The organism is Chloroflexota bacterium (genome assembly GCA_013152435.1).
In the GTDB taxonomy this organism is placed as follows: Bacteria; Chloroflexota; Anaerolineae; order DUEN01; family DUEN01; genus DUEN01.
Genome location: JAADGJ010000081.1, coordinates 1 through 55,037 on the forward strand (window position 1 = coordinate 1; position 55,037 = coordinate 55,037).

42 protein-coding genes are annotated in these 55,037 nt (G+C 66.0%); 8 read left to right on the top strand and 34 right to left on the bottom strand.

Annotated elements, in window-relative coordinates; genetic code table 11:
• Window positions 1-522 precede the first annotated feature (522 nt).
• Together GXP39_11990 and GXP39_11995 are read left to right on the top strand one after the other, a co-directional pair.
• The gene (locus tag GXP39_11990; GenBank protein ID NOZ28756.1) at window positions 523-1,071 is read left to right on the top strand and encodes an Hsp20/alpha crystallin family protein; all 549 of its coding nucleotides are present in this window, start codon (window positions 523-525) and stop codon (window positions 1,069-1,071) included.
• 62 nt (window positions 1,072-1,133) lie between these two features.
• A complete protein-coding gene (locus GXP39_11995) occupies window positions 1,134-1,565 on the top strand; it encodes an Hsp20/alpha crystallin family protein (protein NOZ28757.1) in 432 nt (143 codons plus the stop codon).
• An 86-nt stretch (window positions 1,566-1,651) separates the two neighbouring features.
• On the opposite strand, the gene GXP39_12000 is transcribed toward GXP39_11995, so the two are convergent.
• From GXP39_12000 to mraZ, 20 genes are all read right to left on the bottom strand, one after another.
• Entirely contained in the window at window positions 1,652-2,731 is a 1,080-nt protein-coding gene (locus tag GXP39_12000) for a Gfo/Idh/MocA family oxidoreductase (protein NOZ28758.1), read from the bottom strand.
• A 145-nt stretch (window positions 2,732-2,876) separates the two neighbouring features.
• Window positions 2,877-5,270 carry a vitamin B12-dependent ribonucleotide reductase gene (locus tag GXP39_12005; GenBank protein NOZ28759.1) on the bottom strand — a complete coding sequence of 798 codons (2,394 nt, stop codon included), beginning with the start codon at window positions 5,268-5,270 and terminating at the stop codon, window positions 2,877-2,879.
• A gap of 435 nt (window positions 5,271-5,705) precedes the next feature.
• Entirely contained in the window at window positions 5,706-6,149 is a 444-nt protein-coding gene (nrdR, locus tag GXP39_12010; protein NOZ28760.1) for a transcriptional repressor NrdR, read from the bottom strand.
• Between the two features lie 300 nt (window positions 6,150-6,449).
• The gene (ftsZ, locus tag GXP39_12015) at window positions 6,450-7,526 is read right to left on the bottom strand and encodes a cell division protein FtsZ (GenBank protein ID NOZ28761.1); all 1,077 of its coding nucleotides are present in this window, start codon (window positions 7,524-7,526) and stop codon (window positions 6,450-6,452) included.
• Window positions 7,527-7,740: 214 nt separating this feature from the next.
• Complete coding sequence (gene ftsA / locus GXP39_12020; GenBank protein NOZ28762.1) at window positions 7,741-8,955, bottom strand: cell division protein FtsA; 1,215 nt, start codon at window positions 8,953-8,955, stop codon at window positions 7,741-7,743.
• Entirely contained in the window at window positions 8,952-9,758 is an 807-nt protein-coding gene (locus GXP39_12025) for an FtsQ-type POTRA domain-containing protein (protein NOZ28763.1), read from the bottom strand. Before GXP39_12025 ends, ftsA begins: the two co-directional genes overlap by 4 nt.
• A 38-nt stretch (window positions 9,759-9,796) precedes the next feature.
• Window positions 9,797-10,891, bottom strand: a complete 1,095-nt coding sequence (locus GXP39_12030; protein ID NOZ28764.1) for a D-alanine--D-alanine ligase — start codon at window positions 10,889-10,891, stop codon at window positions 9,797-9,799.
• A gap of 53 nt (window positions 10,892-10,944) precedes the next feature.
• Entirely contained in the window at window positions 10,945-11,886 is a 942-nt protein-coding gene (gene murB, locus GXP39_12035; protein ID NOZ28765.1) for a UDP-N-acetylmuramate dehydrogenase, read from the bottom strand.
• Window positions 11,887-11,910: 24 nt separating this feature from the next.
• Window positions 11,911-13,374 (bottom strand): UDP-N-acetylmuramate--L-alanine ligase, encoded by a 1,464-nt coding sequence (locus GXP39_12040; protein ID NOZ28766.1) that lies wholly within the window; start codon window positions 13,372-13,374, stop codon window positions 11,911-11,913.
• Window positions 13,371-13,919, bottom strand: coding sequence for a hypothetical protein (locus GXP39_12045; GenBank protein NOZ28767.1), 549 nt, complete (start codon window positions 13,917-13,919; stop codon window positions 13,371-13,373). Before GXP39_12045 ends, GXP39_12040 begins: the two co-directional genes overlap by 4 nt.
• A gap of 13 nt (window positions 13,920-13,932) precedes the next feature.
• On the bottom strand, window positions 13,933-14,562 hold the full coding sequence (locus GXP39_12050) for a hypothetical protein (GenBank protein ID NOZ28768.1): 630 nt from the start codon (window positions 14,560-14,562) through the stop codon (window positions 13,933-13,935).
• The gene (gene murG, locus GXP39_12055) at window positions 14,559-15,701 is read right to left on the bottom strand and encodes an undecaprenyldiphospho-muramoylpentapeptide beta-N-acetylglucosaminyltransferase (protein NOZ28769.1); all 1,143 of its coding nucleotides are present in this window, start codon (window positions 15,699-15,701) and stop codon (window positions 14,559-14,561) included. The genes GXP39_12050 and murG overlap by 4 nt, the downstream gene beginning before the upstream one ends.
• A complete protein-coding gene (locus GXP39_12060; GenBank protein NOZ28770.1) occupies window positions 15,568-16,812 on the bottom strand; it encodes a cell division protein FtsW in 1,245 nt (414 codons plus the stop codon). Before GXP39_12060 ends, murG begins: the two co-directional genes overlap by 134 nt.
• A gap of 9 nt (window positions 16,813-16,821) precedes the next feature.
• Window positions 16,822-18,258: a UDP-N-acetylmuramoyl-L-alanine--D-glutamate ligase gene (gene murD / locus GXP39_12065; GenBank protein NOZ28771.1), complete on the bottom strand. Its 1,437-nt coding sequence runs from the start codon at window positions 18,256-18,258 to the stop codon at window positions 16,822-16,824.
• Window positions 18,259-18,268: 10 nt separating this feature from the next.
• Complete coding sequence (locus GXP39_12070; protein ID NOZ28772.1) at window positions 18,269-19,273, bottom strand: phospho-N-acetylmuramoyl-pentapeptide-transferase; 1,005 nt, start codon at window positions 19,271-19,273, stop codon at window positions 18,269-18,271.
• A complete protein-coding gene (locus tag GXP39_12075; GenBank protein NOZ28773.1) occupies window positions 19,273-20,751 on the bottom strand; it encodes a UDP-N-acetylmuramoyl-tripeptide--D-alanyl-D-alanine ligase in 1,479 nt (492 codons plus the stop codon). The genes GXP39_12070 and GXP39_12075 overlap by 1 nt, the downstream gene beginning before the upstream one ends.
• A 13-nt stretch (window positions 20,752-20,764) precedes the next feature.
• A complete protein-coding gene (locus GXP39_12080; GenBank protein NOZ28774.1) occupies window positions 20,765-22,510 on the bottom strand; it encodes a penicillin-binding protein 2 in 1,746 nt (581 codons plus the stop codon).
• A 9-nt stretch (window positions 22,511-22,519) separates the two neighbouring features.
• A complete protein-coding gene (locus GXP39_12085; protein NOZ28775.1) occupies window positions 22,520-22,996 on the bottom strand; it encodes a hypothetical protein in 477 nt (158 codons plus the stop codon).
• A 59-nt stretch (window positions 22,997-23,055) separates the two neighbouring features.
• Window positions 23,056-24,015 carry a 16S rRNA (cytosine(1402)-N(4))-methyltransferase RsmH gene (gene rsmH, locus GXP39_12090; protein NOZ28776.1) on the bottom strand — a complete coding sequence of 320 codons (960 nt, stop codon included), beginning with the start codon at window positions 24,013-24,015 and terminating at the stop codon, window positions 23,056-23,058.
• A gap of 6 nt (window positions 24,016-24,021) precedes the next feature.
• Entirely contained in the window at window positions 24,022-24,450 is a 429-nt protein-coding gene (mraZ, locus tag GXP39_12095; GenBank protein ID NOZ28777.1) for a division/cell wall cluster transcriptional repressor MraZ, read from the bottom strand.
• A gap of 711 nt (window positions 24,451-25,161) precedes the next feature.
• Here mraZ and GXP39_12100 point away from each other — a divergent pair.
• Entirely contained in the window at window positions 25,162-25,560 is a 399-nt protein-coding gene (locus tag GXP39_12100; GenBank protein ID NOZ28778.1) for a PPOX class F420-dependent oxidoreductase, read from the top strand.
• A 5-nt stretch (window positions 25,561-25,565) separates the two neighbouring features.
• Here the strand turns inward: GXP39_12100 and malQ (GXP39_12105) are convergent, their stop codons facing one another.
• From malQ (GXP39_12105) to GXP39_12115, 3 genes are all read right to left on the bottom strand, one after another.
• Window positions 25,566-27,077 (bottom strand): 4-alpha-glucanotransferase, encoded by a 1,512-nt coding sequence (gene malQ, locus GXP39_12105; protein ID NOZ28779.1) that lies wholly within the window; start codon window positions 27,075-27,077, stop codon window positions 25,566-25,568.
• A 2-nt stretch (window positions 27,078-27,079) separates the two neighbouring features.
• Window positions 27,080-28,636: a 4-alpha-glucanotransferase gene (gene malQ / locus GXP39_12110; GenBank protein NOZ28780.1), complete on the bottom strand. Its 1,557-nt coding sequence runs from the start codon at window positions 28,634-28,636 to the stop codon at window positions 27,080-27,082.
• A 238-nt stretch (window positions 28,637-28,874) separates the two neighbouring features.
• The gene (locus tag GXP39_12115; GenBank protein ID NOZ28781.1) at window positions 28,875-29,924 is read right to left on the bottom strand and encodes a hypothetical protein; all 1,050 of its coding nucleotides are present in this window, start codon (window positions 29,922-29,924) and stop codon (window positions 28,875-28,877) included.
• A gap of 529 nt (window positions 29,925-30,453) precedes the next feature.
• Here GXP39_12115 and GXP39_12120 point away from each other — a divergent pair.
• Window positions 30,454-31,449 carry a dihydrodipicolinate reductase gene (locus GXP39_12120; protein NOZ28782.1) on the top strand — a complete coding sequence of 332 codons (996 nt, stop codon included), beginning with the start codon at window positions 30,454-30,456 and terminating at the stop codon, window positions 31,447-31,449.
• A 421-nt stretch (window positions 31,450-31,870) separates the two neighbouring features.
• On the opposite strand, the gene dusB is transcribed toward GXP39_12120, so the two are convergent.
• A complete protein-coding gene (dusB, locus tag GXP39_12125) occupies window positions 31,871-32,758 on the bottom strand; it encodes a tRNA dihydrouridine synthase DusB (GenBank protein ID NOZ28783.1) in 888 nt (295 codons plus the stop codon).
• The gene (locus GXP39_12130) at window positions 32,745-34,712 is read right to left on the bottom strand and encodes a S9 family peptidase (protein NOZ28784.1); all 1,968 of its coding nucleotides are present in this window, start codon (window positions 34,710-34,712) and stop codon (window positions 32,745-32,747) included. The genes dusB and GXP39_12130 overlap by 14 nt, the downstream gene beginning before the upstream one ends.
• A gap of 187 nt (window positions 34,713-34,899) precedes the next feature.
• Here GXP39_12130 and GXP39_12135 point away from each other — a divergent pair, with 187 nt between their 5' ends.
• Window positions 34,900-36,366, top strand: coding sequence for a glycoside hydrolase family 32 protein (locus tag GXP39_12135; protein NOZ28785.1), 1,467 nt, complete (start codon window positions 34,900-34,902; stop codon window positions 36,364-36,366).
• Window positions 36,367-36,467: 101 nt separating this feature from the next.
• On the opposite strand, the gene pdxT is transcribed toward GXP39_12135, so the two are convergent.
• The 5 genes from pdxT to GXP39_12160 form a co-directional block, all read right to left on the bottom strand.
• The gene (gene pdxT / locus GXP39_12140; protein NOZ28786.1) at window positions 36,468-37,094 is read right to left on the bottom strand and encodes a pyridoxal 5'-phosphate synthase glutaminase subunit PdxT; all 627 of its coding nucleotides are present in this window, start codon (window positions 37,092-37,094) and stop codon (window positions 36,468-36,470) included.
• 3 nt (window positions 37,095-37,097) lie between these two features.
• Entirely contained in the window at window positions 37,098-37,991 is an 894-nt protein-coding gene (pdxS, locus tag GXP39_12145; protein NOZ28787.1) for a pyridoxal 5'-phosphate synthase lyase subunit PdxS, read from the bottom strand.
• Window positions 37,992-38,074: 83 nt separating this feature from the next.
• Entirely contained in the window at window positions 38,075-39,592 is a 1,518-nt protein-coding gene (locus tag GXP39_12150) for a PLP-dependent aminotransferase family protein (GenBank protein NOZ28788.1), read from the bottom strand.
• A 338-nt stretch (window positions 39,593-39,930) separates the two neighbouring features.
• Window positions 39,931-40,467 carry an NTPase gene (locus GXP39_12155; protein ID NOZ28789.1) on the bottom strand — a complete coding sequence of 179 codons (537 nt, stop codon included), beginning with the start codon at window positions 40,465-40,467 and terminating at the stop codon, window positions 39,931-39,933.
• Entirely contained in the window at window positions 40,464-42,716 is a 2,253-nt protein-coding gene (locus GXP39_12160; GenBank protein ID NOZ28790.1) for an AAA family ATPase, read from the bottom strand. The genes GXP39_12155 and GXP39_12160 overlap by 4 nt, the downstream gene beginning before the upstream one ends.
• Before the next feature lie 283 nt (window positions 42,717-42,999).
• On the opposite strand from GXP39_12160, the gene GXP39_12165 reads away from it, so the two are divergent.
• The gene (locus GXP39_12165; protein NOZ28791.1) at window positions 43,000-43,947 is read left to right on the top strand and encodes an aldo/keto reductase; all 948 of its coding nucleotides are present in this window, start codon (window positions 43,000-43,002) and stop codon (window positions 43,945-43,947) included.
• 42 nt (window positions 43,948-43,989) lie between these two features.
• Window positions 43,990-44,742: a glucosamine-6-phosphate deaminase gene (locus GXP39_12170; protein ID NOZ28792.1), complete on the top strand. Its 753-nt coding sequence runs from the start codon at window positions 43,990-43,992 to the stop codon at window positions 44,740-44,742.
• Window positions 44,743-44,782: 40 nt separating this feature from the next.
• Here GXP39_12170 and GXP39_12175 read toward each other — a convergent pair whose 3' ends face one another.
• The 3 genes from GXP39_12175 to GXP39_12185 form a co-directional block, all read right to left on the bottom strand.
• Window positions 44,783-46,393 (bottom strand): hydantoinase B/oxoprolinase family protein, encoded by a 1,611-nt coding sequence (locus GXP39_12175; protein ID NOZ28793.1) that lies wholly within the window; start codon window positions 46,391-46,393, stop codon window positions 44,783-44,785.
• Window positions 46,374-48,374, bottom strand: a complete 2,001-nt coding sequence (locus GXP39_12180; protein NOZ28794.1) for a hydantoinase/oxoprolinase family protein — start codon at window positions 48,372-48,374, stop codon at window positions 46,374-46,376. The genes GXP39_12175 and GXP39_12180 overlap by 20 nt, the downstream gene beginning before the upstream one ends.
• A 99-nt stretch (window positions 48,375-48,473) precedes the next feature.
• Window positions 48,474-49,319: a DegV family protein gene (locus GXP39_12185; protein NOZ28795.1), complete on the bottom strand. Its 846-nt coding sequence runs from the start codon at window positions 49,317-49,319 to the stop codon at window positions 48,474-48,476.
• Between the two features lie 637 nt (window positions 49,320-49,956).
• Between GXP39_12185 and GXP39_12190 the strand changes: the two genes are divergently transcribed.
• Window positions 49,957-50,199 carry a hypothetical protein gene (locus GXP39_12190; GenBank protein ID NOZ28796.1) on the top strand — a complete coding sequence of 81 codons (243 nt, stop codon included), beginning with the start codon at window positions 49,957-49,959 and terminating at the stop codon, window positions 50,197-50,199.
• Here the strand turns inward: GXP39_12190 and GXP39_12195 are convergent.
• Window positions 50,183-54,388 carry a hypothetical protein gene (locus GXP39_12195; protein ID NOZ28797.1) on the bottom strand — a complete coding sequence of 1,402 codons (4,206 nt, stop codon included), beginning with the start codon at window positions 54,386-54,388 and terminating at the stop codon, window positions 50,183-50,185. The two genes, GXP39_12190 and GXP39_12195, sit on opposite strands and share 17 nt — an antisense overlap.
• Window positions 54,389-55,037: the final 649 nt, after the last annotated feature.

The following is a 55,037-nucleotide window of genomic DNA, read 5'->3' on the forward strand; positions in this document are numbered from 1 at the left end:
GCCCCTGCCTGTCGCTTTTTCCTTCCACGGGCGGCCGCACCTGAAAGGGGAGGTGCGGGGCCACGTTTCCGTATCGCTTAACTTGATGCCAATAGGGCGGCCCGGTGGGCCGCCCCTACAGAACCCCGCTATTTCATAAGAGCGTGTCTGGAAATTTACCGGTAAGATGTCTGAGGGACCTCCTCAGTTACTAGCTCCACGGGGGAGGTGTGGAGGGGAGATCCCCTCCACGGAAACCCCACTTTTCCGGCCTGCACCTGCCTTTCTCGGCCCTTCCCGAAGGACCCGGGTCGAGGCCGGATAGCTCGAAGACGGAAGAAGGGCTTTTCCGGAGGAGCGGAGCCCCTCCGGGGCCTCCCCAGAGCAGGGATAACGGCATTTCCCAGGCACTCTCTAACGCATGACATATGCTCGTCTTATGATTTACTTATACACGATCACGAAAATAAATAAGGGAGGAACAGACGAGCGAAGCGTGGACAGGATCGCATTGGGCTGAGGTGAGAGAAGGAGGTGATGGACATGACCAACATCATGAGGTGGGATCCGTATCGGGACCTGATGACCATGCGAGAGGCGATGGACCGCCTGTTTGAGGAGGCGTTCGTGCCCGTGCGCGGCAGCCTGTTCGACTGGCCGATGTGGCCCACCCAAGCAGGTCTCTGGCGATGGGGCGACAACCTGCCGGTGGACATGTACGAGACCGATGATGCCATCGTCGTGAAGGCAGCGTTGCCCGGTGTCCACGAGGACGACATCGACATCGAGGAGCGCGATGGCATCCTGACCATCCGGGCCGAGAGCAAGGCCGAGGATGAGCGCCACGAGTTCGGCTGGCACATCCGGGAGCGGCGCTACGGCCTGTGGCAGCGCAGCGTGCGCCTGCCGACCGAGGTCAAGGCGGACAAGGCCAAGGCCGAGCTGAGCGATGGGATCCTGACGATCACGCTCCCGAAGGCCCGCACGGGCAAGCGGCTGGTGAACAAGATCAAAGTCAGCCGCATCCTGCCGAAGATCAAGCTCCCCAAGATCGGCAAGCGGGAGCGCGAGATCAAGGTGCACGAGCGATAACCGGATCGATCGGGGCCGGGTCATTCGGCCCCGATCGGTGAACCACGATAAGGAGGCGACCCATGGATAACACCTTCCCTGCCGACGTCCTGTCGTTACGTGACGCCATCAACGAGCTATTGGAGCAGAGCTTCATCGATCCTCGCCTGCAGGAGCGACGCCGTGAGCGCACCATGCAGATCCCCATCGACGCGTGGGTAACGGATGACGCGCTGGTCATCAAGGCCAACCTGCCCGGAGCGGAGCCGGATCAGGTGGAGATCACCCTGGAGGGGGACACCCTGACCATCACGGCGGAGGTACCGAAGCCGGATCCGCCCGGCCGGGTGGTGGCGCTGGAGCGCCCTCACGGCAAGATGACCCGCACGCTGACGCTGAACATCCCCGTCCAGGCGGATAAAATCGATGCCGTCTTCCGGAACGGTGTGCTCACGCTGACGTTGCCCAAGGCGGAGCAGCTGAAGCGACGTACCATCCAGGTGCGCACGGCGTGATGTCCTGAGACCCATTCGGAGGGAAGAAAAAGCCCTCGTCCCGACCATGGCACGAGGGCTTTTCGTTTTCCCGATCCGTCCGCCGCCTATCGGGCCACCCGTATCGCGGGCACCCCATCATAGTAAGGGTCATCGGGAGAAATGGGCAGCACAACCCGCTCGCCCGTCGTCGCCGACTTATAGATGGCCGTCAGCACCTCATGGGTATGGCGAATGGCCTCAACGGAGACGGGCGGGCGACGTCCCTCCCGCACACAGGCCACGAAGTCGGCGATCTGCGCCTCGTGCCCCTCCCGCCTGGCCTCCAGATCCAGTTTCCCCAGCGCCTCCCGGATCGCGGACTCCTGCGCGGGATCCGCCGACTCGAGCGTCCAGGGCAGGCCGAAGGGATCGTAGGGACGCTGATGGGAGGTGGCCGTGCAGCGCTCGAAGATGAATCGGCATTGGCTCATATTGCGATGGTTACAGGAGGTGACGTGGATCGCTCCCAGCGCCCCGCTGGTGAAGCGAAGGGTGACGCTGGCCGTATCCTCCACCTCGATATCGTGCCCCAAGGTGGCTACCTCCGCGGCCAAACGATCCACCTGCCCTGCCAGCGCCAGCAGGGCGTCGATGCTGTGGATGGCCAGCGTGGTCAACGCGCCGCCCAGCTCCGTCGCCCACTTCCCACGCCACGGGACGGCATAATACGCATCATCCCGATGCCATAGCACGGCGACATCCGCCGAGATCAACGCCCCCGTCAGCCCATCCTCCATCAAGATGCGAAGCCCATGGAACATGCGGCCATAGCGGTACTGGAACACGCAATTCAGGGGTCCTCCATGGGCGGCCTCCAGCTCGGCCAGGCGATCCAGTTCCCGCAGAGAGCCGACCAGCGGCTTCTCACACAGGACCGCCTTACCCGCCCGAAGCGCATCGGCGCTGATGGAGAAATGGGTGAAGGAGGGGGTGCAAATGCTGACGATGCGAACGTCCTCACGAGCCAGGAGCTCGTGATAGTCAGAATAGGGCTCCGCCCCCAGGTCCGAGGCGAACTGCTGGACCCGCTCCTGATCCACGTCGCACACGGCGACCACGCGCACGCCCTGGTCCGCCAGCTGCATGTACGCTCGCGCATGCGCGTGTGCGATTCCCCCCGTGCCGATGATTCCTACGCCGATCATACCTCACTCCTTTGCCCGTAGAGATGTAGACCAGCGCCATTATCGGAGGGAGGGACGAGCATGTCAAGCCCCACGAGCAGCCCATAACAAAAAAGGCCGACGCGCCCTCGCGCCGGCCCTTCCAATCGGAGCACACCCTATGGGATCAGCACTCACTAAACCCGCAAGACAGACACCGCTTGCACCCTTCCTCGTACACAAAGGTGGCCTGCCCACACTCCGGGCACAGGTCCCCACCCACCGGCTGGTTCAGGGGCAGGGAGAGCTGCGCGACGTCTACCTTGGCGGGCTCCCGATGCGGGGCCTCGTCCAGGTGCTCAGCCAGGATCTGCGCGATGGCGTCGGGCAGCGACCGCACCTGATTGGGGCCGAAGCCCAACGGCCGCCCGCCGCCGATCCCCGCGAGCTGCTCCACCACCTCCTCCAGGCGCTCACGCGGGGAGAGGGACGAGGGCAGGCGCAGGATCAGGGAGATCAGACGGCCCAGCGCCTCGGACACGGCGGCCACGTCCGATCCCGCCTTGCCGACGTTCAGGAACACCTCAAAGGGCTGCCCGCCGCCATTGTCGTTCACGGTGACGTAGGCGGTGCCCAGAGGGGTCACCCGCCGATACGTGCTGCCGTGTAACACCCGGGGCCGGGGCTTCTTCTGATAATAGCCATCCGAAGAGGGCTTGCCGGTCATCTCAGGGGCCTGGGCGAGCGCCGCCTTCGCCTTCCGCTCATCCTCCACGGCCCCCTTCCCGGTGTTCTTGGTGCCCGCATGCAGCACCTGCACCCCCTTGCAGCCATCGCGGAACACCGTGATCCCCAAGCAACCCTCCCGATAGGCCAGCAGGTAGGCCTCCGCCACGTCCTCCACGGTGGCACTGTTGGGAAGATTGATGGTCTTGCTCACCGCGTTGTCCGTGTGGGCCTGGAACGCGGCCTGCATGCGCACATGCCACTCCGGAGCGATCTCATGGGCGGTGACGAACACCCGCTTGAGATCCTCAGGAATGCCCTCAACGTCATGCAGGGTGCCGGTCTCCGCCACCTTCCGCATCAGCTCCTCAGAGTAGAAGCCGCTCTCGCGTGCGATCTGCTCGAACACGGGATTGATGAAAGTGAGGTGGCGGTCCCCCACGATGTGTGAGAAAGCCAAAGCGAAGATCGGCTCGATCCCGGAGGACGCGCCGGCGATGATGCTGATCGTACCCGTGGGGGCAATGGTGGTCACCGTGGCGTTGCGCAGCGGCCGATCGTCCGCGTAGATCGACTGCGACCAGTTGGGGAAGGGGCCGCGCTCCTCCGCCAATCGCGCCGACTCATCATGCCCCACCTCGTTGATGAACCCCATCACCTGGTGGGCCAGCTCCAGCGCCTCCTCGCTATCATAGGGGATGCCCAGCGAGAAGAGCACATCCGCCCACCCCATGACGCCCAGGCCGATCCGCCGGTTGCCCCTGACCGCCTCGGCGACCTCGGGCAGCGGATAGGGGTTCACCTCGATCACATCGTCCAGGAAGCGCACGGAGAGCCGCACGGCCTGCTCCAGGCCGTCCCAGTCGATGCCGGGATGGCGCTTGGGGCGATGACCGTTGTGGTGGGACTCGGCCGCCTCCCCGCGCCTGACAAACCGAAGCAGGTTGATCGAGCCCAGATTGCACGCCTCGTTGGGCAGCAGGGGCTGCTCCCCGCACGGGTTGGTGGCCTCGATCTCTCCCAACGCGGGCGTGGGGTTCGCCGGGGAGGCGTTCACGCGATCGATGAAGATCATGCCGGGGTCCCCGGTGCGCCAGGCGGCCTCCACGATCTTCTGGAAGACGTCCCGGGCGCGCTTGCGGCCGATCACCTCGCCGCCCTGATAGGAACCGCCCTCCTGGTTCGGCCACCCCGGCTGCGCCAAAAGCTCGTACTCCGTATCCTCCATGACGGCGCACATGAAGGCATCCGTAGCCGCCACCGAGATATTGAAGTTGGTGATGCTGCCGTCCAGCTTACAGGTGATGAACTCCTCGATATCCGGATGATCCACCCGCAGGATCCCCATATTGGCCCCCCGGCGGGTGCCCCCCTGCTTCACGGCCTCCGTGGCGGCATTGAACGCCCGCAGGAAGCTGACGGGGCCGCTGGCCTTGCCCCCCGACGAGCGGACCAGGCTGCCAGCGGGGCGCAGTCGGCTGAAGGCGAAGCCTGTGCCGCCGCCGGATTGATGGATCAACGCGGCGTTCTTGATGGCATCGAAGATCTCCACCATCGAATCGCCGACGGGGAGCACGTAGCAGGCCGAATATTGCAGGTTATTCCCCTTGCCCGCGTTCATCAGCGTGGGGGAATTGGGCATGAACTTCCGTTCCACCATGAGCCCATAGAATCGCTCCGCCCACATGCGCACGGTGGCCTCGTCCGCCCCATGGTTGGCCTCCCCCTGCGCGATGGCCACAGCCACGCGCCAGCACATGTCCTCGGGCGCCTCGATGACCTCGCCGGCTTCGTTCCGAAGCAGATAGCGTTCCCGCAAGACGCGCAACGCCGCTTCACTCCACTGACCTTCCATGGCCGGACGCTCTGCAAATTCGTGGGCTATATGGATGTGATCGGCAATGCTCATTGCAGCTTCTCCTCCCGAGAAGATGGCCCTCGACCTGTTGCGATGCCGAGGGACCACTTCGGATACGTCTCGTCTCTTGGAGTGATGGAGATCCGGGCCCGTGGGCGCGCTCCGCCACGTCCCGATCTCATGTGATCTTGCAGCCTGTCGCCCGGAGGCGAAAGCCCCACCCGATGTGGCCCGGCGCCATGCGCTCACTGCGTCCGGGGGTTGAGCACACGGCTGCGCCGAACCTGGTCTTTAAACCGACTTCAGGAAAGTTGATCTCGGCCGTCCTGATGACCCAACGGACTTCCAACGCTCACTACGTGGGCATCCCACGATGGATGTGGGTGTGGACGATCCCCGTCGGGATGACGGGGTCTGGGGAGCCCGCAGACGTCACCCCTCCAACAGGCGATCGATCTCCGCTCGAAGGGCATGCAGATCGGGCAGATCCAGATAAACGGAGGCGAAACGGATGTAGGCCACAGGGTCGAGCAGCTTCAGCCCCTCCAGGATCTTCTCGCCCACCACCTGGCTGGGGATCTCAGCACGCCCCAGGCTGAGCACATACTCCTCCACCTGATCGACGAGCCCCTCGATGTCGGCCATGGCGACCGGTCGCTTGGTACAGGCGATGCGAATCCCATTGAGCACCTTCTGGCGATCCCACGACTCCCGCCGCCCATCTCGCTTCACGATGCTCAGCGTCGGCGCAAGATGCTCATACGTGGTGAACCGCTGGCCGCACTGCTGGCACTCACGCCGCCGACGGATGCTATCGCCCGTAGCGCGAGTATCTATGACCCGTGTTTCAGTCCCGCTGCAGTGTGGACATCGCATGTGACGTCCTCAGGCTAGAAAGAAATCCCTACGTGGCCGATCGATACATGCTGGCTGGACCATGGCTTCCAGCAATCTGGTGAAAAGAAAAGAATATATGCCGGAATTCCTGCATATAGTACCCCATCAGGAGAGGGGTACGAGATGTAGGGTCATCAGCAGGACCAGTATATCACATGTTCTGAGCACAACGGCCGCCAGAACGCGTTCACGCTCGAATTTTAAGATTTACCGTCGGGCTGGAGATATGGTTTTTCTCGCCCCGGAGACCCACCGATCGGTGAGCCTCCGGGGGTGATCTCACTGGCTGCGAGCTCGGCGTAGGAAGGCAGGCACGTCCAGATCGTCCCGATCAAACGTGCGGACCGGGAAGTCGATCGTCTTGCCGTCACCGCGACGGGGTTGGCGTTGCTCGGCGATGGCTTCGAAGCCGGTGGCGATTACGGTGATGCGGATCTCGTCCTGCATATCGGGATCGACGACGGCGCCGAAGATGATGTTGGCCTCGGGGTCGGCGGTGGCGCGAATGATCTCGGCCGCCTCGTTCACCTCGAACAGGCTCAGGTCGTTGCCGCCGGTGACGTTGAACAGGATGCCGCGAGCGCCGTCGATGGTCACGTCCAGCAGCGCGCTGCTGATGGCCTGCTGGGCGGCCTCCTGAGCCCGCCCCTCGCCCTGAGCCCGACCAATCGCCATCAAAGCGGCCCCGCCCTCATTCATGATCGCACGCACGTCGGCGAAGTCCAGGTTGATGAGGCCGGGCACCGTGATCAGCTCGGAGATCCCCTGGATACCTTGGCGTAGCACATCGTCCGCTACCCGGAAAGCGGTCTGGATGGACGCCTTCTTGTCTACGATCTGCAGGAGCCGGTCATTGGGGATGGCGATAAGGGTGTCCACCGCCTGCTGCAGCATCTCCAATCCCATCTCGGCGACCTGACGCCGGCGGCTGCCCTCAAAGGTGAAGGGCCGGGTGACGACCCCGATGGTCAAGGCTCCCAGGTCCTTGGATATCTGCGCGATCACCGGGGCGGCTCCGGTGCCGGTGCCCCCGCCCAGGCCGCAGGTCACAAAGACCATGTCGGCCCCCTTGAGCAGGGCCTTGATCTCCTCGGCGGATTCCTCGGCGGCCCGCTGGCCGATCTCGGGATCTCCACCGGCGCCCAGCCCCTTGGTGAGCTTATCCCCGATGCGCATCCGTTGGGGCGCGTTGGACAACATCAACGCTTGGGCATCCGTGTTCACGGCGATGAATTCCACGCCCTGGATCCCCTCTTCAATCATGCGATTCACGGCATTGGAACCACCGCCACCTACTCCGATGACTTTGATCTGAGCCGGGTTTTCCACGTGGGTTGTGTCCGCTCTCCGAGCCATCTCCTCGCTCCTTTCCATGGGCATCGCGCAGGATTATCCCTGTCTCTTCCCTTGCTTCATAGTCGTTGAGATCGGCTCATCCGTGAAATGTGTGGCGGTGGGAGCACAAAGCGCCGTGCCCCACGAACCGCTTGCCCTTGGAAGATGAGCCCCAAATCACCTCGCGAAGCCGATGATATCAGCTCCAGGTACAACGACGGATCGTCCGTCCGGATCACCCGGGCAGCAACGTGCGCAACCAGGTGATGATGCGATCCAACAGCGGCGATGTGGCGGTCCGGCGGAACGGGCGGGTCCGCCGCTGCCTCAGCCCCCAGATGATCAGGCCCACGGCCGTGGCGTAGGCCGGGTTGGCCAGCTGCGCCCCGCCGAACCCGTTCGGAACACCGATGCGCACGGGCAGTTGCAGCACGTCCCGGCTGAGGTCGCGCAGGCCCATCGTCTGCGCGGCCCCCCCCGTCAGCACCACGCCGGCGGGGAGGAGGCCATCGTACCCCGACCGCTTCACCTCCCGCAGGATCAGCTCCAGGATCTCCTCCGCCCGAGCTTGCAGGATCTGCGCCAGAAAGCGCCGGGATACCGACTGAGCGCCGTTGTCGCCGAACAGCGCCGCCGTAAGCTCCTCATCGGCGGCGACCCGATCCGGCAGCACGTTCCCGTAACGGACCTTCAGCTCCTCGGCGGTCTCAAACGGGGTCCGCAACCCGACGGCCACATCCTGAGTCATGTGGTTGCCCCCCACATCCAGCACCACGGTGTGCCAGAGGGCCCCCTCCAGGAAGATGGCGATATCCGTGGTCCCGCCGCCGATATCGGCCAGGGCGACCCCCATCTCCTGCTCGGCGTTGGTCAACACCGCCTGCCCGGAGGCCAGCGGCTGCAGCACCAGGTCATCGATCTCCACGCCGTGCGCCTGTACACAGCGAATCAGGTTCTGAACGGACGAGGAGGCGCCGGTGATGACCTGAGCGTCCACCTCCAGCCGATAGGCGATCATGCCGATCGGATCGTGCACCCCCTCCTGGTCGTCCACCGTGAAGGAGCGGGCGATCGTATGGATGATCTCCCGATTGTGCGGGATCGCGATGGAACGGGCAGCCTCCAGCGCCCGCTCCACATCGTCGACGGTGATCCCACGCCCGCGTCCCACGGCGACCACGCCGCGGCTGGGTGTGGCAGCGATATGCGCCCCCGAGATGCCCACGTAGGCACTCTGCATGGGCATCTGGGCCGCTCGCTCGGCCTCCTCGATCGCCTCACCGATGGCTGCCGTAGCCTCGGCGATGTTCACCACAACGCCCCGGCGCATCCCCCGCGATCGCACCTCGCCTACGCCGAGGATATGCACCCGATCCTCGTCGTCGACCTCGCCGATCACGGCGCAGATCTTGGTTGTACCGACATCCAAGCCAGCGATCAGTTCCGTCATCGCACGAATGGGTTGTTCGGATAACGGATATCGATTACGCGCACCATGCGGCCTTCTTTTTCGACCTGCTGCTTGATGGCCTCGAATACCCGGACCTTATACGCCATATCCTGCCCATCGCCCAGGTAGACCTGAACCCCATTGGGGGTGACGAATTGCAAGCCATGGGTGCGATTGTAATAGAACAGGTCCACTTCGGGCAAAAGCTGGTGGATGCGTTGTATCCCCAAGACGATGTCCGGGTTCATCCCACCCTCAGGCCCCGCAGCATCCCCCTGTTCGTCCTCCACCTGGATCAGGCCGGGGAGATCGATGGTCGGCTGCATGGTCCCCCCATCCTCCCCCACCCAGAGGACCTCTCCCCGAGCACGCCACAAGAGGATGGGCTCCCGCTCCGTGACGTAGATCTCCACCCGGTTGGGCAGCCAACAACGCACCCTGGCGTCTTCCACATAGGGCAAAGCCTCAAGCGACGCCTCCACGGCCTCCGGCTCGATCCAAAAGATGCTGTACCCATCAATCCCGCTGGCCTCATACAGCACAGCATCCGATAGAAGCCGATTCCCGTACACCTCCGCGCCGTATACGAAGAACGAATAGTTCGAAAAACACCCGACCAGGGCCGCGACCAGGCCGACGAACAGGAGCAGGCTCACCACCCGCCCGGCACGCCGACTCTCCACGATCAGGCGCCGAATTCCCAACCGCCGCGCCAGCGTGCTGGTCAGCCGGCCCCGAGGTCTACCCCCAATGGGACGGATAAGCACCATCGAAGATCGGCGGCGACGTCGTCTTTTGCTCATATATCTTCACGAGGGCCCATACCCCTCCCCAAAGCCACTCAAACCACGGCCGCCACGCTCTCACACCGCGAGCGATCCGCATGCCGCTCCAACGCCAGATCGATGAGCCGATCGATCAGCTTAGGATAGGCCAGGCCGCTGGCCTCCCACAGCTTGGGATACATGCTGATGCTCGTGAACCCGGGGATCGTGTTCACCTCATTCACGTAGATGCGGCCGTCCTCCCGAGAGAGCAGGAAGTCCACGCGGGCCATCCCCGCGCCGTCCAGCGCTTGAAAGGCCGCCACGGCCAGCTCCTGGATCAGACGCGTCTGCTCCTTGGAGAGGGGCGCCGGGATCAGCAGCTCGGAGGCGTTGTCCAAATACTTGGCCGCGTAATCATAGAACTCCCGGCTGGGCACCACCTCGCCCGGCAGCGACGCCTCCGGAGCATCGTTGCCCAGCACGCTGCATTCGATCTCCCGGGCGCGATCCACGCCCTCCTCCACGATGAGCTTGCGGTCATACCGGGCGGCCTCCTGCAACCCGGCGGCCAACTCATCTCGATCATGCGCCTTGGTGATCCCAACGCTCGATCCCAGGTTGGCCGGCTTCACGAACATCGGATAGGCCAACGCCGCCTCGAGCTCGTCGACCACCTGCTCTGGCGCCGTCTCCCAACGTCGCCGCAGCACGACGCGATAGCGCACCTGGGGCAGTCCATGCGCGGCGAAAATGGCCTTCATCATCGCCTTATCCATGCCCACCGCCGAGCCCACCACGCTACACCCGACGTAAGGCACATCGATCAGTTCCAGCAACCCCTGTATGGTGCCATCCTCCCCATAGGGGCCGTGCAGCACCGGGAAGATCACATCCAGATCGGCCAACGCGGCGACGTCCGGGAGCGGATTCCCGTACGCCTCCAGCCGGGCCTCCACCTCGGCAGCGCTGATCTCGCTGCCCACCGCCGCCTTGAGCATCTCCAGGGACCACTCCGACGTGATCCAATAACCGGAGCGGGTAATGCCAATGGGCACGATCTCATAGCGATCCGGGTCCATCGCGTTCATCACCGAGCGCGCGGACGCCAGGCTGACCTCATGCTCGCCCGAACGGCCGCCGAAAAGCACACCTACCCGTAGTTTCTTCATCTCTCGTCCGATCCCGATCCGTCGTTATCTTCAACCGTCTCGCCGCCTATCGTCTAGGCGGGAGCCGGCTCCCACTCCCCCACGAACAGGACCTCCGGCTGCAGCTGAATGCCGAACTGTCCTCGTACCACCCGCTGCACCCGTCGGATCAGCCGTAAAACGTCGTCCGCGGTAGCCTCCCCCAGGTTCACGATGAAGTTGGCATGTACCAGGGAGACCTGAGCCTGTCCCTCTCGGGCCCCCTTCAGCCCGGCCGCCTCGATCAGGCGCCCCGCATAATCACCCGGCGGATTGCGAAAGATGCTGCCGATGCTGGCCTCGGTCGGCTGGGTGCGCCGTCGATAGGCCAGATAGGTGTCCGCTCGCGTCCTGAGCGTCTCCGTCGCCTCCGGTTCCAGCTGGAAGGTCGCGCTGAGGACGACGCCGGGCAGATCTCCGGTCTTGAGGCGGCTACTGCGGTAGGTGAGCCCAAGCTCCGAGGAGGGATAGGTGATGCGCTCACCGGATGGGTGGAGGATGTCAGCCGAAAGCAATCGATCCGCGATGCAGCCACCATGAGCGCCAGCGTTCCCAACCACCGCTCCGCCCACCGTCCCGGGCACGCTGACGGCCCACTCCAGGCCCGCCAGCCCCGCCTGCACGGCCTTTCGCGCCAGCCCCGCCAGGAGGACGCCGGACTCGGCCCGGATGCGGTACCCCGCCTGTACCTCGATGCGCTGGCAGCGATTGAGGATGGTAAGCCCCCGCACGCCCGCGTCGCTGACCAGGATATTGCTCCCCCCTCCCAGGATCCACCATGGCACGCCGACCCGCTCGGCCGCGCTCACCGCGTGCGCCAGATCATCGGCCGTGTGGGCCACCACCATGAGGTCGGCAGGCCCGCCAATGCGGAAGGAGGTGTGCAGACGCAGAGGCACATCCCGCTGCGGCTGCAATCCCGCAGACTCCAGAGCCCGCTGCAACGCTGCAAGCTTCGATGCGACCGCCACACTCATGGCCCAACCCCCTGAACGACCTCTTTAGGATGTGGGTACATTGGGAGAGGTTAACCGTTGCAGGGCGGCCAGCACACGCTCGCCCACCTGGTATCCGTCACCCGCCCCTAGCGTCAACAGGACATCACCAGGCCGCAACTCCGCTACCAGGATCGCAACCGCATCGTCCAGCCCACCGACGTAACGGACATCCGGGTGCCTGCGGCCGGCCATCTCCGCCAACTGGGAGGAGTGCACCCCCAGCGTATCTCGCTCACGTGCCGCATAGATGTCCGTTACCAGGACGTGGTCCGCCTCTGCGAAGCAATCCGCGAACGCCTCCAGAAGCGCCCGTGTGCGGCTATACGTATGGGGTTGAAACACGGCCCAGATCGCCCGATCGGGGTATCGTTGTCGGGCGGCAGCGAGAGTGGTTCGCACCTCGCTGGGATGATGGGCGTAATCGTCGATGATTATTATACCATGGGCCATCCCCTTGAACTCGAACCGACGGCGCACTCCTGCAAAATTATTAAGGTTTGAAGCAGCATTTTTTGGATGAATCCCGAAGCGATCGGCCACGGCCAGGGCGGCCAGCGCGTTGAGCACGTTGTGATTCCCGGGGATTCGCAGGCGAAGCTCGGCGACCTCCTCCCCATCACGCCACACCCGGCAGCTCACGCCTCCCCGGTCGTTGACCGCCAAGCCGTCGGCCCGCCAGTGGGCATCCGGGCGGAACCCGTAGGTCGCCACGGGGCGTCCGGCGCGCGCCCGCTCCGCCGCCAGCTCCCGCGCCGTCGGGTCCTCCGCACACGCCACCAGCAGCCCATCCTCCGGCAGCCGCTCCACGAACGCCCGAAAGGCCTGCACGAGGTCCTGAGGTGAGGGATAGCAATCCACGTGATCCCATTCCACGTTCGTGATGACGATGACCTGCGGGCTCAGCCCCAGGAACATCCGGTCGTATTCGTCCGCCTCGATGACGAAGATGCCCCCACTGCCGGCCCGGGCGCTGCGCTCCAGCCCGGGGATCGTCCCCCCGATGATGAAATCCGGATCCAGCCCCGCGGCCCACAGCGTGATCGCGGTCATGGCGGTGGTGGTCGTTTTGCCGTGCGTGCCAGCGATGGCGACGCCGACGCGACCGTGCATGAGGGCGGGCAGGAACTGCGCCCGCTTCACCACCGGGATGCCCGCCTTCAGGGCGGACTGCAGCTCCGGGTTCTCCGGCGGCACGGCGGAGGAGATCAAAACCAGATCAGCCCCTCGCTCCTGTCCGGCCCTATGCCCAATGCGAACGGCCGCTCCCGCGGCCGCCAGTCCTGCTGTGATCGACGTCTTGTGTAGATCGCTGCCGGAGACGCGATAGCCCCGCTCCAGCAGCACCGTCGCGATGGCCGACAAACCGGCCCCGCCGATGCCGATGAGGTGGATATGCGCACCCCAGCGGGCGAGAACCTGTCGGGCCACATCGGCGGAAGCCAACGGAATCGCCATTCTGTCCTTCATCTTCGAATCCTCAAAAACATCAAGATCCCGATCAGGCCGATAAGCGTGGTGGAGTCCAACACACGCTGGGGGAGATATTTCACCATCTCTTGCGCCAACGGCGTCAACGGTGGCTGGAACAGGTTCCACCGCTGAAGCGGATAATCATAGCGGTCCAGGAAATACCACAACGTCCCATTGATCAGATAGCCGTTGACCAGCCCATTGGCGATGCTGATGAGCACGCCGATGCGCCCCTTGGTCGGCTTCCCCTTGAACGTCAACGTCTCCCCCGCATAGGATGCGAAGACGACGAACAGGAAGAGCCCCGTGTAGATGAAGAACTGAGCGAGATCGCCCTCCGGCTGCTGCAGGATGCGAATCCCCAGGACCGGCCCCACCTGCTCGTCCAGGATCTTGATGAGGGGGGTCCCGAACTCCTGCAGGATCAGGATGGCGACCAGCATCACCGTGGTCACGCCCAGCTCCCGTGGATATCCCCGGGCCGCCCCGATGAAGCCGAAGACGATGGTCAAGGTGATCCACAAAACTTCGATCGGGCTCATACGTGTGTCCTTATCACGACCCACCCCCCTTCTCGGGTCGGATGGAGTTCACCACCAGGAATAGGATCCCACCGATCACAGCCAGAGCGAGATAGCTGCCGTACTCGCCCACGAGCCCCCGTATCGGGGCCGTGGCGGCCCGGATCTGGTCGCCCCCGGTGACGGAGGAACGCCCGGCCACCAGGGCGAGCGGCTCCGGCAGCTCCCGGGGCAACAGGCGCAGGAAGAACTGAACCACGACATATCCGTTGATCATCCCCACCAGCGCCCCCAGAAGGGACGATCCCGTCCGGAACAACGGCAGGCGGCTGATCGCATAAGCCAGGATGATGGCGAGCACGGAGAGGCCCACAAGATAGGTCGGCTTGAAATCCGCCGAGATCAAAGGAGGCGCCTGGCGGATCGCGACGAAAACCTGTCCCGGATCCTGGGCGCTCAGCCCCCCCTTCAGGACGAACAAGGCCCCCCGGTACAAGTTGTTGGTCCACCACACGATCTGATCGCCCCACCGGCTGATCAGCACGCGAGAGCTGATGATCAGCATCAACGTGCTGATCTCAGCCCGAAGGCCGCGCTTGAAGCCGATCCAGCCGAAGACCAGCAGGATCGCTCCCAGGGCGATGGTGGCTCCCGTGTTGCTCACGATCCGTCCCTCGACATGTCCGCCATCAGGCGGACGATCCGCTGCGCCGCATTCGGGCACGCCAACGCCCGGGCGGCCTCTGCCATGCGCCCCCGTGTAACCTCATCTTCCAGCAGGGATAACACCGTCGGCACCAACTGGTGCGGGAGCGCCTCGTCCTCCACCAACCGGGCCGCTCCATGCCGAACCAGGAACTCGGCATTGGCATGCTGATGACGTCCGGCATGGGGATACGGCACCAGCACCGCGGGCAATCCCATCACCGGCAATTCGCCCAGGTTCGACGCGCCGGCCCGGTTCACCAACAGGTCCGCGGCCGCCAGAGCGTCGGCCAGCTCCTCATGGAGATAGGGAAAGGGATGATACCTGCGACGCAGCTCAGGAGGCAGGGCCTCCCCCTCACGCTCCACCCAGGGCCAGTCCAAACGGCCGGCGACATGGATCACCTGCGCCCGCTCCAAAAGCGCCATCAGCCCCGCACATACCGCCCGATTGATGCTGCGGGCCCCGTGGCTCCCCCCCATCACCAACAGGACGGGCATATCCTCCCTCAGGCCGAGCCGCCGTCTGGCGCCAGCCCGGTCGGCGGCGGCCGCCACCAGCTCCGCCCGTACGGGATATCCCGTCACCACCGCCTTGTCGGGGAAGTACCCCGCGGTGGGCTCGAAAGTGACGGCAACGTGCTGCGCCAGGCGGCTGAGCCAGCGCACGGCCAGCCCCGGCACCAGGTCCGGTAAATAGATCAACAAGGGAACCCCCGCCTGGCGCGCGGCGATGGCAACGGGCACGGCCACATAGGCGCCGGTGATGAACACCACGTCCGGGCGAAACTCGCGCATCAAACGCGCCGCCTGGCGCACCCCTCGCTGGATGCGCCAGACGCTGGCAGCCATGGCCCAGGGCGCCCGCCCGCGCAGCTGGCCGCTCTCCACCGCGGCAAAGGGCAGGCCCGCCCGCTGCACCAGCCCCTTCTCCACACCATTGGGGCTGCCCACATACAGGACGCTATGGCGTCCGGACGCGGGGCTTGCGGGGTTGACTCCCCTGCCTCCTTCGGCTTCCACCAGTGCGCGAGCGACGGCCAGACCTGGATACACGTGGCCGCCAGTCCCCCCGCCCGAAAGCAACACGCGCAAGATCCTCTTCCCTCCGATGCGTGCCACGGGACACGCTCAATAGCAATCCGATCCCCGTCATCGCCGCGACCATCGAAGAGCCGCCGTAGCTGATGAACGGCAACGGCATGCCGGTGAACGGGATCACCGCCGTCACCACGCCGATGTTGATGATCGCCTGGAACACCAGCCAGAAGGTGACCCCGGAAGCCAACAACGTGCCGAAGTTATCGTCCGCATGCAGCGCGATGCGAAACCCCCGATACATCAGCCCGGCGAACAGCCCCACGACCAACAACGTGCCGATCAACCCCGCATCGCGCCCCACCACGGCCAGGATCGCATCGCTCCACCCGAGGGGGAGATACACGCTCGGATCCAGCTGAGTGGCCCCCGGCCCATCCCCCACGATCCCCCCCTGTGCCAGCAGCAGGACGGCCAGGCGGACATGGTCGCTGCCGCCTTTCGTGGGATCCCGCAAGAACTCGATGTGCTGCTGCACACGGGCGAGCGCGTGCTCGGACTGACTGATCAGCAAGGCAAAGGTCAATCCCAACACGACCACCGCGATCCCCACCTGCTTCAAATCGGCGCCGGCGATGAAGAACATGGTCATGGCCGTGGCAACCACCAAAATCGAGGTGCTGAAATCCGGCTCCGACACGATCAACATCGTGATGATCCCCAACAACACGGAGAAGGGGATCAAACCCAGACGGATATCCCGCAACGTCTTCTCCCGACTGGCCAGCCAGGCGGCGATGTAGATCACTACGGCGAGCTTGGCCAGCTCGCTCGGCTGGACGCTGCCGTTGAAGAGGGCCCGACGGGCGCCGAAGCGCTCGGTGGGCATGATCAAGACCAGCACCAACAGGATGAGCGCCACGATCATAATCGGGATCGCGAACTGGCGCCACACGGTGTAGTCGATGGCCGCGACGACCCCCATGGCCATGACCCCCAATAACGCCCACCGGATCTGCCGGATGAGGAGACGCGTCGGTTCTCCCCACCTCTCCTGCGACGCCGCGTAGCTGGCGCTATACACGGAGATCACTCCGAACGCCAACAGGCTGACGATGATCGCCAGGAGGAAGAGGTCAACCCGATGCAGGGTGTCGCTTTCTCCACGCATAGAGCACCCTCACAGCGCCCGAACGAGATGACGAAAGTGCTCACCCCGCTCGGCGAAATCTCGATAGGCGTCGAAGCTGGTCCCGCCCGGCGCGAGCAGGACCACCTCACCCGGCCGCGCCGTGCGGGCCGCCGCACGCACCGCCGAAGCCAGATCCTCGCAGATGGAGACCCCCTCCAGCCGACCGTTCGCCATCCCCTCCGCCTCACGCCGGACCACGTCCGCGATCATGGGACCGGCCTCGCCGAAGCAGATGAGATGACGCACGCGTCGCCGCACCTCCCGAGCGAACACATCCCAGGGCAGTTTCTTATCCCGTCCTCCAGCCAGAAGCACCAAAGGCTGCTCGAACGAACGCAACGCCGCGATGGCGCGCTCCGGCGCCGTCGCAATGGAATCGTTGACCCAGAGCACGCCGTTCCACTCCCGCACCACCTCCAGGCGGTGCTCGACCCCTCGAAAGGCCCGCACCGCCTCCGCCATGGCCGCCACAGGCACCCCAACGGCCCCGGCGATGGCGCACGCGGCCAACACGTTCCACACATTGTGTTCGCCGCGCAGCCGGATATCCGCTAGCGGCAACACCGGCTCCTCATTCCCCTCCCGCCGCAGGATCACCCGGCCATCGCGCACGAAAGCCCCCTCGGGCACCTCCCGACGGGCGCTGAACCCCACGCGGCGCGCGGCCAGCGGGAACTCGACGGCCGGCTGGCCGCGGCCGGCCGGGATCTCCACCCGCCCGGTCCGCCACCAGGGGCCGGTCACGGCGTCGTCCGCGGCGAGAACGGCCACATCCCCCGATCCCTGCCATCGCAAGATATGGGCCTTGGCGGCCGTGTAGTGGCTCATGGACGGATGGCGATCCAGATGATTCGGCGTGACGTTTAACACGGCCGCGATGTGGGGGCTGCGCGTGCACAACTCCAGCTGGAAACTGGACAGCTCCAACACCAGCCAATCCGTGGCGGCGACATCCTCCAGCCGGTCGATCAGCGGCAGGCCGATGTTGCCCCCCACGTGGGCGGTGATCCCCGCGGCCCTCAGGATCTCCCCCACCAGCGCGGTGGTGGTCGTCTTCCCCGCCGATCCGGTGATCCCGATCACCGGGGCCGGCGATCGCTCCAGGGTGAGCTGGGTATCGTTGCTCAGCGGGATGCCGCGCGCCCGGGCGGCCCGGACGATGGGCAGATCGGTGGGGACCCCGCCGCTCAGGCAGAGCAGATCGCAGTCATCCAGCAGTTGCTCCGGATGCCCGCCCAACGCATACCGGACCGGCAAACCCTCCAGGGCCGCCATCGCCTCTCGCAGTTCGGAGACGGGCAGCCTGTCGCTGACGGTCACCCGGGCGCCCTGCGCGACGAAAAAGCGAGCCAGCGCCATACCCTGGCGGGCCAACCCCAGGATGACCACCGATTTCCCTGCCCAGGTCGTCACGGCCTTCCCCATATGCACTGCCTCATAGCAGCGCCAAGGCGATCCCCAACATGGCACACAGAATAGAGACCAGCCAAAACCGCTGCACTACCTGGGTCTCCGACCAGCCGAGCAACTCGAAGTGATGATGGAGCGGCGCCATCTTGAACAGGCGACGTCCCTCGCCATAGCGATGCTTCGTGTACTTGAAATAGGCCACCTGCAGGATCACCGACATCGCCTCGGCCACCGGGATAAAGGCGATAACGGGCAGCAACAGCCACTGACCGGTCATCAGCGCCACGACGGCCAGCGTGGCCCCCAGGGCCAGCGAGCCCGTGTCGCCCATGAAAAGCTCCGCCGGATGCGCGTTGTACCACAGAAAGGCCAGCAAAGCCCCCACGACCGTGAAGGTGAAGGCGACCAACCACGCCTGCCCCTGAAGATACGCGATGACGCCATAAGCTACGAAGGCGATGGCCGATACGCTCCCCGCCAGCGCATCGAGCCCATCGCTCAGGTTGATCGCGTTGGAGGTGCCGACGATGATGAACACCGAGATGGGGAGGATGAGCGGGCCCACATGCACGAACTCCCGCACGGTGGGGATGCCCACATAATCCAGCTCCGGCGGCCCGAAGTAGAGCACCAGGGCGATGACCGTGGCGAACACGACCTGCCACCAGGCCTTGGATCGAGCCATCAGCCCCTCTCCCCGGGCCCTTCGGCCGCGCACCCCCTCCAGATCGTCAATGAACCCCAGCAGCCCGAACATCACCATGCACCCCATCAGGAGCAGCGTAGACTGCCCGATGTAGTTGAACCCCAACAGGTTCGCCACGTTCAAAGCGCCGGTGATGAGCACGACGGGGATCACGATCATCAATCCGCCGGTGGTCGGCGTCCCGGTCTTGACCTGATGACTGCTCGGGCCCTCGATGCGAATCTGCTTGCCGATGCCGTATCGCTGTAGCAGGTTGATGAGCGGCCGCCCCCAGATCACGGCGAGAAAGAAAGAGATCGTCCCCAGGGTCAGCGAATAGGCCATCAACCGTTACCCCGTCGGCTGAGCGCGTTCACGATCTGCTCCATCTGCTGCGCACGCGAGCCCTTGACCAGGATGATGTCCCCTCGGCGGATCAGCCCACGCAATGTCGCCAGCGCCTCCTCATTACTCGCAACGATCACCACGTCGGATAGGGAGAGGCCGGAAGCGATCGCCTCCTGCCCGATCAGGCGGGCCCGGGGGCCTACCGTGATCAGCTTTTGGACCACATCGGCCGCCCGCCGGCCGACGATGATGTGCCCCTCCCGCTCATAGCTGCCCAGCTCCAACATGTCTCCCAGCACGGCGATGCGTCGCCCGCGATCCTCCGGCGTCAGATCGGCCAGCAGGTTGAGCGCCGCGATGGTGGAGGCCGGGCTGGCATTGTACGTGTCGTCGATGATCGTGGCCCCCCGCAGCCCCGGCACCACCACCAGCCGGAGCTGGCCGGACACATCCTGCAGCCCCGCGATGATCTCGTCCCAGCCCATGCCCTCAACCAGGCCGACAGCCGCGGCGCGCAGGGCGGTGTGCACGCTGTGCCGCCCCAACAGCGGCACCTTCACATGCAAGATCTCGTCGCCGTGATGGAATCGGAACCGGATGCCCTGCAACCCGGCGCTCTCGATCTCGTCCGCCCACAGATCGCACTCCGGCGTCAGGCCGTAAAAGAAGACCCTCGCCCGGGTCTGATCCGCCATGGCGCGCACCCATGGATCATCATGATTGAGCACGGCCACGCCCTCGGGCGCCACCGGCAGCGCCTGCACGAGCTCCGCCTTGGCCTGGGCGACGCGATCGATGGTCCCCAGCCGCTCCAGATGGCTGGGCCCCACGTTGGTGACCACGCCGACGTGGGGGCAGCTGATGGCGCATAGCTGGGCGATCTCCCCCACGGCGTACATGCCCATCTCCAGAACGACGCGCTCGTGTTCGGGCTTCAGCGACAGCAGTGTTAGCGGAAGGCCGATCTCGTTGTTGTAGTTGCCCGCGCTCTTGAGCACGCGATAGCGCCGTTTGAGCACGCGGGCGATGAGCTCCTTGGTGGAGGTCTTGCCCACGCTGCCGGTAACGCCGATCACCCGCGGCGAAAACCGGGATCGCCACGCAGCCGCCAGCTGCTGGAGCCCAGCCAGGCTATCCGGGACGAGGAACAGCACCGCCTGGGAGTTGGCCGACTTCTTGATCCGGTGCTGCCATCGATGCTGCCACCCGCCCGCCTGGGTGTCCACGACGCTCGCCAGGCGCTCCAATCCCTCCGGCACGCGCTGCACGATGGCGCCGATGGCGCCCGCCGCCAGCGCATCGCGCACGAAGTCGTGCCCATCGGCGCGCTCGCCGCGCAGCGCGACGAACAGACTGCCCGCCTGGGCCAGGCGGGAGTCGATCACGACGTCCGAGACGATCTTGGCGTTGAGCGCCCTGGGAGCGGGTCGCTGACAGAGCGCCGTCCAAACATCTGCTAAAGTGAGCTGGCTCACATCGCCCCTCACCCTATGGGGTATGGTCCGGCGGTATGTGCAACATACGGACCAGCCGATTCGCGATGTTCTGGAACACGGGCACAGCTACCTGGCTCGCCCACATGGAACGCGTGGGGCGGTCCAACGTGACGAGGATGATGATCTGTGGGTCGTCCGCGGGCAGGAAGGCCACGTATGTGGTGATGACCTCGTCATCACTGTAGCCTGTCGAGGTAGGGATCTGGGCTGTGCCCGTCTTACCAGCTACCTTATACCCCGGGACCAGGTTCGCGTCAATTCCACGGGCCGTGGCCTCGGCCATGAGCTGTCTCATATATCGGGCGGTCTCCACGGAGATGGCCCGTTGGTAAGGACGCGGGTGGGTGGGGATCACCCGCCCATGATCGACGACCATGCGCACCACACGGGGGTGCATGGCCACCCCGTCATTGGCGATGGCCGAAACGGCGGTGATCAGCTGGATGGGCGTGACCGTCATGCCCTGCCCGTAGGCGTTGGTCACCAGATCCGACGGGCTCCACATGGAGCTGTCCGGCGTCTTGATGAGGCCCGACACCTCACCCGCCAGATCGATCTCGGTCACCCGCCCAAAGCCAAACCGCTTGATGTAGTCGTAAAACGTCTCCGCGCCCATCTCCATGCTGATCTTCGCGGCCCCAACGTTCAGGGATAGCGCCAGGATATCCGTCAGCGTGACGGTCCCATGAGCGCGATAATCGGAGTTGTGGATCTCTCGATCCCCAACCCGGAGGACGCCCTCGTCCTGGAAGGTCTGATCCGGGGAGATCTTCCCGGAATCGAGGCCGGCGGCCAGGGTGATCACCTTTACGACGGAGCCCGGCTCGTACGGCCAGCTGATGGCCCGGTTAATCTGCTGCTGGTCCTCGCTCTCACTATAACGGTTGGGATCAAACGCCGGTTCATTGGCCATGGCCAGCACTTCGCCCGTCTTGGGATTCATGACGATGATCGTGCCAGCCTGAGCGCCGTAGTACTCCACCGCCCGGCGGAGCTCCTTCTCCACCAGGTGCTGAACGCCCACATCCAGCGTCAGGACCAGATCACGCCCCACCGCCGACGGGATGTACAGCGAGAAGTCCGCCGGGAGGGACACATCATCGACCTTTCCGCTGCGCATGACGCTGGCGCCGGTGAGGAATTCCTGGTAAAATCCCTCTACACCGAAGAACGCCAGGCCGTCGATATTCACGAACCCCAGCGCATGAACGGCCAGACTGCCCTGGGGATAATAGCGCCTCGGGTAAGGAGTGACGCTCACGGGCAACCAGAGACTCCGTTCCTCTTCGCGCTTGCTATCCTCCGCCGCGCGCTTGCGGTCGGCGATCTTCTCGCCTTGGGGTTCTTCGATCCCTTTGGCGAGCACGACATAGGGGGCATCCGAGGGAGCGGACCGGATCCGCTCCAGGATCTCCTCCGATGTCAGCCCGATAAGCGGAGAGAGCGTCTGGGCCAGCGCCTCCTCGTCCGAGATCAGGCCAGGCGACACGTCCACCTCCCATAGAAAGATGTCGGTGGCCAGGAGACGGCCGGCCTGATCGACGATGTTGCCACGGGCCCGGCGGACGACGGCCGCGGAAGCGGAGTTGCCTTGACGCGCCGCCTCCAACAACGTGTGGCGCTCCAGGACCTGAAGGCGCACGAGCTGAAGGACGAGCACGAACAGCAAAAAGGCCAGGCCGATCGCGGTGGCCAGGACGCGGCCCTGGGCGCGCGAGGACGATTCGTCGACGATCATGCAGGCCCCTCAGCGTCTTGCCTGGGCGTACACGGTCGGATGCAAGCGCTCGGTGATTCGATTCAGCGCCACCTCCCACCACGGCGCCCGTTCCGGAGCCGCGGGGGTGGGCGCCGCCCGGACGGTGGCCTCAGGCGCGTCCGCTGTGACGTTCATACGAACGATCATCCGGTTTTGAGGAGGCTGGTATCCCAGCTCCCGGGCGCGTCTTTCGACGTAGTCTACGTCCGTGTACATCCCTATCTGCCGGATGATCTCGGCGTTTTCCCGCTGGATGCGGTTGTACTCCTCCCGGAGATTGCGAATCTCCATTTGGGTGGCCTTGATCTCGCTGGCGGACTGGACGTAGAAGGCAATCGCCGTACACAGGATGGCCAGGATAGCGAGGAATCGGATGAAAAAGTAAAAGTCCTCGGAGATCGTACGGCGGCGAGACCCTGCCCACCAGGTCGTTGTTGGGAACGAGTTGGCTGCACGCTGTAACATGGCTCTGCTCCTACTGGCCTGCGATCGAAACCGCTCGCCTCACTCGGCAGTCGCCTTGGTCACCCAGGCGAATCGGGCAAACGCTCGGCGACGCGCAACCGGGCGCTGCGGCTCCTGGGGTTCCGGGCCACCTCCTCGGCGCTCGGCCGCTGCGGGCGTCGGGTGATGACCCGTAGCGTGGCCTTATGGCCGCAGACGCATTCCGGTATGTCCGGCGGACAGATGCAGTCTTGCGATTCCCGCCGAAAAAACTGCTTGACAATCCGATCTTCCAGCGAATGAAAGGAGATGACGACCAGTCTTCCACCCGGCCGAAGCAGGCTGACCGCCTGCGGCAACACGGACGTGAGCGCCTCCAGCTCCCGGTTCACGGCGATCCGAAGCGCCTGAAAGGTGCGCGTCGCCGGATGGATGCGGTCCCGTCGACCGCCGACGGCGGCCTGGATCACCTCCGCCAGGTGGGCGGCGTCCCGGATCGGGCGGGCCCGCACGATGGCCCTGGCGATGCGGCGGGACCGACGCTCCTCGCCGTAGCGATAGATCAAATCGGCGATCTCCTCCTCCGGCAGCCGGTTGACCAGATCGCCGGCCGATGTATCCTGGGTCGGGTCGAACCGCATATCCAGCGGGCCGGCAGCCCGGAAGCTGAAGCCACGACGCTCGTCCGCCAACTGAAAGGAGGAGAGTCCCAGGTCCAACAGGATCCCTCCGACGGCGGTGAAGCCATGCGCCAGGGCGACCTCGTGTAGCCGGGCGAAGTTCGCATGCACGAGCACCACACGACCGGCCGCAAGCTCGGCCTGGAACCGCCGCCGACAGCGGTCGATGGCGGTCGGGTCCGCATCCAGTCCCAGGAGGCGTCCATTCGGGGCGATCGCCTGCAGAATAGCCGCCGCATGCCCCCCGCCCCCCACGGTTCCGTCGATGGCGTCGTCCCCGGGGCGCAGGGCCAGCCCCTGGAGCACCTCGGCCAGCATCACCGGCTGATGATCGACCGTCTCGGCAGCGTCTTCGGACATCACAGATCAGATTTCCAGCGCCGCGAAGTAGTCCCTGGAGAAGGAGCCGTCCTCGAACTGGGACTCGATCTCACGCCACGCATCGGGCGCCCACAGCTCGATGTACGTGTTCAAGCCGACGATGATGACCTCCGAGTCGATGTGGGCGTACTGCCGCAGGCGGGGCGGCACGATGATCCGCCCCTGCCGGTCCATACTCAAATCTTCTGCAAAAGCGTACAGGAGGCGACGGATATTACTGGCTCGTGTGTCCAGCTTCGGCAGCGCATCGATACGCTCGGACAGCGCACGCCACTCGGTTAGAGGATAGAGGACAATCTGACCCTGGTGGCCGCGGGTGGCGACCATCCCATCCGCCAGGTCTTCGCGGTACTTGGCGGGGATGGTCAGGCGGCCCTTCTCGTCGAGGTTGTGGGTGTACTGTCCGAGAAACATTTGTTCTGCCGTGTCCCGAGTAGCAGAGAGGGTTGCGCCCTCCACTTTGGGCAACAACCCTCCCATACCGCACCACTTTGTCCCACCAGCATTATAACATGATTTAGTTGACCCGGCAAGGGTTTTGTGTCGCCCTAGCCGAAATTTTAAGGTCTTTTCGCGGGGTACTGTAGTACTATTTATTGGATGATTTTCGAGTTTTGGAGAGGAAGAGAGGCTGATAGCCTCCCTCATGGGTGTTGCCGGGGCAGGGGCGCCGCATGAATCGCCCCATTCGCATCAACTTATAGATCTTCGCGTGGTGAAAGAAACATGCGGGCCGCGTCATTCGTTTCGGATAAGTAGGGGCGACCCACTGGATCGCCCTTTCCTGAAGACCAGGGTTCATATGTTGCTTTATCTAAGAGCGTGTCTGAAAATTTACCGGCAAGATGTTTTGAGGGGTCTCCCTCAACGACCAGCTTCACAGGGGGAGGTGTGGAGGGGAGGACCCCTCCACGAAAATCCCACTTTTCTGGCCTGTACCTGCCTCTCTCGGCCCTTTCCGCAGGACCCAGGCCGAGGCCAGGCAGGTCGAGGGCAAAAGAAGGGCTTTTTCCGGAGGGGCTTCCCCTCCGAGCCATCCCAGAGAGGCGAGCATGCCCTGCCCCATGTCGTGTATTCCAATATGAGCGATCGAGAAGGGAACCACAGAGGAAAGGGAGAGAGGCGATGAGCGCACAGATCCCCAGCGCGTTTATGGACCTGTTGACGGAGAAGCGGGCGTTCGCCCATCTGGCTACGGTGATGCCCGACGGCACGCCGCAGGTGACGCCGGTATGGTTCGATTGGGACGGTACCCACGTGCGGGTGAACTCGGCCCGCGGCCGACAGAAGGACCGCAACCTGCGCCGGGTGCGCTACGCGGCGCTGTCCATCCAGGACCCAGACGACCCCTATCGCTACATCGCCATCCGGGGCCCGGTGGTGGAGATCACCGAGGAGGGGGCGGACGAGCACATCGACCTGCTGTCCCGGAAGTACACCGGCGCCGATTACGCCCATCGCCAGCCGGGCGAGGTGCGGGTCATCTATAAGATCCTGCCCGAGCACGTGGCGACCATGGGGTAACGCCCCTACCCCGCCTCGTCCTCGGGCGCCCGGCCGTAGAGCGCCGTCATCTCCGCCAGACGCGCCCGCATCCACGGCTGCACCTGCTCCCAGCGCAGCCGCCACGTCCAGTTGCCGGACGCCCGGCCGGGCGTGTTCATGCGCGCCTCGGAGCCTAGGGAGAGCACATCCTGCATGGGCACGATGGCCATCTCCGCCACCGACGACAGGGCCGCCCGAATGAAGTCCCAGGCGACGTCCTGCCCATCCCGGGCCAGGTAACGACGCACGTGGTCCTGCACCTCCGGCAGCGCGCTGCGGTACCATCCGACCGTGGTGTCGTTGTCGTGCGTGCCCGTGTATACGACGCAATGCGGGATGTGATTGTGGGGCAGGTATGGATGGCTGGCCGGCCCGCCGAAGGCGAACTGCAACACCCGCATGCCCGGGAACCCCAGACGATCCCGTAACGCCTCCACCTCCGGCGTGATGAGGCCCAGATCCTCGGCGATGATGGGCAGCTCGCCCAGGGCGGCGCGGACGGCGGAGAACAACGCCTCGCCCGGGGCCTCCACCCAACGGCCGTTGACGGCCGTATCCTCCCCGGCCGGGACCTCCCAATACGCCTGAAACCCCCGAAAGTGGTCGATCCGGACGATGTCCACCATCTGGAACATAGCCCGAAAGCGTTCGATCCACCAGGCATACCCCTGCTGCGCCATCACGTCCCAGCGATAGAGCGGGTTGCCCCACAGCTGGCCGGTGGGACTGAAGTAGTCGGGCGGCACGCCGGCCACCACCGTAGGGCGCCCCTCCTCGTCCAGATGGAACAGATCCGGATTGGCCCACACGTCCGCGCTGTCGTAAGCCACGAAGATGGGAAGGTCGCCGATGATGCGCACACCCCGCTCATGGGCATAGGCGCGCAACGCCTGCCACTGCTCGAAGAAGCACCACTGCACATACCGATGGAGCTGCATCTCCTCCGCCAGCCGGCCGGACCATTCGGCCACCGCCTCCGGCCGATGCGTGCGGATGGGTAGCGGCCACGCGTCCCAACGAGCGCCACCAAAGTGCGCCTTCAGCGCCATGAACAGCGCGAAATCATCCAGCCAGGCGGCCTGCTCCCGGCAGAACGCCTCGAAGCGGGCCCGCTGCTCACCGCCACCATGCTCCCGGAAGTGGGCGAAGGACCGCTCCAGTAAGGGCATCTTCCACGCGATCACCTGGCCGTAGTCCACGCGGCCATCGGGGAAGGTGGGCGCATCATCCAGCGCGTCGGCGGGCAGGAGCCCGTGTGCCATCAGCCGCTCCGGGCTGATCAGCAGCGGGTTGCCGGCGAAGGCGGAGAGGGCCTGATAGGGCGAGTCGCCGTAGCCGGTGGGCCCCAAAGGCATCACCTGCCAGAGCCGCTGGCCCGTCTCCGCCAGGAAATCCACGAACCGACACGCCTCGTCGCCCAGATCGCCGATGCCGAAGCGCCCGGGCAGGGAAGTAGGATGCAGCAGGATGCCGCTGGATCGGGGCAGACCGAACATGGTCATCCTCCCGTGTCGGCGTCCGATTCCAGCACATGGATCGAACGCCTGTGTGTGTGCGCGGCGGGGTTCCGGCCGCAGATGTCCGTCATATCCCGCAACGCCGCGGTCAGCTCATCGGTGAGCGCGCCCGGCGGACACCGCCACTGCCAGTTGCCGCCGAAGCTGCCCGGCAGGTTCATGCGGGCGTCGGAGCCCAGGCGGAGCAGGTCCTGCATGGGCGCCACCGCGGTATCGGCCACGGAGGTCCACGCCAGGTGCATCATGTCCCAGGCGATGTCGGAGCCGTCCGAGCGCAGATAGCGCAGCGCGAGGTCGCGCTCCTCTGGCGTGGAGCTATGCCGGAACCAGCCGACGGTGGTGTCGTTGTCGTGGGTGCCCGTATAGACGACGCAGTTGCGCGGGTAGTTATGGGGCAGATAGGGGTCGAATCCGTCCGTGCCGAAGGCGAACTGGAGCACCTTCATGCCCGGGAAGCCGAACTGATCCCGCAGGGCGGTCACCTCCGGCGTGATGAACCCCAGGTCCTCGGCGATGATGGGCAGTTCGCCCAGGGCGGCCAGCACCGTCTCGAAGAAGTCGGCCCCGGGCCCCTTGACCCAGCGGCCGTTGACCGCCGTATCCTCTCCGGCCGGGACCTCCCAGTACGCCTCGAAGCCGCGAAAGTGATCCACCCGGGCCACGTCCACCAGCCGGAAGATGGCCCGAAAGCGCTCGATCCACCAGGCGTACCCGTTCTGCTTCATCACGTCCCATCGATAGAGCGGATTGCCCCACAGCTGGCCGGTGGCGCTGAAGTAGTCGGGTGGCACACCGGCCACCACCGTGGGATGGGCCTCCTCGTCGAAATGGAACAGGTGCGGATTGGCCCAGGCGTCCGCGCTGTCATGGGCCACAAAGATGGGGATATCGCCGATGATGCGCACGCCCCGCTCGTTGGCGTACGCCTTCAGCGCCCGCCACTGACGGAAGAACAGCCACTGCTGGTAGCGATAGAAGCTCATGGCGTCCGCCAGACGGCCGACGGCCTCCCGAATCGCCTCCGGCTGACGCATGCGCAGCGGCCGATCCCATTCCCACCACGGAGCGCCGCCGTGCTCATCCTTGAGCGCCATGAAGAGCGCGAAGTCCTCCAGCCACCCGGCCTCCTCCCGGCAGAACCGATCGAACTCGTCGCGCAGTTGCGGCGCGGCGCGCTGCTGGAAGTGATCGAAGGAGGCGCTCAGTAGCGCCCGCTTCCAGGGGATGACGCGGCCGAAGTCGACACGGCGCGGGTCGAACGTGGGGATATCGGCCAGAAGCCCGGGATCTAGCAGTTCCTCCTCGGCCAGCCGGTCGGGGCTGATCAGGAGCGGGTTCCCGGCGAAGGCCGAGAAGCACTGATAGGGGGAGTCGCCGTAGCCGGTGGGGCCCAGGGGCAGCACCTGCCAGTAGCGCTGGCTCGCCGCGGCCAGGAAATCGACGAATCGGTAGGCGGCAGGGCCCAGATCGCCGATGCCGGGCGAGTCGGGAAGGCTGGTCGGATGCAGCAGAACGCCGGAGGCGCGGGGAAAGCGCATATGGGACCTCCCGTGGGAGATGGGATGGATGACGAAGGACGAACGACGAAAAGATCGGCTTCGTCCGTAATTCGCGCCTTGTGAGGCGGGACCATAGCGCATTATAACACACCCTCATAGCAAAACCCCCGGCCTCTTCGAGAAGCCGGGGGCTTATTGCACCTACCATTGGTTGAGCGGTAATCACCCACATCTAGCGCTCATAGGTAACCACCACTTGGCTGGAACTGCACAGGCCTCACGTATACCGACCATAGCGGCGGGCGGCCTCGATCATCGCGTGGACGTTCTCGGGTGGGGTCTCAGGCGGCAGGGCACATCCAGGCCCCAGGATGAAGCCCCCTCCCGGCGCCAGGATCTCGATCGCCTCCCGACACTTCTCCTCCACCAGATCCGGCGTACCCAAAGCCATCACGTTGTTGGGATCGACCGGCCCCAGGACGGTGGTCTTCCCCCGAGTGGCCTCCTTCACCTTGCGCATATCGGCCTTGTAATCCAGCTCCAATATCGCCGCGCCCGTCTCCACCATCTTGTGCACAATCGGAGTGGTGTCACCACAGATATGATACGCCAGGAGGATGCCCCTCTCCTTCAACCGCTCCACCAGCCTCTTGGCATAAGGCCATTCGTATTCCAGGTAGACCCTAGGCGAGCAGACATCGGGGCCGGCCAGCGATTCGCCGATGGAGGTGACGTGTGCTCCCTGCTCGATCTGCGCCACCGCGTACCGACAGCAGACTTCCAGGCTGAACTCCAGCAGGCGATGGATCTGCTCCGGCCTCTCGTTGAGGCTGATCTGTAACAGGAACTCCTCCATCCCCAGGAGAAGCGAGGCCAGGGAGAACGGCCCCTGATCGGCCCGCCCCAGGATGAAAGCCCTGTCGCCGATCTCCTGCGCGACGATGCGCGTGGCCTTCAAAAGCTCCGGCAAGGGGTGGTCCTTATAGGGATCGGGCATTCTCAGCTTATCCACGTCATCCAGGCTCTTGAGGACGGGCTCTTTGACCACGGGGGCGCTGTCCTCGAGATATTCGACGCCGCAGCCGCAGGCCTCGGCCAGGGCCGCCGTGCCGTTCTCGATCAACAACATATCGTGGCCGAACTCGCGCCAGGCCCGGATCTGTCCCTCAGCCATGGCCTCGCCATCTTGGAGGAACTCAGGGAACGGGATGCCAGAGGCGTAGGCCGTCATCATGAAGTTATGTAAATCCACCGGGACCCGGTCGGGGATCCCCCCACGCAGGACCGTCCAGGTCCGCTCTACTGAGTTCATGGCTTCCGTCGTCATTTATCCTCACCCCTCCCCGCACAGTGGCCACTGCATTAACATGGATACTCGCGCCGACCAGGAGATCACCGCCGGTGTGGGAAGCAACAGCCTCATCAAATTATAAGATCGCGCAACTGGCGGTGTCAAACGACCCCATGCGTGGGCGCATTTCAGTTCGCCCATATTGGCAAACTAAGCGATACGAAAGCGTGACCCCGCATCTCTGGGGTGGCTCGGAGGGGCTGCCGCCCTCCGAAGAACTCTACTTTCAGCCCCTCACCTGCCCCGTGGGGCCGGAGGCCACCGGCCAAAGCCCCAACCAGGCAGGTAAAGGGCGAGAAAAAGAGTTTTTCTGCGGAGGGGGGGGCTTCCCCTCCGCGCCTCCCCTTCCAGGTGCGACCGCCCGTGGAAGGAAAAAGCGACAGGCGGGGGCCTCGCTCATGCTGTTAAGTTGATCGCCTGTTCCAAACATGAGCGTTTCAGTTTAGTAGCGTGGGTTGCCTCCCGTACGCGGGCGTGTTATATTCCCCCGCTGGGAGGTGAACTCATGACCGATCTCATTCGTGTGGTGCAATACGGCCTTGGCCCTATCGGCAGCGCCATCGCCCGGCACGTGGTGGAGCGCCCCGGGCTGGCGCTGGTGGGCGCGGTGGATATCGACCCGCAGAAGGTCGGCCGCGACGCCGGTGAGGTGATCGGCCTGGGGCGACCGCTGGGCTTCCCCGTGCACGCTCACCTGTCCGAGGCGCTGGCCGGGACGGCCGCCGACGTCGCCGTGCACTCTACCGGCTCCTACTTCGACCTGTTCAAGCCCCAGATCATCGAGATCCTGGAGGCCGGACTGGATGTGGTCTCCACCGCGGAGGAGCTATCCTTCCCCTGGATCGCCCATCCGGCAGAGGCGGAGGAGATCGACGCGGCCGCCCGGCGCTGCGGGAAGACGGCCCTGGGCACCGGCGTAAACCCCGGCTTCCTCATGGACACGCTGCCCATCACCCTGACCGCCATCTGCCAGTCCGTGGATCACATCGCGGTGACCCGGGTGATCAACGCCTCCAACCGGCGGGGGCCGTTTCAGCGCAAGATCGGCGCGGGCATGACGCCCGAGGCGTTTCGGGAGAAGATGGCGGCCGGCCGGATGGGGCACGTCGGCCTGCGGGAGTCGATGGATCACATCGCCGACACGCTGGGGAAACGGCTGGTGCGCTACGAGGAGCGCGTGGAGCCCGTGCTGGCCGAACGACCGATCCGTACCCCCTACGTCGATGTGGCACCGGGACAAGTACGCGGCCTGAGGCAGGAGGGGCGCGGGTACACGGAGGCCGGCGAGTTCGTCGTGCTGACGTTCGTGGCGGCACTGGAAGCCGGCGACGAGCAGGATACCATCACCATCACGGGGAAGCCGGATTTGGAGGTCGTGCTGCGGGGGACCAACGGGGATCTGGCGACGGTGGCCATGGCGGTGAACGCCATCCCACGCGTGGTTGCGGCCCCGCCCGGCCTGGTCACCATGCGGGACCTGCCGCCGGTACACCATTGGTAACGCCAACGGGAGCTCGGCTCCCAGCGAGGGCCGGGCTCCCGTCGCTCAGGAAGGATCTTCTATCGCCGCCTTCCCCCCCAAAGCGGCCGCCCCTGAAAGGGGAGGTGCGGAGGCGAAGCCCCTCCGCACAGAAAATGCTTTTTCCCGCCTTTACCTGCCTGATTGGGGTTTTAGTCTGCGGCATCCGGCCCCACGGGGCAGGTCAAGAGCTGAAAATGGGGTTCTTCGGAGGGGCTGGCGCCCCTCCGAAGAACCCCATGGATGCGAAGCCACACCTCCATACCAGCATATAAGGCAACGCGACCTCGCCTCCACCCATTATGACCGATTAAGAATCTGAGCCAGTTCGTCCAGGAGGCGATGGAACGTCTCCACGTCCTCGCAACGGAGCAGGGAGTGGCGGAGGCGACGGATCCGATAGTTAGTAGCCCTTCAGGTAGCACGGGATGTGCTTCCGCATCAGGATGATCCCCAACGGCTCGCCATAAAAGTCCAGCATCTCCCGCAGATGGCGGCGGATCATCGCGATCTTCTCCTCAACGGACACCTGCTCGCGATCGATCCGCTGGAAGATCCAGGGATGCCCCATGGCACCACGCCCGATCATCACGGCATCACAGCCGGTCTCGGCAAACATCCGGTCGATATCGGCCACCGTGACCACATCGCCATTGCCGATAACGGGCACGGAGACCGCCTGCTTGACCTCGGCGATGGCCTCCCAGGCGGCCGGATGGCTATAATCCTGATCCCGCGTCCGGGCGTGCACGGCGATCAACGCCGCCCCGTTCTCCTCCATCGCCCGGGCGACCTCCAGATAGTTGCGGCTCTGGACGTCCCATCCCAGACGGATCTTGCCCGTGACGGGAACCGACAGCGCGGCCGTCAGCTTCCGGAAGATGCGGGCGATCTTGACCGGATCCCGCAGGAGGGCAGCCCCAGCGCCCCCCGAGCACACGCGTCGCGCCGGGCACCCCAAGTTTAGATCGATGATGTCCGGCCCCAACCCCTCGATGCGCTTGGCGGCCTCCACCAGGGAATCCTCCGAGGAGCCGGAGATCTGGAACACCACCGGGCGCTCCTCCGGCTTGTAACGCAGCCGCCGCAGCGCATGACCGGTCAGCGCCCGCTGATGGGAAATGGTGTTGGCCGGGACGAACTCCGTGTAGCTCATGGCCGATCCGAGTTCCCGACAGATCGACCGATAGGGCAGGTCGGAGAACCCGGCCATGGGCGCCAGGATCAAATCGCCGTAGACGGGGACATCGCGAACCCAGAAGCGAGGTCGAGTGACCTCAGTCCCGCTCATGCTCCTCTTCTCGACCCAGAACCCACCGCTCCAGCCACTCCGTCGCCCGCCGCTTGACGTCGATAGACAGCCGCGGCTCGGTGATGCCGTGCTCCTGTCGTGGGTAGATCACCATCTTCACCGGCACGCCCTGCCGCTTCAGCGCGTTGTACAGCTCATGCCCCTGGCCGACCGGCACCCGCTTGTCCACCTCCCCGTGTTGGATCAACGTCGGCGTGCTCACCCCCTTCACGTGGAAGATGGGGGAGTGATCCAGATAGGGCTGCAGATTGTCCCAGAACTCGTAATCGAAGTAATCCGGCAGGAAGCTGGGGATGTCGCTGGTGCCGTTCATGGCGATCAGGTTGGTGACGCCGGCTCCCACGCACGCGGCCTTGAAGCGATCGGTGTGGCCGATGATCCAGGACGTCATGTAACCACCGTAACTCCACCCGAGCACGCCCAGCCGATCCGGATCGGCGATCCCCTGCTCGATCAGGTGATCCACCCCGGCCATGAGGTCGGCATAGTCACCGCCGCCCCAATCGGCGTGATTGGCCAGCCGGAACTCCTTGCCATAGCCGGAGGAACCGCGCGGGTTGGGGCGCAACACGGCGAAGCCACGCTCGGCCAGCGCGGCGGCGTTGGCGTACCGCTCGGGCGAGGCGATGAAGCCCCGGGAGAAGACCCCCGCCGGCCCCCCGTGGATCTCCAGGATCAGCGGATAGCGCCGCCCGGGCTCGTAATCCAGCGGATAGATCAAGATCCCCTCGATCTCCAGACCATCGGGCGCCCTCCAGCGGATCACCTCGGCCTTGGGTAGCGGCGCATCGGGCCAATCCTCGGGCATGGCCGGCCGGGTGACGCACGAGGTCTCCCCGGCCGCCGGGTCCAGCAGGTAGACCGCGTTCGGCTCGTGGAAGTCCTGGCCGACGAAGGCGATCTGCCCGCGGCGGTTGATGGCCGGGAGCGTCTTGAGCCGCTCGTCGTCGGTGATGGGACGCCCGGGCTCTCCCGTGACGGGCAGCGCCCAGATCTGCGATGTGACGCCGCTGGACTCCCACGCGTACACATCCTGGCCATCCTCCGACCAGCCGATCAGGGACGACTGGCCATCCGGGGTGTAGGCCAGAGGCCTCGGCTCGCCCCCGTCCACCGGATAGAGCACGATGCGCCCGACGAAAGCCCAACGGATGGGCCGATCGCTGGTGGCGCAGGCGATCCACTGGCCATCCGGGGAGACGGCCGGCTTCGCCTGCCAGTCGGCGATCACGGCCAGCTCCCGCGGCGTCGCGTCATCCTCGTCCGCGGCGATGAGGGACAGCCGGGTCTCCGGCCAATCCTCGGCCACGGGCGTCGGCCGATGGGTGAAGGCCAGCGTGCGACCGTCGGGCAGCCAGTCGAAGTCCACCACGTGGAAGCGACCGCGCGTGATCTGCCGGGCCTCGGGCAACGTGCGCGGCCCTTCGACGAAGGGCACCACGTACAGATGCTGGAAGTCGAAATCCTCATCCCACAGCTTGGGATCGTCCTTCGCCTTCTGCGCCCTCTCCTCTTCCTCAGATGGCGGTTCGACCATGGTGAAGGCGATCTGCTTGCCGTCGGGGGACCACTTCAGCGCGGACACGTCCGTCTTCTCATACCGGGTCAGCGCCCAGGCCTCGCCCCCGTCGGCGCGCATGACGTAGACGTTGGACTTGCCGTCGCGAGTGGAGAGGAAGGCGATATATCGACCATCCGGCGACCACTGAGCGCCGCGGTTGCTGTACTCGCCAAAGGTGAGCTGGAGGGGATGGCCCCCGTCCGCCGACGCCAGATAGAGATGGGTCAAGAACTCGCTCTTCTCGTCGGTCATCAGCGGCTCCCGCACCGCGTAAACGACCCGCCGGCCATCCGGCGATGGCATGACCTCCGTGATCAGGGGATAATGGACCTGCTTCTCAGCCATCCATCGATATGCGGTCTTCTCGGCCATGAAAGCACTCCTTTACGCGTGACGATGATCAACCCGCCTCCATTGTAGAGGGAAGGGACGGGCCGGTCAAGAACAGGCCGCCGGCGAGTTGCCCCCCGCGCCCATCGGCTGTATCATGCTCCAGCCGATACGCGCGCTCGATGGTCCCCCGGCCGGTGAACGGCCGAAGGGACAGAGGGAGGATACCATGTCCCCATCCGAAGGCGGTGAGATCACCACGCTACAGGCGGAAAAGTTCCCCGCCATCCGACGCCGAATGGCAGCCGATGGACACAGGCCACGATATCACTTCCTCCCCCCTGCCAACTGGATGAACGACCCCAACGGCCTGATCCAATGGCGGGGCCGGTATCATCTCTTCTACCAGCACAACCCATACGGGGCCTACTGGGGATACATGCACTGGGGCCACGCCGTGAGCGACGACCTGATCCACTGGAGCGACCGGCCCATCGCCCTGGCGCCGGAGCCGGGGACCCCGTGGAGCGATGGATATTGGACCGGATGCGCCGTAGACGACGACGGCGTCCCCACGCTGGTGTTCACGAAGCGCGAGGAGGGCCGCGAGCTCGTCTGCCTGGCCACCAGCCGGGATGAGGAGCTGCTAAGCTGGCAGGAGGCCCCTGAGAACCCCGTGATCGACGCGCCGCCAGCGGGCATGAACGTGGTGGGATTTCGCGATCCGTACGTCTGGCGCGAGGGCGACGCGTGGTATATGGTCATCGGAACCGGAATCGTCGACGTGGGCGGCGCCGCCCTGCTCTACAGCTCGCCTGACCTGCGACGCTGGGAATATCTGGGCCCCCTGCTCGTCGGTGAGGCGGCCAGGCACGGGACGATGTGGGAGTGTCCCAATTTCTTCCCGTTAGGCGAAAAGCACGTGCTGATCGTCTCCATCTGGAAGCAAGACCACGTGCGCTACTTCGTGGGCACCTATGCGGATCGCCGGTTCACCCCGGAGCGAGAGGGGGTGATCGACGGGGGGTTCCGCCTCTTCGCGCCGCAGGTGATGCGGGACGATCGAGGACGACGCCTGATGTTCGGGTGGGTGATGGAGGGACGCGCCGAGGCGGCGTGCCGGGAGGCCGGATGGGCGGGCGTCATGTCGCTCCCCCGGGTGCTCTCCCTGTCATCGGATGGGACGCTGGCCACCGCACCGGCTCCCGAGATACGCGCGCTGCGAGGCGAACACTTCCACCTCGGCGCCTCCCCTATCACACCGGGGGCCGAGCGCGTGATGCCCATCTCCGGCGATTGTCTGGAGATCGCAGCCGAGTTCGAGTCAGGCGAGGGGACGCTGGGACTGAAGCTGCGTTGCGCGCCCGACGGCAGCGAGCAGACGATCATCGGATACGACGGCACGACCGGCCGGCTCTTTCTCGATGGCCGACGCACCAGCCTCTCCCCGGATGCCCAAGGCGACTACTACGAGATGCCCTTCTCCCCTCCCGACGACGAGCCGGTCCGGCTCCACATCTTCCTGGACCGCTCCATCGTGGAGGTCTTCGGCAACGATCGCGTCTGCCTGACCGGCCGCGTCTACCCCGAGCGAGCGGACAGCCAGGAGGTTCGGGTGTTCGCCGAGGGAGAAGGGGCACAGCTGAGATCGCTGGACATCTGGCGCATGCAGGCGATCTGGCCGGATGGATCCTGAAGCCGAGAGGCGTTCGGGGAATTCACCGTGAAGGCATCAGGGCACCCAGGGATGCAATCCAGGGGAGGATCGGATCCGCCCTTCCCGACCCGGTAGGCTCTTCAGGCGGATGCTTCATTATGTTCCTGACACACCCGCCTGGCCAGGGCCAGGAAGTAGCGATGAAAGCGGGTATCCATCGTAAGCTCGGGGTGGAAGGCGGTCGCCAGGAGGTTCCCCTGCTGGGCCGCCACGATGGTCCCGCCCTCCAGCCGGGCCAGCGTGGTCACACCATCGCCCACCCGGACGATCTGGGGCGCTCGAATGAACACGGCGTGGAAGGGGCGCCCCCGCTCCCCCGGGTCGGCGACCGCGTCCAGGGCCGGGACCGACAGCTCCGCCTCAAAGCTGGCCACCTGCCGGCCGAAGGCGTTCCGGCGCACCCGGATGCCCATCAGCCCCAGGCACGGCGGAGCGCCCCCCTCGACCTCCCGAGCCAGCAGGATCAACCCGGCGCAAGTGCCCCAGACGGGCTTCCCTGCCTCCGCCATCCGACGGATGGGCTCGAGCAGCCCATAGGCCGCCGCCAGCTTCCCAATGGTCGTGCTCTCTCCGCCCGGGATGATCAGCCCATCGAGCCCCTCCAGCTCCACCGGGAGGCGAACCGGCTCCGCCCCCACCCCCAACGCCTGCAGTATCTGGATGTGCTCGATGAAGGCGCCCTGTAGCGCCAGCACCCCGATCCTCATGGCCTACCAACCTCGCACGGCCAGTCGCTCCTGCGGCGGGATCGCGGCAATCTCCAGCCCACGCATCGGCTCGCCCAGGCCACGCGAGACCTCGGCTAGGACATGCGGGTCGTCATAGTGGGTCACGGCCTGCACGATGGCCTGCGCACGCCGCTCCGGATCGGCGCTCTTGAAGATCCCCGATCCCACGAAGACCCCATCTACCCCCAACTGCATCATCAGCGCGGCGTCGGCCGGGGTCGCGATGCCGCCAGCGGCGAAGTTCACCACCGGCAATCGCCCCAACTCCGCCGTCTCGTTAACCAACGCATAGGGCGCGCCGATCTCCTTGGCGTAGGCCATCCGCTCCTCGGGAGCCATGGTCGTCAGCCGCCGGATCTCGCCCAGGACGGCGCGGGCGTGACGCACGGCTTCCACCACGTTTCCTGTGCCGGCCTCGCCCTTCGTGCGGATCATGGCCGCGCCCTCGCCGATGCGACGCAGCGCCTCGCCCAGGTTGCGGCAGCCACAGACGAACGGCACCTTGAACCGGTGCTTGTCGATATGATGCTCCTCGTCGGCGGGGGTCAGAACCTCCGACTCATCGATGAAGTCCACCCCCAACGCCTCCAGGATCTGAGCCTCCACGAAGTGCCCGATCCGGCACTTGGCCATGACCGGGATGCTGACGGCCTCCATGATCCGGAGGATCCGCTCGGGGTCGCTCATGCGGGCCACGCCGCCCTGCGCGCGGATATCCGCCGGGACGCGCTCCAGCGCCATGACCGCGCAGGCGCCCGCTTCCTCCGCGATCTGCGCCTGCTCCGGCGTGACCACGTCCATGATCACGCCGCCTTTGAGCATCTGAGCCAGACCTCGCTTGACTGTGACGGTGCCCGTTTCCCTTTCCACACGCATCTCCTCGTGCTCGGGTATCGATGCCCACGGCATGGGCACAGAGGCGATCCATGAATCGCCTACAGCCCCGGGGGGAGTCATCCTCACACCACGGGCCGGGGGGCGGAGCTTATCGACGCGACCGCCTCGGCGGCCCGACGCCTTCGCAGCCGACGGATCGCCCGGGCCAGCCGGCGGACGCCCTCCCCGATCTCGGCCTCCGAGGGATAGGAGAAGTTCAGCCGCAGGAAGGACTCACCGTCCCCATCGGGGAAGAAGACCTCGCCGGGCACGAAGACCACCCCCTCGTCGGCCGCTTCCCGGAGCAGATCCCGGGCATGCATCCCGTCCGGTAGACGACACCAGTAGTAAAAGCCTCCCTGTGGGATCTCCCACGTGAGCTCGGAGGCCGCATGACGACGGAGGGCCTGTTCCATCGCGTCCCGCCGCCGTGCATAGGCACGTCGGGCCCACTCCAGATGGTCATCCAGCCGCCCCGTCCGCAACAGCTCGAGCGCCATCATCTGCACCAGCGTGCCCGGGTGCAGATCCGCCATCTGCTTGAGAGCCGTCAACGCCCCCACGATGGACGTCGGGGCCACAAGCCAGCCCAGCCGCAATCCGGGCCCCAGCAGCGCCGAAAAGCTGCCTAGATGGAGCACCCCATCGTGACGATCGGAGGCCAACAGGGGCGCCGGAGGGGCCTCGTCGTAATACAGATCGCCGTAGGAGTCGTCCTCGAGAATCGGCACCTGGAATCGGCGGGCCAGGGAGAGGAGGCGCTGTCTTCGCTCCGGGCTCAACGTGGCGCCGGTCGGGTTCTGGAACGTGGGGATGGTGTAGATCAGCCGGGGGCGATAGCGGGCGAGCATCGGCTCCAGCAGATCAACCCGCATCCCCGCCTCGTCCACAGGCACGCCGATGAGCCGGGCCCCGGCCGCCCGGAAGACGCGCAGCGCGCCCAGGTACGTCGGCGCCTCGACGATCACGACGTCGCCCGGCTCCAGGAGCAACCGGGCCACGAGATCCAGCCCCTGTTGCGAGCCGGACAGGATGAGCACCCGGCTCGCGGAGATACGGCATCCCCTGAAGGCCAGATGTGACGCCAACGCCTCACGCAGCGACTCCAGCCCCTCCGTCGGGGAGTCGCGAAACACTCGGACCTCCTCGCGGGCGACGACGGTGCGCATGAGCTGCTGAAGGTCGACGACGGGGGATGCCTCCGGGGTGGGCACGCCGGTCGCAAGCCCGATGATGCCCTCCTGAGCGGCCAGGCGGGCAACCTCCTGGATGAGCGGATTGTGCAGCCGCCGCGCCCGGGACGTGAGAAGGTTCGACCAGGACAGGGGCAGGCCCAGATCCTCGTCCGCCTCAGAGGAGAGGACAGGCGCACAGACGGTCGTCCCTCGCCCCACATGGGCCTCGACCAAGCCGTCCGCCTGCAGCTCTCGATACGCGTTCACCACTGTAGTGCGGTTGACGCCGAGGGCAGCCGCGAGGGCCCGTTCGGCGGGGAGCCGGGTGCCGGGAGGCAGTCTGCCCGAGAGGATCATCTCTCGGATCTGGTGCCGGATCTGCTGGTAGAGTGGAACCCGACTGTGGCGATCCAGTGTCAGTTGCATTTAGGAAGACCTCGAGCCAATTGGATGGATCCACCCGCCATTGTATCACCGATCTTCCCGCTGTCAACGGCCAATTGGACGACATTTTACACAGTCCAATCCAGCACATGGGTGAGCTGGCTTCAAGAGATGAAGGAGATGCGTGTGGAAGATCGGACAGGCGAGCTCTGAGGGAAAGCGCGGAGGGGATACTGTGCTGAAAAGACGACCAACGATAGACAACCGCCGTTGGTTTTCGTCCGTGGTTCTGCGATCCGCAAGGTCCGCCACGGCGGCTGCCTTGCGGATGATCAGGAGGGAAAAGCGGTCGACTGCCCCTTGTCATATGAAGGGAGGGCCTACAGCATCGGCGCCCGGCCTCGCAGCCAATCGAGCACCCGATCGGGCAACGCGTCCCGGTTGCCCTGTGTGACGGTCCAGAGCTCGACGTCCTCGCGAGCCTTGATCCGATCACACCACGGGTGAGGACGATAGGTGATGGTCGCCAACACGGGCTGGACAGCATCCAGCGCTTCCACCACGGCCTGGCGGAAGCGTTCCGAGAACAGCTCCATCTTGCCGATCTCGTCGATGACGATGAGGCGACGGGCGACCAGCGCCTCCTCCAGCGCCTGCACGCCCACCTCCTCGAACGCCTCCACGTCCACCCCGTACCGCCCGACGCGATGGCGGGAGCGGATGTTCACGTGGGCCAAGGTGGCGCGTCGCCCGTCCAGCGTGCGCACCTCGAACCCGACGCGACGGCCACCCTCGCGTAGCTCGTGGGTCACGAAGCCGCCCGCCGCGCCCGACGGCAGCGCGGCGACGACCTTCTCGACGACGGTGGTCTTCCCGCAGCCGGGCAGCCCGGTGAGCAACAGGTTGTGCGACATCATCCCCTCGCGAGCACAGCCCGCACGTAGGCGATCACCGAGACCCAGGCCACCGTCTGCCCCGTCAGCGTGCGAGCGAACAGATCGCGCACCTCGTCGATCTGTTCGGCCGAGAGGTGCGCAGCCAGCCGCTGTCCATAGCTTGGGCGATCCTTCGACGCCGAGTCGAACCAGCGCTCAATCAGCGCCGGCGTGATGTGCACCTCCGTGGGCTGCTCGACCACCTCCAGGCGGATATCGCTCAGCCCGGCGGCCTCCAGGGCGGCCTCCAGATCCGACGCATCCCAGTTCACCATGGGGTCGTCCGGGTCGGCGTAGATGGCCTCCTCGGCCTGGATGACCCGCTCCGCCAGGTCTGAACCCAGCCGATCCAGCGGCACCAGTCGATAGAGCCGCTGGGCACGCCGCGGGATGGCCTCGGCCAGGCTGAGGCGGCCGCCTGGCCGCAGCAGCGTCGCGATCCGCCGCAGAGCCGCGGGCTTATCCGGATGCCGGGTGAGAGCATTGCGCCCCACGACGGCATCGAAGCGCACGTCCGCATCGCCACGAGCCGCCAGCAACTCTGGTAGCTCGTCCAGATCGCCCTGCATCACGATGGGGCGCTCCACCTCCGGCAGTCGGGCGGCCAGCTCCCGCAGCGCCTCGGCCTCTCGGGCCGTCCGGGCCAGCGTCCACACGCCGCCCTCCGGCACCCGCCGCAACGCCTCCCAGGTCAACAACCCGCTGCCCGCGTTGAGGTCCAGGACCAGATGATGACGCTGCAACCCAGCCGCATCCATCACCCGATCTCGCAGCGCGGCCAGGTGCTCGCCCACGTCGCCGATGGTGCGCTGCAGCCAGCGCTCCCGATCCCGCTCCACACGATCGCCCGTGAACGTCAACACCTCCGGCGGCCCCAAAGCGCCCCCATCGATCATGGCCGCCAGCTGGGCCTCACGCCGCCGGGCCACCTCCTCCCGGATCCTGGCCTCATAACCCTGGTCGGACGGCTGGTAGAAGACCCGCCCCTGCAGGGCGTCGGGCAGGTACTGTTGCGCCACCCAGTGATCCCGGTAGGCGTGAGGATAGAGGTAACCCTGTCCGTGGCCGAACCCCTCCGCATCGCGAGAGGCGTCCCGCAGATGAGCGGGCACCTCCGCCTCCCGCTCCTGTTCCACCACCTTCAGCGCGTCGAAGAACCCCATGGTGCTGTTGGACTTGGGCGCGGTGGCCAGATAGATGGTCGCCTGGGCCAGGTGGAAGCGACCCTCAGGCAGGCCCACGTAGTCGAACGCCTGGGCACAGGCGGTCACCACCTGGATGGCGTTGGGATCGGCCAGGCCCACATCCTCGCTGGCGAAGATGAGCATGCGTCGGAAGATGAAGCGCGGGTCCTCGCCGGCGTACACCATGCGCGCCAGCCAGTAGAGCGCGGCGTCAGGATCGGAGCCGCGCAGCGACTTGATGAAGGCGCTGATGGTGTCAAAGTGGGCGTCGCCCTCCTTGTCGTAGAGGACGGCCCGTCGCTGGATGGACTCCTCCGCCACGGCCATGTCGATGTGGATCACGCCGTCGGGGCCGGGTGGCGTGGTCTCCACCGCCAGCTCCAGCGCGTTGAGCAACGCCCGGGCGTCGCCGTTGGCCACGTTGACCAGGTGATCCAGCGCGTCCTCGTCGATGTGGACCTTCAGCTTGCCATAGCCACGCTCGGGATCCGCCAGCGCCCGCCGGGCGATCTCGCGCAGGTCATCCTCGGTCAGCGGCTTAAGCTGGAAGATGCGAGAACGGGAGATCAGCGGCTTGTTGACCTCGAAGTAGGGGTTCTCCGTGGTGGCGCCGATCAGGATGACCGTGCCGTTCTCCACCCAGGGCAGGAGGGCGTCCTGCTGGGCCTTGTTGAAGCGGTGCACCTCGTCCACGAAGAGGATGGTGCGCTGGCCGAACCGGCCGCGGCGCTCCTGCGCCTCCTTGATGGCCGCGCGGATATCCTTGACCCCGGCCAGCACGGCGTTGATGGCGATGAAGTGGGCGCGGGTGGTGTTGGCGATGATGCGGGCCAGCGTAGTCTTGCCGGTGCCCGGCGGCCCGTAGAAGATGATGGAGGAGAGCTGGTCCGCCTGGATGGCGCGGCGCAACAGCCGGCCGGGGCCGATGATATGTTCCTGGCCGACGAACTCGTCCAGCGTGCGCGGCCGCATGCGGGCGGCCAGCGGCGCCTCCTTCTCGGTTAACTCCTCACGTCGCGCGTCGAACAGGCTTACAGACTCGCTCATACACAGGTATTCTAGCACAGATGAGCGAATCGAAAAAGCGATCTTCACCACCGGGTGGCGCCACTGCCACAGCCCCGCCCGGGCCCGGGCCGCCATCGGGGCCGGGCCCGGCAGGACAGGCATCGCGAGCCGTTCCACGGGACTTCCACTCCTCCGGGACATACGACCGATGCGCCATCGCGTTTGGGGTGAAGGATCAGACATGGTATACTGGCCCGCGTCACGCCCGGGCAACTGTGCCCTCGTGAAATCGGCCCGGCAAACAGCATGGAGGAGAAGCACAATGCAGTATCGTCGTCTGGGAAACGCGGGGATGAAGGTCAGCGAGATCTCGTTGGGAGCGTGGTTAACGTTTGGGGAGAAGGTGGATGAGAAGGCCACCGCCGCGTGCATCGGCGCGGCCATCGATCAGGGGATCAACTTCTTCGATCTGGCCGACGCCTACGCCCGCGGCGAGGCGGAGCGCGTGGTGGGCAAGGTCATCAAAGCCTATCGCCGCAGCGATCTGGTGATTTCCAGCAAGCTATACTGGCCCATGAGCGATAATGTGAACGACCGGGGGCTCAGCCGCAAGCACATCATGGAATCCATCGAGGGCACGCTGCGCCGCCTGGGCACGGACTATATCGACATCTATTTCTGCCATCGGTTCGACCCGGAGACCCCCCTGGAGGAGACGATCCGCGCCATGGATGATCTGGTGCGCCAGGGCAAGGTGCTCTACTGGGGGACCAGCACGTGGACGGCCGCCCAGATCGAGAAGGCGGTGGGGATCGCCAACACGTTGAACCTCTACCGGCCACAGGTCGAGCAGCCCCGCTACAACATGCTCGATCGTCACATCGAGGCGGAGATCATGCCGGTGTGCGCCAGCCATGGGATCGGGCTGACGGTGTATAGCCCGCTGGCCCAGGGCATCCTGACGGGCAAGTACAACGACGGCATCCCCGAGGGCAGCCGGGCGGCCGAGCGCGAGTGGCTTCGCCAGTCCATCGAGGAGAACATCGACAAGGTGCGGCAGCTCACGGCCATCGCCCAGGAGCTGGGGATCCGCATGAGCCAGCTCGCGCTGGCGTGGATCCTGCGCCGCCCGGAGATCAGCAGCGTGATCACCGGCGCCAGCCGGCCGGAGCAGGTGATCGACAACGCGGCCGCCTCCGACGTCACGCTGAGCGAGGACGTGCTCGCCCGGATCGAGGAGATCCTGGGGAACGAAGCGCAATCGGGATGAGTCGCGTGAGGGCTGCCATCCTCACGGAAACAGGAGAGGGCCATGGAGATCCAGATCTTTCCCACGAAAGAGGAGATGGGACAGGCCGCCGCGAAGAAGGCGGCGGAATGCCTGAACGAGGCCATCGCCCGCAAGGGACATGCCGTATTCGTGGCCGCCACGGGCGCCTCGCAATTCGAGTTCCTGGACGCGCTGACGTCCATCCCGGACATCGACTGGTCCAAGACCACCATGTTCCACCTGGACGAGTACATCGGCCTGCCGGAGACGCACCCGGCCTCCTTCCGCCGCTACCTGAAGGAGCGCCTGATCGACCGCGTGCATCCGGGCACGGTATACCTGATCCAGGGGGACGCGCCCGACCCGGAGGCGGAATGCCGGCGATTGAACCAGATCATCGCCGATTATGAGATCGACGTGGCCTTCGTGGGGATCGGGGAGAACGGCCACCTGGCCTTCAACGATCCCCCGGCCGACTTCGAGGTGGAGGATCCTTATATCATCGTGGAGTTGGACGAGGCCTGCCGGCGACAGCAGCTTGGAGAGGGATGGTTCGCCTCCTTCGATGAGGTGCCCCGGCGCGCCATCTCCATGTCCGTCAAACAGATCATGAAGGCCCGGAACATCGTCTGCACGGTGCCCGACCGCCGCAAGGCCCAGGCGGTGCGCGACTGCCTGACCGGCGAGGTGACCCCCTGGCACCCGGCCTCCATCCTGCAACAGCACGAGCGGGCCTACATCTTCCTGGACGCCGAGGCCGCCTCGCTGCTGAAGGGCGAACACGGCGAAGGATAGGACGAAGAAGCGGGACAGGGCCGATGCCTTGTCCCGCTTTTTAACCCTCCCCGCCCGGCGAACCCCATCCGCCGCCACCCGGCGTCTCCACGATCAGCACATCCCCCGCGGCCACCTCCAGCGTGGCCTTCCCGGGCAATATCTCCTCCCGGTCCGCGCCGACCCGCCGCAGCCGATTGCGCCCACGCGCGCCCGGCCGGCCGCCATGCAACCCATAAGGCGCCAGCCGGCGGCGCTCGGTGAGCAGGCTGACCGTCGCCGGGGTCAGGAACTCGATCTCGCGCACCACGCCCTCGCCCCCGGGATGACGTCCGGGGCCGCCGGAGCCCTCTCGGAGCGCGTACCGTCGCACGCGCAGCGGCAACGTGAACTCGATCGCCTCCACCGGCGTGTTCAGCGTATTGGTCATGTGGCTGTGGCGTCCGGAGAGGCCTGGCCCCGACGGCCGCCCGCCGCCTCCCCCGCCCAGGGTCTCGTAGTAGGTGAACGGCCGCCCACGCTCCGGATCGAAGCCGCCCACTGCCAGGTTGTTCATCGTCCCCTGGCTGGCAGCCGGTATGCGGCCGGGCAACGCCTGGGCCAGGGCCCCCAGCACCACATCGACGATCCGCTGGGACGTCTCCACGTTGCCCCCGGCCACCGCCGCGGGCGGCCTCGCGTTCACCAGGCTCCCCTCCGGAGCCAGCACGTGCACCGGCCGGCTGACGCCCGCGTTGGCAGGCACATCCCCCCCGATCAGACAGTGGACCACGTACAGCACCGCGGACCGCGTCACCGCGAGTGGGCAATTGATCGGCCCCACGCGCTGTGCGGCCGTCCCCGTGAAGTCCAGGGTCATCTCCTCGCCCGAGACGGTGATGGCGACGGAGATGGGCACCGGCTCATCCTCGCGGCCGTCGTCGTCCATGTAGTCCGTAAACCGGTACACGCCGTCCGGCACCTGCCCGATGCGCGCCCGCGTCAGCCGCTCGGCGTAATCCAGCAGCGCCTCCGCGTGCGCCTGCACCGCAGCCAGCCCATATCGGTCGATCAACTCCAAAACGCGCCGCTCGCCCACCCGATGAGCGGCGAGCTGCGCATCCAGATCGCCCCGCCGCTCCTCCGGCGTGCGTACATTTCGACAGATCAGCTCGATGAGATCGCGACGCAGCCGCCCGGCCTCGGCCAGGTAGATCGGCGGGATAATGAGCCCCTCCTGGTAGATCTCGCCGGCGGTCCCCATCGAGCCCGGAGCCATCCCGCCCACATCGGCGTGGTGCGCACGGCTGGCGACGAAGTACACGGGCTCCTCGCCGCCCTCGGCATGAAATACCGGTGAGACCAGCGTGATATCGGGCAGGTGGGTCCCCCCAAGGAACGGATCGTTCAGGATGATCATATCACCCGGCCGCCAGCGCTCCACCGCCTCCAGCGCCGCCTGCACGGAGGCGGGCATGGAGCCCAGATGCACCGGGATGTGGGCAGCCTGCGCGATCATCTGGCCCCGATGGTCGAAGAGCGCGCAGGAGTAGTCCCGCCGCTCCTTGATGTTGGGCGAATAGGCCGTGCGCCCCAACGTGACGCCCATCTCCTCGGCCACGGCGGCGAAGAGGTGCCGGAAGATCTCCAGGCTGACGGGATCCGGACGCGGATCAGATCGATGTCTCGCCATGGGACTCGCTCAAGATCAGATTCCCCCAGTCGTCCACCCGGGCGGACCAGCCGGGCGGGATGGGCACCGTGCTGTCGAGCTGGACGACCAGTGCGGGACCCATCAGCCGGGCGCCTCGGGCCAGATCCTCCCGCCGGTAGAGGGGGGTATCGGCCCACCCCGCCTCCCAACGCACCGGGCGGACGGCGATCGCCTGCGGGGTGAGGGTCCCGCCCGACCAACGCAGATCGGGAGGAGAAGCGGGCAGGCGAAGGCGGACGCGCAACGTGATCGCCTCCACCGGCCGGTCCGGGTGCGCATGCTGGAAGCGCGCCTGATGGGCGGCATGGAACCGTTCCACTGCCGCCGTCCAGGGCTCCTCCCCCGGGACGTAAGGCACCGTCAGCTCATACGACTGCCCAACGTAACGCAGATCCAGCGCCCGCTCGACCTGCACGCCCGCGGAGGTCAGGCCCTCCCCGCGCCATGCCCTCCAAACCTCATTCTCCAGCTCCTGATAAGCGGCCAGCAGCCGCTCATCGGTCACCCATCCCGGCTCCCACATCACCGTGCGAGAGTGATCCTTCACGACATCGGCCAGGAGCAATCCCAAAGCCGAGGTCAGCCCAGGATATCGGGGGATCAGCACGTACGGGATGCCCAACGCCGCGGCCAGAGCGGGCGCGTGCAGTGGCCCCGCGCCGCCGAAGGCCACCAGCGTGAACCGGCGGGGGTCGAACCCTCGCTCAACGGAGATCACGCGGATCGCCCGCTCCATGGTGGCATCCGCCACCCGCACGACGCCCAGGGCCGCCTGTTCAACGTCGACGCCCATCTCCCGGGCGAGCTCCCCCATGGCGGATCGCGCCCGGTCCACATCCAGCCGCATGCGGCCGCCCAGGAAGTGATCCGGCTGCACCCGTCCCAACAGCAGATTGGCGTCCGTCACGGTCGGGGCCTGTCCCCGGCCGTAGCACGCCGGCCCCGGGTCCGCCCCCGCCGACTCAGGGCCAACACGCAGCGCGCCTCCCACATCCACCCGGGCGATGGAGCCGCCCCCCGCGCCCACGGTGTGGATGTCGATCACGGGAACGCCCACCGGCCAGCCGGCGATGCGGTACTCGGTCGTGTACTGCAAATGCCCCGGGCATAGCGACACGTCCGCCGAGGTCCCCCCCATGTCCAACGTGATGATGTGATCGAACCCGGCCCGCTGGGCCAGGGCGAAGGCGCCCGCCACACCGCCCGCCGGGCCGGAGAGGATGGTGCGCACCGGCTGGCGGGCGGCCAGACCGGCGCTGATGCTCCCCCCGGAGGACTGCATGATGCGGAGATCGCCCGCCAGGGCGCCGGACAGCCGGTTCAGATAGCGGGCCATGAGCGGCATCACATAGGCGTTGAGCACGGTCGTGCTGGCCCGCTCGAACTCACGGAACTCCGGCAACACCTCGCTGGAGAGGGACAGCGGCCAGCGATCCCCCAGGCGTCGGGCGATCCGCCGCTCGTGTTCGGGGGCCAGGAAGGAGAAGAGCAGACATACGGCCACCGACTCCACGCCGGCGTCCGTCAGGCGCTGCGCGAGACGGTCGATCTCGTCCGGATCAAGGGGTTGCAAGATGCGGCCGCGGGCGTCTACCCGCTCATGGATCTCGAAGGACAACTCAGAGGGGACCAGGGGAGATGGGGGCAGTGCGTCCCAGTCGTACAGGGCGGGACGGTCCTGCCGACCGATGGCCAGCAGGTCTCGGAATCCGGCCGTCACCAGCAACGCCGTCCGGGCCCCCTTCCCCTCCAGCACGGCGTTGGTGGCCACCGTGGAGCCGTGTACCACCGGGATATCCGCGGGCAGTCCCATCTCGGAGAGGCCGTCCAGCAACGCCCTGGCGGGGTCGGATGGGGTGCTAGGGCGCTTATACACCCGCAAACGGCCGTCCCGCAGCGCCACGAAGTCGGTAAATGTGCCTCCGATATCCACACCCAAGGTCATGCGGCGATGATACATGAAACGGAGGGGACACGCAAAGATGAGAGGACCCACGAAAAGAAAAAGGCCACCTGCTCACAGGTGGCCTCTCGAATGGACCCCGAACCCGCGCCGGGATCACTCCTCCTTTGGCAACAACACGACGCCCAACGCGCCCGGCCCAGCATGGACGGCGAACGCAGGGCCCGCCTCCTCCACCAGGATATTCTCTCGCATGATATGAAACTCACGGGCCAGACGCCGGGCGGCCTCCTCCACGAGCTCAGGCAGCCGGGTATGCGCCACGGCGATCTGCTCGATTGATCCCCAGCCAGCGGCCTCCTTCTCAATGCGACGCAACGCCCCCTTGAGCGAGCGCGCTGCCCCCACCAGCTTCAGCTCCCCCTCGACGATGCCGATGACCGGCTTGATGCTCAGGGCGCGACACATGCGATCCAACGCCGGCATCAAACGATTCAGGCGCCCGCCGCGCCGCACGTATTCCAACGTGTTCAACACCAGGCGCACCCGCAGGCGGGAACGGACGTCCTCCACCAACTGGATGATCTCGTCGGCCGTGCGTCCGGCCTGCGCGGCGATGGCCGCGGCCAGCACCTGAACGCCCATACCCAGGGAGATCGACCAGCTGTCGACCACGCGCACGCGGCCGGCGAACTCCTGCGCGGCCGCCCAGGCCGTGTTGAACGTGCTGCTATGCTTGCCGGTCAACGTGATGCACACCACATCGTGGCCGGCATCGACCAGCCGCTCGAACACCTGATGGAAAAGCCCGGGAGGCGGCCCGGACGTGGACGCCCGCTCATTGGGCAGGCGCTGCCAGAGGAGCTCCGGATCGAACTGCCCATGATAGTATGTGTCGTCCCCGATCTGCACGATCAGGGGCACGATGGAAATATCATAACGTGCCAACAACTGCTCCGGCAGGTCACAGCCGGAGTCAGCGACGATCTTCACCGACCCCATCAACGGCCTCCCCAAGGAACGGACACTTGCCGGCCGAGCATCCAAACGGTTACACGGCTTAACCTATCCACCTGACACCATTATACCATCTCCCCACTCCGAGGAGAAGAGGGAAATGCCTCACAGGCAGGGTTTTTTCAAAGTCAGTGATGGAAATCGGGAAGGTAGGAACACCCCGCGTGTCGCCCGACGCAAGACATTCCCCTGATCATCGATCGAGGAAAAACGGCCCTCATCCCCCAACCCCCCTTCTCCCGGGCCCGGGAGAAGGGGGCTCAACGGTGGGTGGTGGGGCACATCTGGCCACGTCGTGTGCTGGGGGAAACCGAGAAGATGCGTATACAGACACGACACCTTGCCCCGTCCCTGCAGGCGCCATGTATGCCAATATGGACGTTGGACTTTGAAAAGGCCCTATGCCTCACAGGCTCTTCACTATCGCGGTTCACGGGTCATTTAGCCCCAACGTACCACCGCTTTACGCCACCCGCGGCCGATGAAAAAGGCTCAAGTAGGTTATAATAATAGTAGGCGCAGTAGGTGGACGCCGTCCTCGCCCGTCCCCAATTCGCACACGCTTTTGAGGACGGGCTTTCCTGTCTCGCGGCGCCCACCCAGGAAACGGAGGAAACGATCCATGAGTGCTCGCCTGTTCTACATGATCAGCGGCACGGTCCTCATCATCATCCCAATATCTACACTTTCGCTGCTGGAGGCCACCGTGGGCAAAGCCCTGCTGATCGCGGTTGCGGCGGGGATCTTGCGCACACAGTCGATCCTGGACGTCCCACGATACGCGTTCGCCGGGAGCGTCGTCATCGAGTTGTTCGGGCTTTGCGTCGGCATACTGCTTTTGAGCCGCGCTATTCTGCATCGCTGACGGCCGCCCCGATATCCGGAAGGTACTCGGGCATCGGCGCCAGATCCCACTCGTAACGGGGCAACAGCCGATATCCCCCCGCATCCCCCTCCCGCACCACGTACTGACTGACGATCCCAATCGCCGACCACCATTGGCCTCGCTCCACCCACGGGCGTTTCCATCCCAGGCTCTCGCGCACGTAGATCCGCACCTGGCCTCGTCCGTCATCCAACCGCAGCTCGCGAGGGCCGAACCCGACCACCCGCCCGACCACCATCGCCAACATGCCCTCGTACGCCTCCCCCAACCTATCCCCGCGCAGCAACACAGGGGCCAAAGGCGGCCCGCCTCCTATCCGGCGAAGGCCACCCGGGGGACGGATCTTCAACTCCCGCTCGCCGTGGAAATCGGCCAGCCGCCCGCATGCCTCCACCCAATCCCCCTCCCGCAGATCAGGCCATTCGCCGCGGCCCATGTACACCTGAATGCCGCCGCTGGGATCCTGCACATAGATGCTCCGGCCGAACACGCGGGGCGGAGCGGTCACCTGCCCGCGCACACACGCCAAATCGCCATCCGCTCGCATGCGCGCCCGGGCGATGGAGACGACCTGCACCGGCCGCGGCGTGGGCGTCGGCGTGGGCGGGGACGGCGTCGGCGACGCCACGGTCGCGGCCGATCGGGTCCCCTCATCGTGATGCGGCACCGCGCGCGGCGGATTCGGCCGGCCGGGGGACGGGAGCAACCCCTCCACCCACTCCCCACTGCCATCCGGCTGACGCCCGAAGGAGCGATCATACCCCGGGCTACGGTCCCACACGTAGCGATCCACCTCCCGGCCATCTGGCAACAGCAGACGCGCCTGATCGCCGCCGTTATTCAGCGCCACACCGGAGTCCCGGCGGAACACCACCAGGTACGCGCCCGGCTCCAGGATCGTCCCCTCCGGAAACGTGTAGGGTGCACTCCCCGTCTCCGGGATGTCATCCAACATCCAGCCGGCCAGATCGACTGACATCTCCCCCACGTTGACTATCTCCACCCACTCGTCCTCCGCCGTGACCTCCCCATCTCCATCCCAATCTCGCTCGCGCGGCGCGGGCAAGATCTCGTTCAGGAACACGATCCTGGGGGCCGGCGTGGGCGAGGGCGTCGGCGTGGGCGGCTGGTTCGGCCCCCCGGGCGAGGGTGGGTACACATCGGTCCATTCGCCTGTGCCATCCACCGCCCGGGCGAAGACAGCATCCGGCCGGACCTTGAAGTAAACGAAGCGATCACGCAGGGAGCCATCCGGCGCCAACAGCCGCACCTCGTCGGCATCGTTGTTCAGCGCCACGCCCGTCTGCCGCCGGAAGAACAGGATGTACCCGCCCGGCGCCAGCCAGGTCTCCGACGGGATCACGTAGAGTGGGCTGCCCCGATCCGGCGCATCATCCAGCATCCAGCCGCCCAGATCGATGGGCACCGCTCCCATGTTGTATAGCTCGATCCACTCATCCTCGGCCGTGACTGCGCCATCCCCGTCCCAGTCCACCGAGCGCGGCGCCGCCAGGATCTCGTTGAGGCGGATCACATCCGGCATGGGCGTCGATGTCGCCGTCGGCGTAGGCGTCGGCGGAGGAGGACGGTTCGGCCCGCCGGGAGAGGGAGGATAATCCGTCACCCACGGCCCCACGCCGTCCACGCTGCGGCTGAAGGACCCATCAGGTGGTGGATCCTCGTAGGCGAACGCGTCCACCACCGTGCCATCAGGCGCCAGCAGCCGGACCTGATCGGCGTCATTGTTCAACGCCAGGCCGGTAACGTTCCGAAAGAAGAGGACATACCCACCCGCTAACAGCAGCGTCCCCGGCGGTATCACATAGGGATCGCTTCCCCCCTCCGCCGCGTCGTCCAGCGCCCAGCCGCCCAGGTCCACGGGCTGGGGGCCGGGATTGTACAGCTCGATCCACTCATCCTCGGCCGTGACCGCGCCATCCCCGTCCCAGTCCACGGCGGCCGGGCGCGGCAGCAGCTCGTTCAAGGCGACGGGCGGCCATCCTCCCGGCGGCGGCGTGGGAGGAGCGCCCGGCGATGGCGTCGGCGCGGGCGTCACCGTCGGCGTCGATGTCGGCTCCGACAGCCCCGGGCCGCCCGGCGACGGGTGATCGCGCTCCACCCAATCCTCGGCGCGCCCCGTGTCCCGACCCACGGGCTCCCGCTCCAGCGAATGCCCGGCGGCCGGCGCCCGCGGGGCCGGGTCCAGCTCGCTCACGTCATCGCCGTAGGAGAGGGCATCCACGGGCATCCCGGCCGGATCGTACAGCACCAGGCGGTCGCCTCGATTCCCGAGCCCACTGCCGATCGCGCCGTCACCCACCGAGATCAGCGCGCCGGAGAAGTCGGGGAAGTTCTCCCGGAAGCGCTCCTCATCCGCGGCGAGGACGACGAACGATCGCGGGGGGAGCTCAATCGAGGGCAGCGGATCGGAGGATCGATTGTCGGCGATCGACCAGCCCGTCAGGGAGATCGTCCGGCCGCCCGGATTATAGATCTCCACCCACTCCCAGGGTGCATCGGCACCGGGCTGCGGCGGGTTGGGCTGAACCTCGTGGATCAGCAGCGTCCCCGGAGGCACGGGCGTCGGCGTGGGTTCTCGGGGGCGCCAGCCGAAATCGATCCCCACGCGCACCTCGCCCGCCGCCAGTCGCACGGTGCGCTCCTCGGGCGTCGTGCTCTCATACCCCTCCAATGCGGCGACGGATACTCTATAGACGCCAGCTGGGAGCTCGTAGAAGCCGTACCACCCGCTGGGGAAGGTCCTGATGTCGGCTCCCGTGCTCAGGCGGACCTGGCCCCCCTCAATCCCCGGTTCGGCGCCCGGCTGGCGACGGCCGTCGCCGTTGCGGTCCAGGAAGACGTAACCCTGGATGCTGCCCACCGAAGCGGACGCCGAAGGGGTGGCCGTCGGCGTCGAAGTCGGAGTCGGCGTGGGGGCAACGGTGGCCGCGGGGCCGGGCGGTGCCAGCCGTCCGGGGGAGGGCGGGAAACGGTCGGCCCAATCCGCCGCGGTGTCGGTGTCCACCCCCGGCGGCTCCCGCTCCAGCGAGTGCCCGGCCGCCACATCCGGCGCGGGCGGGGCGAGCCAGGCGGCGTCATCCCCGTACGAGAGCGCGTCCACCACCGCGCCGGCGGGGTCCAACAAGGCCAGTCGGTCGCCGTCGTTCGCCAATCCGCCGCCGATCCTCCCATCGGGCATCGGGATCAACGCTCCATCAAAGTCGGGGAAATCCCCGCGAAACGCCTCGACGTCGGCGGCCACCACCAGGAGCCCACCCGCCGGGAGGACCACATCGGGCAGGACATCCTCGGCGGTGTTGTCCACCAGACGCCATCCGGCCAGGGAGATCGGCCCCGGCCCGGGATTGTACAGCTCCACCCATTCATGGGCGGCATCCGGCCCCGGCTGCGACGCGTCGTAGAGCAACTCATGGATGAGCACGCGCCCAGGCGGCACACTCGTCGCCTCGGCCGTGGGGGAGGCGGTCGCCGTCGGCGTGAGGGTGGGCGTCGGCGACGGGGACGGGGGCTCGGCGGGCGTCGCTGTAGGGGTGAGCGAAGAGGGCCACGCCGAGTTCGGGCCGCCCGGGGTGCCGTTGATGGGCTGTCCGTCGGCGTCCAGCCCACGCCGGCGCACGCCATCATTGCTGGCCCAATTGTCATCGCGGTCGGGCGCGGCCGGATCGATTCGCTCCATGCTGAGATAGTCCGGCCCGGCGCTGCCGGCCGGCCAGGCGCCCCCATCCGCGTTAGCGCTGTCCACCACCCGGCCGCTCGCGTCGACGAGCAACAGTTGCTCGCCGCGATTGCTCAGCGCCCCGGTGTACACGATATCCGCGGGCATATCGCGAACCGTCTCGTCGTCGCTGCGCTCCAGCAACAGAAAGGCGCCCGGCTCCAGCACGCCAGCCAGGTCGATGGTCGGCGTCCCATCGGCCGAGCGCAACTGCCAGCCGGACAGATCGACGGGGACATCGCCCGCGTTGTACAGCTCGATCCACTCATCGCGGCTGCTGGCCGCCGTCCCGCCCCACGCCACCTCGCTGATGACCACGCCGGGGCCATCGGCAATCGCCGCCGGGGAGAGAAAGCCGCCCCATGCGCTTCCAAGGGCCACACACGCCAGACATGCGATCCGGAGGAAGGAGGAGATACGACGCCTCATCATGCCGCCCCACCCTCGAACACGCGAACAGGATCGGCCAAACCGAGGAGAAAAGCACGCGACGCTTCCCATTGCAGGCAAGGACGAGGATGCCCCATTGTCCGGATGAGAAGTCACTGGGAACTCGCGAATTCGCTCCAACAGGGGCGATTCGTGAATCGCCCTATTCGCATCAACTTATTGATCTTCGCTTAGATAAAGCAACATATGAATCCTGGTCTTCAGGAAACAGCGGGATTCTGTAGGGGCGACCGGCCGGTCGCCCTATTCGCATCAACTGAACAGCATGGGCGAGGCCCTCGCCTATCGCTTTTTCCCTTCACAGGCGGTCGCACCTGAAAGGGGAGGTGCGGAGGGGAAGCCCCTCCGCAGAAAAACTCTTTTTCTCGCCTTTCACCTGCCTGGTTGGGGCTTTGGCCGGTGGCCTCCGGCCCCACGGGGCAGGTGAGGGGCTGAAGATAGATTTCTTCGGAGGGGCTGCCTCCCCTCCGATCCACCCCAGAGGTGCGGGGCCATGCTCCCGTATCGCTTAATTTGATACCAATAGGGCGATTCGTGAATCGTCCCTTTTCCGATCTGATTTGGATGGACCGGGCCAGGCGAGGCGGGTAAGGGGCTAAAACGACGCGGTTCCTCCTGAGGGGCTGCGCCC

What these genes read in the sequence shown, in the direction of transcription:
- malQ (NOZ28779.1), bottom strand. Translation starts at nt 27,077, where the DNA reads ATGTTCGGTCTGCCCCGATCCAGCGGCATCCTGCTGCATCCTACTTCC.
- ftsZ (NOZ28761.1), bottom strand. Translation starts at nt 7,526, where the DNA reads ATGGCTCGGAGAGCGGACACAACCCACGTGGAAAACCCGGCTCAGATC.
- GXP39_12030 (NOZ28764.1), bottom strand. Translation starts at nt 10,891, where the DNA reads ATGAAGAAACTACGGGTAGGTGTGCTTTTCGGCGGCCGTTCGGGCGAG.
- GXP39_12060 (NOZ28770.1), bottom strand. Translation starts at nt 16,812, where the DNA reads ATGCGTGGAGAAAGCGACACCCTGCATCGGGTTGACCTCTTCCTCCTG.
- mraZ (NOZ28777.1), bottom strand. Translation starts at nt 24,450, where the DNA reads ATGTTTCTCGGACAGTACACCCACAACCTCGACGAGAAGGGCCGCCTG.
- GXP39_12160 (NOZ28790.1), bottom strand. Translation starts at nt 42,716, where the DNA reads ATGAGCGAGTCTGTAAGCCTGTTCGACGCGCGACGTGAGGAGTTAACC.
- GXP39_12120 (NOZ28782.1), top strand. Translation starts at nt 30,454, where the DNA reads ATGACCGATCTCATTCGTGTGGTGCAATACGGCCTTGGCCCTATCGGC.
- GXP39_12100 (NOZ28778.1), top strand. Translation starts at nt 25,162, where the DNA reads ATGAGCGCACAGATCCCCAGCGCGTTTATGGACCTGTTGACGGAGAAG.
- murB (NOZ28765.1), bottom strand. Translation starts at nt 11,886, where the DNA reads ATGAGTGTGGCGGTCGCATCGAAGCTTGCAGCGTTGCAGCGGGCTCTG.
- murD (NOZ28771.1), bottom strand. Translation starts at nt 18,258, where the DNA reads ATGGGGAAGGCCGTGACGACCTGGGCAGGGAAATCGGTGGTCATCCTG.
- nrdR (NOZ28760.1), bottom strand. Translation starts at nt 6,149, where the DNA reads ATGCGATGTCCACACTGCAGCGGGACTGAAACACGGGTCATAGATACT.
- GXP39_12080 (NOZ28774.1), bottom strand. Translation starts at nt 22,510, where the DNA reads ATGATCGTCGACGAATCGTCCTCGCGCGCCCAGGGCCGCGTCCTGGCC.
- GXP39_12180 (NOZ28794.1), bottom strand. Translation starts at nt 48,374, where the DNA reads ATGTATCATCGCCGCATGACCTTGGGTGTGGATATCGGAGGCACATTT.
- GXP39_12150 (NOZ28788.1), bottom strand. Translation starts at nt 39,592, where the DNA reads ATGCAACTGACACTGGATCGCCACAGTCGGGTTCCACTCTACCAGCAG.
- GXP39_12130 (NOZ28784.1), bottom strand. Translation starts at nt 34,712, where the DNA reads ATGGCCGAGAAGACCGCATATCGATGGATGGCTGAGAAGCAGGTCCAT.
- GXP39_11990 (NOZ28756.1), top strand. Translation starts at nt 523, where the DNA reads ATGACCAACATCATGAGGTGGGATCCGTATCGGGACCTGATGACCATG.
- GXP39_12085 (NOZ28775.1), bottom strand. Translation starts at nt 22,996, where the DNA reads ATGTTACAGCGTGCAGCCAACTCGTTCCCAACAACGACCTGGTGGGCA.
- GXP39_12040 (NOZ28766.1), bottom strand. Translation starts at nt 13,374, where the DNA reads ATGAAGGACAGAATGGCGATTCCGTTGGCTTCCGCCGATGTGGCCCGA.
- GXP39_12000 (NOZ28758.1), bottom strand. Translation starts at nt 2,731, where the DNA reads ATGATCGGCGTAGGAATCATCGGCACGGGGGGAATCGCACACGCGCAT.
- GXP39_12005 (NOZ28759.1), bottom strand. Translation starts at nt 5,270, where the DNA reads ATGGAAGGTCAGTGGAGTGAAGCGGCGTTGCGCGTCTTGCGGGAACGC.
- dusB (NOZ28783.1), bottom strand. Translation starts at nt 32,758, where the DNA reads ATGAGCGGGACTGAGGTCACTCGACCTCGCTTCTGGGTTCGCGATGTC.
- GXP39_12175 (NOZ28793.1), bottom strand. Translation starts at nt 46,393, where the DNA reads ATGGCGAGACATCGATCTGATCCGCGTCCGGATCCCGTCAGCCTGGAG.
- ftsA (NOZ28762.1), bottom strand. Translation starts at nt 8,955, where the DNA reads ATGACGGAACTGATCGCTGGCTTGGATGTCGGTACAACCAAGATCTGC.
- GXP39_12070 (NOZ28772.1), bottom strand. Translation starts at nt 19,273, where the DNA reads ATGGCCTATTCGCTGACCCTGGGGACGATCTCTTTCTTTCTCGCCGTG.
- GXP39_12185 (NOZ28795.1), bottom strand. Translation starts at nt 49,319, where the DNA reads ATGGGGTCGGTGAAGATCGTCGCTGACTCCGGCTGTGACCTGCCGGAG.
- GXP39_12165 (NOZ28791.1), top strand. Translation starts at nt 43,000, where the DNA reads ATGCAGTATCGTCGTCTGGGAAACGCGGGGATGAAGGTCAGCGAGATC.
- malQ (NOZ28780.1), bottom strand. Translation starts at nt 28,636, where the DNA reads ATGCGCTTTCCCCGCGCCTCCGGCGTTCTGCTGCATCCGACCAGCCTT.
- pdxS (NOZ28787.1), bottom strand. Translation starts at nt 37,991, where the DNA reads ATGCGTGTGGAAAGGGAAACGGGCACCGTCACAGTCAAGCGAGGTCTG.
- GXP39_12190 (NOZ28796.1), top strand. Translation starts at nt 49,957, where the DNA reads ATGAGTGCTCGCCTGTTCTACATGATCAGCGGCACGGTCCTCATCATC.
- GXP39_12135 (NOZ28785.1), top strand. Translation starts at nt 34,900, where the DNA reads ATGTCCCCATCCGAAGGCGGTGAGATCACCACGCTACAGGCGGAAAAG.
- GXP39_12170 (NOZ28792.1), top strand. Translation starts at nt 43,990, where the DNA reads ATGGAGATCCAGATCTTTCCCACGAAAGAGGAGATGGGACAGGCCGCC.
- GXP39_12155 (NOZ28789.1), bottom strand. Translation starts at nt 40,467, where the DNA reads ATGATGTCGCACAACCTGTTGCTCACCGGGCTGCCCGGCTGCGGGAAG.
- GXP39_12045 (NOZ28767.1), bottom strand. Translation starts at nt 13,919, where the DNA reads ATGAGCCCGATCGAAGTTTTGTGGATCACCTTGACCATCGTCTTCGGC.
- rsmH (NOZ28776.1), bottom strand. Translation starts at nt 24,015, where the DNA reads ATGTCCGAAGACGCTGCCGAGACGGTCGATCATCAGCCGGTGATGCTG.
- GXP39_12115 (NOZ28781.1), bottom strand. Translation starts at nt 29,924, where the DNA reads ATGACGACGGAAGCCATGAACTCAGTAGAGCGGACCTGGACGGTCCTG.
- GXP39_12025 (NOZ28763.1), bottom strand. Translation starts at nt 9,758, where the DNA reads ATGAGCAAAAGACGACGTCGCCGCCGATCTTCGATGGTGCTTATCCGT.
- pdxT (NOZ28786.1), bottom strand. Translation starts at nt 37,094, where the DNA reads ATGAGGATCGGGGTGCTGGCGCTACAGGGCGCCTTCATCGAGCACATC.
- GXP39_12195 (NOZ28797.1), bottom strand. Translation starts at nt 54,388, where the DNA reads ATGATGAGGCGTCGTATCTCCTCCTTCCTCCGGATCGCATGTCTGGCG.
- GXP39_11995 (NOZ28757.1), top strand. Translation starts at nt 1,134, where the DNA reads ATGGATAACACCTTCCCTGCCGACGTCCTGTCGTTACGTGACGCCATC.